We start from the raw sequence: 57,671 nt of genomic DNA, 5'->3' as shown, positions 1-57,671 counted from the left end.
CGAATAGAAGCTGGCAATCTTCCCTCACATGCCATTAATATTCCCATTGCAAACAACACACATACTGTGAGGAATCTCTTGAATATCATCGAATTAAACTCCAATCCATCCTCTCACAAAAAATGGCTTATGCTAAAGACCTACCAATTTGAAGATACTTTTCCCAACGATCTTTTTTAAGCGTTTCCCCATCTTTTCCAGCCATAGTTTTTAAAGCCTCTAAAATAACATCGCCCACATCATCAATCACAGTCTCTTTTCCACGATGTGCGCCTCCTAAAGGCTCAGGAATAATGCCATCAATAATCTTTAATCGATACAAATCTTGCGCGGTAATACGCATATTCATTGCAGCATCTTTAGCCCGCGTTGGATCACGCCATAAAATAGAAGCAGCTCCTTCTGGTGAAATAACAGAATAAATCGCATGCTCCAACATATAAACTTTGTTAGCTGCAGCAATTGCTATAGCCCCTCCAGAACCACCTTCTCCAATAATAACCGAAACAACAGGAACTTTTAGGCGCAAAGTTGCTGCCGTTGATTGGGCGATTGCTTCTGCTTGCCCACGTTCTTCAGCGCTTACCCCAGGATAAGCACCCGCTGTATCAACAAAAGTAAGGAGCGGTAAACCAAACCGATCAGCCATTTCCATAATACGTACGGCCTTACGATAACCTTCTGGACGTGCAGAACCAAAATTATAGCGCAAACGTGTTTGCGTATCATGCCCTTTTTCTTGACCTATATAAGCAACTGCTTCCCCCCGAAAGCGTGCAAACCCAGCTTGAATAGCTTCATCTTCAGCAAACTTACGATCTCCTGCCAAAGGTGTAATATCGCTGAGCAAATGTGCAGAATAATCCATAAAATGGGGGCGATCAGGATGGCGAGCCACTTGTGTTTTTTGCCATGGTGATAATTTTTTATAAATATCGCGCAATGCCGTTTGAGAACGCACTTCAAGACGTGCAATTTCATCGCTCATATCAAGACTGCCCTCTTCTTGAGCAATTTGTTTTAATTCAAGAATTTTTCCATCGAGATCAGCAACTGGTTTTTCAAAATCAAGATAATTATACATTTTACCCAACTTATTTGGTGTCACTTATACACTTATAATCCGTTTTATAAATCATTTTTCAAAAACATTACCCTTTCTTTAACGAGCCTTCTGCTCATCTGCAAGTGGATGATTCTCATTAACAAGACGATAAAGCCCCGCTTCCAATACATGAGTATAAATCTGAGTGGTAGCAATATCAGAGTGGCCTAACAAGTGTTGAACAGCGCGTAAATCCGCACCATTTTGCAAAAGATGGCTCGCGAAAGCATGGCGCAACACATGAGGAGAAAAGCCACGATTGCTTATTCCCGCTCTTGTGGCAAGATTTTTCAACTCCCGTGCAACAACTTGTCGCGCAATATATCCTGTTTCGGAATGCGCAGGAAAGAGATAAGGGCTTGTCGAATCCTTTCCTTGATCACGCAAGTCTAACCACTGGGAAAGAACTTGGCATGCTTTTTTTGATAAAAGGACCATTCGTTCTTTCTTACCTTTACCGCGCACCAAAACACTGTATCCCTTTCCCCGAACAGCTTGCACAGGAAGACTCACCAACTCACTAATACGCAATCCTGTTGCATAAAGCATTTCAATCAACAACTGAAGACGCACTGCACGCAAATACTCTTTTGTCCCATAATCTGCTTGAGCGACTTCCATTTCAGCCAAATCAAGCAATTTTTTCACCATATCTTCACTGATAATTTTGGGCAAAGGGTGCCCTTGACGAGGCGCATCAATATCATGAGAAGGATCATCTTCTCTCAATCCTTCAGCATAAAGAAATTGGTAAAATTGACGCAAAGTCGATAAACGGCGCGCTTGTGAAGATGCTGCACAACCAAGAGTGTGCATAAGCGACAAAAGACCAATTAAATCTTTTTTTTTCGCCATAAAAAGCGAAACAGAATGCGAAGACAAGACCTCTTGTGCCCACTGCAAATCATGCTGATAAGCAGCAAGTGTATGGTCAGAAGCACCTCGCTCAGCACTCATCATCTCAAGAAAACGATCTATCACAGCAGCATTTTTCATTTCATTGATCCTTTTTTGAAGAAAAATTCAATGAATCCAAAGGGACATCGATATACATATCCACAGTTACCGGTTTAACAAAGACCACAAGAGCGATCATGATAGTAAAAAGGATAGCAAGTGAAATAAAAAGAATCATTAAAAATCTGGTCAACGTTGGCATAAGATAATAAACTCTCCCCCGAACACTTCATCTTTAATTATGCCTTATAAAGATTAACAGGAATTGACTTTAAAGCAGATAAATGTCGAAATAAGTTATGGAAAATAATCGACCAAAACATATTCCAATAACACAAGTAAAGAATCAGCTCTTATCATCTCTTGACAAACAGGCTCTTGTCTTTGTTGGTCTGATGGGTGCAGGCAAATCAGTCATCGGTAAACGCGTTGCCACCATGCTCCATTTGCCCTTTTATGATTCCGATCATGAAATTGAAAAAGCCTCAAAAATGACCATCACCGAGCTTTTTAAAACTTATGGTGAATCAGAATTTCGTGCTCTTGAACAGCGTGTTATTTTAAACCTCATAAAAAAAAATCCTATCATTTTAGCAACTGGTGGTGGTGCTTACATCAATCAAGACATCCAAAAAGCCATTCATCAAAATGGGATATCCATCTGGCTCAAAGCCGATCTTGATATCCTCATGCAACGGGTCTCAAAGCGCAAAACGCGACCGCTCCTTCAAACAGTAAATCCTAAAGAAACCATGCAAAAACTCATGGAACAGCGTTATCCTATCTATGCAAAAGCAAACATAACAATTAACACTCATAAAGAAAGCTGTCTTACCGTAGCAAAAACCGTCATACGGTCTGTACAACACTACCTCGATACAGAAAATAAACAATAGGAAGAACAAACATGCAAGCCAAGACCGTCACTGTTAAACTAGACAAGCACTGTTACGATATTATTATTGGCCCAGATCTCATTGCACAAGCGGCTTTGCAGATTAAGCGTTCTCTTAAGCAAAAAGATTCGCATCAGACGCGTTTGGCAATTATTACAGATACCAATGTTGCTTCCCTTCACTTAGAGACATTAAAAAAAGAATTAACAAAGAATAAAATTCATATTGTTCCAATCATTGTAGAAGCAGGAGAACAATCAAAATCATTTTCAACCTTGCAAACTGTCATCGACCAAATTCTTGCCGCACGCTTAGAAAGAGGTAACTGTGTTATTGCTTTTGGTGGCGGTGTCATTGGAGATTTAGCGGGATTTACTGCAAGTATCATACGCCGCGGAATGAATTTTATTCAGATGCCCACAACATTGCTTGCACAAATTGACTCCTCTGTTGGAGGAAAAACCGGCATCAATAGTCAATATGGAAAAAATCTTATAGGCACTTTTTATCAACCGCAATGTGTTATTGCTGACACATCTGTTCTTGATACCTTACCACCACGCGAATTTCGCGCAGGTTATGCGGAAATGGTCAAATATGGTCTCATTAACCAGCCTGATTTCTTTGAATGGCTTGAAAAAAACGGACAAGAAATTTTCCCTAATGGCTCTATGCGAACAGAAGCCCAAACAGAAGCCATTGTTCGCTCATGCCAATTTAAAGCTGCCATAGTAGCACGTGACGAATATGAAACAGGAGAGCGTGCACTCTTAAATCTTGGTCATACCTTTGGACATATGCTTGAAACAGCAACCGCTTATGATTCAAAGCGTTTAATTCACGGTGAAGCTGTAGCAATTGGCATGATTCTCGCACATCAATTCTCTGCGCAACTGAATCTAGTAGCCCCCACACTCATACATCGTATCGAAGCACACTTTAAAGTTGTTGGTTTGCCTACAGGGTTAAAGGATATTCCAGGAGATCTACCAGATGCTGAAACACTGATGAGCCTCATCGCTCAAGATAAAAAAGTTTCACAAAATAATTTGACCTTTATTTTGACACGCGGACTTGGCCAATCATTTATTGCAAAAAATGTTCCACCAGATGCAGTTTTATCCTTTTTGGAACAAAAATTAACAGAAATTCGTTAATTCATCTTGAATATAATTGATTCGTTTTTATACTTCTATTAAAGAAATAGTTATGATGATGTCTGCGTAGCTCAGTAGGATAGAGCACAGGATTCCTAAAGAAATTGGGCGCCTTGAGGAGAAATCCTCAAAGCGGATCTGCTCAAATTCGGGGAAAGCTTCATAGGCAAAACTATATGCCAATCCCGAGCCAAGCCTCTCTTCACATGAGAGGAAGGTGTAGAGACTGAACGGGCAGCACCTAAGGAGCATGGGCTCTACGGTGAAGAGACAGTCCAGACCACAAACAGCCAATAAGGTTGGCGGTGAAAACCGAAGTGGTATGAATCCTGGGGTCGCAGGTTCGAATCCTGCCGTAGACACCATCACATAAAGACAAATTACTCTTCGTATAGGAAAGCATTATGAAAAAAACTCTACAAATTTTAGGATTTTTTTCCTTTTTGTTATTTTTCAATGTCAACAGTGCCTTAGCTACTGCTTTAGTCATTGAAGTGTCAGATAATCCAGAAACAAAAACCATAACCTATCAATGTGTTATGGGTGAAAATAAAGAACGCGTTAAAGCAACTTATTACAACTCTGATAATATTTCGTTGGTTGATTTTAAATGGAAAGACGACCGGGTCATCGCTGCTAAGGTTGATTTTAAATGGAAAGACGGCCGCGCCATCGCTACTAATGTCATCGATGCATCGGGAGAAGAATATGAAGGAGCCCAGTATATCTGGTGGAAGACGAACAATGAAGTGACACTTCATGATCTTCTTCAAGACCCAGAAGGAAAAAATCTCATCCACTGTAAAGATGAATCACTGTTATTATTTTAAATAACTGAGGAAATACCATGAAAAAAATTGCTTTTATTGTAGGATTTTTTGCTGTTTTAAGCCTACCGCTATTCGGTTCACTTAATGCCTTTGCTGGCTCTTTAGTCATCGAGGTCCCAGATGATCCAGAGCCAACAACAACAGTTGCTGTCTATCAATGCGAGACAGGCACAAGTAAAGAGCGTGTTGAAGCAACCTATCTTAATGCTGGCAACATTTCACTTGTTGATTTCAAATGGAAAGGAAAGCGCATCATTGCTTCCAATGTCATTTCTGCTTCCGGAGCACGATATGTTGCAGGACCCTATATATGGTGGTCAAAAGCAGATGAAGCCACATTTTATGATCTCAGGAATGATCCAGAAGAAAAAAATTCTATTCATTGCGTAAAAGAACAAAAAACAGAATAAAAAAATTTATTGCATCTTAAAAATCGCTCTGGCTCGTATCACTTGACATTTCGTCGGAAGTAGATGTTTGTTTTTCCATCTGACGTGATAAAAGAGCGAGCGGTTTTTTTAATTCATTTTCTGAATAGTATCGATAAGCCGCTGCTTGTGATACCAACATAGAAGCAACCGGTATTGTTGCAAGTAAAAAAATCACCAACAAAAATTCATGAAAAACAAAATGATGATCTACAAAGGTTGAATAAAGAAACGACGCAATAAGAATACTCCCAGCGCCCCAACTTGTACTCAACGAAAGCATATGTAAACGCTTATAAAAAGTGGGAAGACGCACCAATCCTATCATTCCAATCAACGTAAGACCAGATCCTAATATCAAAAACACCGTAACAGCAATAGCAACAACAAGCGATACATCATCCTTCATTCAATAATCTCCCCCCGCATGAGAAATTTTGCCAACGCAATACTTGAGACAGGACCCAATAAGCCAACAACGAGAGCAGCCATAAAATAAATGGTCGTTCCTGAACGGATATCAAAGGTCAGAAATAAAAGAATAGTGATTATATAAAGAGCATCCAACCCCACAATCCGATCTTGCGCTCGTGGACCACGAATCAACCGAAACAGTGCGAGAATCATTGCCAAACTTAAAAAAAACTGTGAAAGATAAAGCCCCCAATAAAGGATCACCATACTCATTAAAAAATCTCCAAAAGTAATTTCTCATAGCGTTTTTTGATCAATTCTTGGTAATCACATCCATTTTTAAAATTTAAGACATGAAGTAAAAGTTCTTTATTCTTTCTATTATAGGCAATCCAAACAGTCCCTGGAGTTGCTGAAATAATACATGCCAAAATAGCTAAAGCCGTGCGACTTTCAAGCGAAATGGGCACCACAATAAAACCAGACTGCTGTTTTCGAAATCTTTTGGTTAAAACCAAGCAAGCCACAGAAACATTTGAAATAATAGAATCAATAAACACATGAAAAAACAGCTGAAAAATGGCACTCCAACTTTTAATAGTTATCTTTTCCGGTTCAAAAAGCCGCATCACCCAGCCCCCAAACAAAGCAACAATAATCCCCAAAAGCAATTGACCGAAACTAAAGCCATTTAAGATCAGCCACATAAAAATAATTGCCGCGCTAGAAAAAGGGAAAAAATAACAATATTTCACTAATGAATCCCCCTATTTTCAAGAGATACATCATCTAAAACGCTGCCAATATAATTTTGAGGCTCATACAAAGTCTTGGCTGTTTCAAACATATAACGACTAACAGGATCAGCAACAATTGTAATAAGAAAACACAAAGCAAGCAGAACGGCAACAGGGGCAAATTCAATCACCTGCACCCGTGGAATTTTCCCTTCAAGAGACACCCAAAAAGTTCGAATGCCCGTTCGTGTCATCGCAATCAAAGCAGCAAAACCAGAGAGAGTGACAAAAATAATAAAAAGCCAAACGTGATAAATGGGTAGAGAGGTAGAAATATTTTCTTTACTATGGTTTAAAAGTGCCACAAACATCATAAATTTAGCAACAAAACCAGAAAAAGGAGGCAAACCAATAATCAAAAGTGCACAAAGGCCAAAACAAGCTCCAAGAATTGCCAAAGTTACCGGTAAATAAGTCCCTACCTCATCTTCTTCCTCCTCTTCATCGTCCCCATAGACTTCCATTGTCACTGTCAAAACATTGGCTGCCACATCTTGACAGCGTTCAACCAATTCCACCAAAAGAAAAAAAGCACCCAGTGCCAAAGTTGAGGAAACAATATAAAAGAGTGCACCTGCGATCAGTGCTGTATTACCGATCCCGATTGCTGTTAACAATGTCCCAGAAGAGACCAAAACACTATAAGCTGCCAAACGTACCAAGACTTGGCTTGCCAACACCCCAATAAAACCAAAAGTCATGGTAGCAAGCCCACCGTAAAACAAAATCACATGACCAAAATAGCTAAAATGTCCACTTTCTGGTCCAAACCATAACAATGTTAAACGTAAAATAATATAAATACCGACTTTACTTAAAAGTGCAAAAGAAGCTCCAACAGGCGCTACTGCTGCACTATAAGTTGGCATCAACCAAAAATTCAATGGCCACATCCCTGCTTTAATTAAGAAAGCAATTCCCAAAAGCGTAGCCCCTATTTCGAATAAAGTCATATCGCTAGAGGCTATCTGTTTTATTTTTACGGCCAAATCAGCCATATTGAGGGTACCTACGATTCCATAAATGAGCGCCGCACCAACGAGAAAAAACAACGAAGCAACCAGATTAATCACAACATAATGCAACCCAGCGCGCACACGTAATGGACCAGAACCATGCAACGCAAGGCCATAAGAAGCTGTTAACATCACTTCAAAAAACACAAATAAATTAAATAAATCACCTGTTAAAAAAGCGCCGTTTATTCCAACCATGAAAAATTGCATCAATGACTGAAAATGAGGACCCGCTTTATACCAATGTGCCCGTGCAAAAACCAATGCCGCGCTGATCAACAAGCTAGAAAGCAAAAGCATCATAGCACTTAAGCGATCGAGCACCAAAACAATACCAAAAGGAGAAGGCCAATTACCAAGCCGATAAACATCCACAGCTGGTGCAACTTCAAGAGCATGCATCACCAATAAAACAGCAATGACAACTAACAATGCGGCAGAAAAAATACTTATGAGTGATTTCAGTTTTGAACGGCGTTCATCATAGAAAAGAAGAAGAGCTCCAGTACTTAACGGCAAAAGAATTGGTAAGATAAGAAGATGATGCGCATAAGCTTCCATCACTGTACCTCACGTCCATCAACGTGATCTGAACCTGTTAAACCTCGTGAAACCAACAAGATAACCAAAAATAAAGCTGTCGTTGCAAAACCGATCACAATAGAAGTTAAAACCAAAGCCTGTGGAAGAGGATCAACATAATTCGCCGGATTGACCACCATCGTAGGATCAACGATTGGCGCTGCATTACTCCGTGGTCTACTCATTGCAAATATGAAAAGATTGACACCATAAGATATCAAAGACAAACCAAGAATAACCTGAAAAGTTCTGGGACGCAAAATGAGCCAAATTCCAGATCCGACAAGAACACCAATAGCCAAAGAAAGAATAATTTCCATTAATTTTCCTTCCCTTTTAAAGCAGGTTTTTTACCGATTCGGTAACTCCGTATTGATTGATGTGCCAGTGCAATTAAAATGAGAATCGTTGCTCCCAACACAAGAGAAAACACACCAAAATCAAACAAAAAGGCAGATGCTATAGGAACCTTTCCAATCAATGGCACATGAATATATTGGAAAAATGATGTTAAAAAAGGATACCCAAAAAACAAAGCCCCTGTTCCCGTTACAACCGATAGCAATAAGCCAAAGCCCATCCAGCGTAAAGGCAAAACTTTTAAATGATTTTCCACCCAACGAATATCCCGTGCAAGATACTGCAAAATAAAGCCTATAGCTAAAGTCACCCCACCAACAAATCCCCCTCCTGGAAGATCATGCCCTCGCACGAATAAATAAAAAGAAAAAGCAATAATAACAGAAAAGAGCCACCCCATAATAACAGAAGGGATATCCAGATAATTCAACACTGTATCCCCCACATTTCGATCCGGCTGTACTTTATCAAAAGCTTTCTGAACACGTTGTTGAAACGGCGCATCAATACTTTCAGGAGCAGGGCGGAATCGACGCAAAAGAGCAAAAACAGTCAACGAAACAACCCCCAAAACAACAACTTCTCCCATCGTATCAAAACCGCGGAAATCAACCAACAATACGTTCACAACATTGCGACCACCAGCACCAGAATAAGCATTTTTCAGAAAAAAATTAGAAACTGTTGTCTCTTGAGGACGTGTCATCATCGCAAAAGAGAGCCACGCAACACCAGCGCCTCCTATAATTGCTATGATGAAATCACGAGCGCGACGTAAACGCACCCCGAAACGAACAGACATTGGAGCAGAATTATACACACGCTTAGGCAACCAACGCAAACCAAGCAATAATAAAACAGTTGTCACCACTTCAACAACCAATTGCGTTATAGCCAAATCGGGCGCAGAAAGCCATAAAAAGGTTGCACACGTCATCAGTCCTGCTCCCCCCAAAAGCATGAGTGATGCAAGACGATGAAACTTTGCTTGCCAAGCGACTAAAAGCGCGCACAATCCACCGACCAACCAAAGCGCGAGAAAAGGCATATCAAGTGGAAAAAGCGGTAACCGTCCCAGAGCAATGAAACCATCACGCCAAAGCAAAAGACCAACAAAAATAAAACACACAGCAAAAATCCAGTGCAACTGGATTTGCAAACGGCGTGTTGACAAAACAGCCTCCACCGCACGCGCCCATTTCCAAGAAATAATCACAAGAATACGTTCAAAAATACGCAGTCCTTTCAAATGACGAAAAAAAGGCGCACCATCATCACAAGATAAAAAATAACGCCGCCCAGCAATATAGAGCAAGCTCCCCCCAAATAAAGCCACCAAACTCATCATTAATGGCGTATTAATCCCATGCCAAACAGCCAAGCTATAAGAAATCGTCATAGGTCCTAAAACAGACACAACAGCATTATCTAAAATAGACCCAATTGTTAAATTAGGAAAAATACCAACGGCCAAACAAACAAACACCAAAAGTTCTATAGGTAAACGCATAAAATGGGGTGGTTCATGCGGAGTTTTAGGTAATTTATGAGGTTTTGGTCCCCAAAAGACACCATGAATAAAGCGTATAGAATAGGTCACACTAAACAAGCTAGCAAGCGTTGCTATATAAGGAGCGATCCAATCAAGCCATGATTCCATATGCCTTTCAACAGCTTCAGCAAAAAACATTTCTTTTGATAAAAAACCATTGAGCAAAGGAACACCAGCCATCGCGGCACTTGCTACTAAAGCAAGAGTCGCTGTAATCGGCATAGAGCGATAAAGACCTGTCAGCTTACGCATATCACGTGTTCCCGTTTCGTGATCAATAATGCCAGCAGCCATAAATAAAGAAGCTTTAAAAGTAGCATGATTGGCCATATGAAAAATCGCTGCAACACATGCAAGAGGACTCCCAAGGCTTAAAAGTGTCGTAATCAATCCAAGATGACTAATCGTTGAATAAGCAAGCAATCCCTTTAAATCTTGCTGAAACATAGAACAATAAGCCCCAAGAAGAAGTGTTGAGAGTCCTGAAAGGCCGAGCATCCAAAACCAAGACTCTGTCCCAGAGAGCACGGGCCATAAACGAACCAGCAAAAATAACCCAGCTTTTACCATTGTTGCCGAATGCAAATAAGCCGATACAGGTGTTGGAGCTGCCATCGCATTAGGCAACCAAAAATGAAAAGGAAACTGTGCGCTTTTCGTTAGTCCTCCCAACAAAATACAAATAAGGGCAGGGATATAAAGTGAACTTGAACGGATCACATCTCCAGACTGTAAAATTTTATCCAGATCAAAACTACCAACGATATACCCAATCAATAAAACCCCAATAAAAAGGGCAAAACCACCAAAACCTGTAATTGTTAAAGCCATACGCGCCCCTTCACGCGCACTTGCATTATGATACCAATAACCAATCAACAAAAAAGAAAAAATACTGGTAAGTTCCCAGAAAACAACCAAAAACACCAGATTACCTGATAAAACAATCCCTGTCATTGAGCCCATAAAGGCTAGGAAAAAAGAAAAAAATCGTGGTACAGAATCTGCGGGATCCATATAATAACGGGCATAAACAACGACAAGCAGCCCAATTCCTGTAATGAGCAAACAAAAAAGCCACGACAAGCCATCCATACGCAGGATAAAATCAACACCCCACTCTGAAAGCCAAGAAATATCTAAACGCACGACACGATTTCCGTGAACTGCTGGATAAAGTGTTATTGTAAAAAGAAGCGTGAAAAGTGCAATAATCCCAGCAAACCATGCTTCATTATTTTTTGCTGTCGCACGAAAAAAACCAACAACTGCACTCCCGCCAAAGGGAAGCAAAACAAGCAATATCAACATTGCTTCCCGTATTGTCATTCTTCAAGCTCCATTCTGTCTTTAAATATTTTGTCATAGACAAAATAAAAATTTACATTGTCATCCCCTCATCCTGCACTTAACGATAATAAGATTTAATAAAACTTAAAAGTATTTTAATTTAAAAAAAACAACTGTTGCGTTAAAAAACATCCAGCATACAAATCCTCTTTTTATTCTAAGAACTGGAATGAGAACGACAAGAGCTGATAGAAAATTTTCTACATTTAATAAATTCTACCCTTTAAAAAAGCGCGAAAAACAGGGCTTACGAGGACCATAAAAAGGCTGATAACTGTTATCATTTTTATTATAAGAGCGATAACGCACCAGACAAGATTCAATATGTTGTCTAAGCATCCAAGGCTCTTGTTTTTCTAAAGAAGAAATTAAAAGTGTGCTTTTCACATCTGATACAGCTTTTAATGGAGGGTGTTCCGTGTTTAGATGTGTTAACGCAACAAAGGCGGCTTCAGGATACCACCAATTATCTTTATATTTATGATAACCATGTCGGTAATTACGGTATCCCTTAAAACCATTAAGTTCTCTACGCCCTGTAAAAACCAACGGCTGCAACCCCTCCTGAACAAAAGTCAAAGGAGCCATTTTAGCTTCGACATCGCTGTTATTTTTTGCCAAATGAATAATATTGGTGGTTATAATGAAAAAACTACCAAAAACTAAAAAAGCTAAGACATAATATAATTTTTTTTTCATACGCATAACGCAAATCTCAAAATAACAAAAACAAAAAGCAACTCTAGAAAATCTTTCTACCGCTAAACAAAAACAGATTCTTTTTTCTTGAGATATTCTGTTGCTCTTTGTACTAAACGTTGATCTCAAGAATAAGATCCTTCAAAAGAGAATGAGTAAGCAATGATAAGAACCCCCTATTACCTCATAGATAAATCTAAGCTCATAAAGAATATGCAAGTTATCACTCGTTTACGTGAAATATCTGGAGCGAAAGTTTTGCTTGCTTTGAAATGTTTTGCCACGTGGAGTGTTTTTGATTTCATGTCTGAATTCATGGATGGAACCACCTCATCATCCCTTTATGAACTGCGTTTGGGAAGAGAAAAATTCGGCAAAGAAACCCATGCCTATTCAGTTGCTTGGGCTGATCACGAAATTGATGAAGCTTGTAGCTACGCAGATAAAATTATTTTTAATTCCATCCAACAACTTCAACGTTTTGCTGATGCAACCAAAAACATTCAACGAGGTCTAAGGTTAAATCCAGGCATCAGTGCCTCTCATTTTGATCTAGCCAATCCCTCTCGCCCTTTTAGTCGCTTAGGAGAAACCAATCAAAGCGCCATTAAAGAAGTCCTGCCCCTTATCAACGGCTTAATGATTCATAACAATTGCGAAAATGCTGATTTTAATCTTTTTAACCAAATGCTAAATTACACGGAAAAAGAATTTGCAGAACTTTTCTCTGCTGTTGATTGGATAAGCCTTGGTGGGGGAATTCATTTTACAGCTGAAAATTATCCTCTAGAAGCTTTTGCAGAACGCTTAAAACACTTTTCAGAAACCCACGGTGTCACCATTTTTTTAGAACCAGGAGAAGCTTCTATAACAAAAAGCACCACACTAGAAGTCAGTGTTCTCGATACATTATATAATGAAAAAAAACTCGCTATTGTTGATAGTTCCATTGAAGCTCATATGCTTGATCTTCTCATTTATCGCGAAAATGCCAAATTAGAACCAAATCAAGGGCCATACGAAATTATGGTTTGCGGAAAATCTTGTCTTGCTGGTGATATTTTTGGAACATTTCAATTTCCCAAACCTCTTAAAATAGGAGATAGGCTATCTTTTCAGGATGCAGCAGGCTATACAATGGTTAAGAAGAATTGGTTTAATGGCGTTGCAATGCCTGCCATTGTTATCAAAGAACTTGATGGAACATTAACGCTTCAACGTCAATTTAACTACAATGATTATCAGACAAGTCTTTCATGAAAATAACCATTAAAAACCATCATACAACAAACAGTATTGAAAAGGAGATAACCCTACGATGAAGAAAAATGTTCTCATTATTGGTGCTGGAGGTGTTGCACAAGTTGTTGCGCATAAATGCGCTCAAAACAATGATATTTTCGGTGAAATTCATATTGCTTCACGAACAGTCAAAAAATGTGAAGCCATTATTGCTTCCATTAAAGAAAAAAATTCTATGAAAGAACAAGGTGTTCTTAAAAGTCATGCACTCAATGCAATGAATGTAAAAGAGACTGTAAAACTCATCCAAAAAACCAAATGCGAAATTGTCATCAATGTTGGCTCAGCCTTTCTTAATATGTCCGTTCTTTCAGCTTGTATCGAAACAAAGTGCGCTTATATCGATACTGCAATTCACGAAGACCCCCTTAAAATTTGTGAAACACCACCTTGGTATGGCAATTATGAATGGCCTCGTCGTAAAGAATGCGAACAAGCTGGTATCACCGCGATATTAGGTGCAGGATTTGATCCAGGTGTCGTGAATGCTTATGCAGCATTCGCGCGTGAATGTTATTTTGATAAGATCACCGATATTGATATTATTGACATTAATGCCGGAAGTCATGGACGTTGGTTTGCCACGAATTTTGATCCAGAAATTAACTTTCGTGAATTTACGGGACAAGTATGGTCTTGGCAAAATAAAAAATGGGTTTCCAATAAAATGTTTGAAATCAGCCATGAATGGGATCTCCCAGTTGTTGGAAAACAAAAAGCTTATATGACAGGACATGATGAAATTCATTCCTTATCCAAAAATTTTGATGTTCAAAATGTCCGTTTTTGGATGGGATTTAGTGAACATTACATCACTGTTTTTACCGTTTTGAAAAATCTCGGACTCTTATCTGAACAGCCTGTAAAAACAGCAGAAGGTCAAGAAGTCATTCCTTTAAAAGTTGTGAAAGCTGTCTTACCCGATCCAGCTTCTCTAGCACCAGACTATACAGGAAAAACTTGTATTGGAGATCTTATTAAAGGAGAAAAAGAGGGAAAGCTAAGAGAAATTTTTATCTATAATATAGCCGATCATAAACAAGCTTTTAACGAAACTGGAGCACAAGGCATTTCCTATACAGCCGGCGTACCAGCAGCAGCAGCAGCTCTCCTTATTGCCTCCGGTGAATGGGATGTTAAAACCATGGTCAATGTAGAAGAATTACCACCACAACCCTTTCTCAAATATCTCGACCATATGGGTCTTTCCACCTGTATAAAAGAACAAAAAGAAGAGAGAAAATTGCAATTTTAATTGACCTATAGAGCCATATATTGTTTTCCTTTAACGCTAATAAAGCCCTTTTGTGTATGGTAAAAACTTTTGAGGTTCGCTTTTGCATCAAAAAATAGAGCAATCTATAGTTAAAAGAAATATTGAGAAATAAAATTGCTTTGTAGAGGCTATGTGAGAAATAGCACTCTGTATTTTACTTATAGATTGGCACACTGAGAAAACTTTTCTGATATATAAAGAAAAATATAGAAAAACCGCTCTTGAAAGAGCGGTTTTTCCGAAAACATGCAACTTATGAAGTAGCCAATAAACTATCTTTTAGGCTTTTCCAAGAAACATCATCAAATATTCAAAGCCCATTTAGATATGAAGTGGTTTAGCAAATGTTGCTAAAGCTGCTTCACGCACAGCTTCTGATAAGGTAGGATGCGCATGGCAACAACGCCCCAAATCTTCTGATGAACCACCAAATTCCATTAAGACTGCAATTTCATGGATCATTTCGCCAGCACCAAATCCAAGGATATGTCCCCCTAAAACCCGATCTGTTTTTTTATCAGCAAGAATTTTAACAAAGCCATCACTCCTTTGCATAGCACGTGCACGACCATTTGCCATGAAAGGAAACTTACCAACATTATATTCAATACCAGCAGCTTTAAGCTCTTCTTCTGTTTTTCCTACACTAGCAATTTCCGGCTGAGTATAAACAACGCTAGGAATCACATCAAAATTAACATGTCCTCTTTGACCAGCCAAAATTTCTGCTACAGCAACGCCTTCTTCCTCTGCTTTATGTGCCAACATTGGTCCTTTAACAACATCACCAATCGCATAAATTCCCGGAATATTTGTCTGCCACTTTGCATCGGTCACAACAAAGCCGCGCTCATCTACTTGAACACCAACCTCGCTCAAACCAAGACCTTCCGTATATGGAGAACGTCCAGTAGCAATAAGCACAACATCAGCCTCTAAAGTTTCAGATTCACCACCTTTGACCGCTTCAAAACTAACCTTAGCCATTGAACCAGATTGCGTAATAGCTGTGACTTTTGCACCAGTTTTATATTCAATTCCCTGCTTTTCCATGATTTTTTGAAACTGCCGTGAAACCTCACCATCCATTGATCCTAAAACTTTATTAAGATATTCAATAATGGTCACCTTAGCCCCCAAACGGCTCCAAACCGAACCAAGCTCTGAACCGATAACACCGGCTCCAACAACAATCATACGCGTTGGCACTTTTTCAAAGGACAGAGCTCCCGTAGAAGAGACAACAACCTTTTCATCAATTTCAACATTGAGACCAGGAATGCCTGAACTCTCTGATCCAGTAGCAATAATAATATTTTTTGTTTCAATTTTTTGTGTGCGACCATCCCGCATAATAACTTCCAAATGACCTGCGCTTAAAATTTTGGCTGTACCAAAAAAAGTGTCAACTTTATTTTTTTTCATCAAAAAAGAGACACCGCTTGTATTTGCTGTCACAACAGCTTTTTTATGTGCCATCATTTGTTCAAGATTAAGCTTAGATTTTGCAATAGAAATACCAAGTGTTTCAAAACCATGTTGTGTTTCGGCAAACACTTCTGATGCATGCAACAACGCTTTAGAAGGAATACAGCCAACATTAAGGCACGTCCCTCCCAACGCCACACGTTTTTCAATAATTGCTGTTTTTAGCCCCAATTGCGCCGCCTTTATTGCCGCAACATAACCACCTGGTCCTGCTCCAATCACAACTACATCATAAGACATCCGTTTTTCCTTTCCTCCTGAAAATTGTACTTTTACAAGTCAAGAACAAGGCGTTCCGGATCTTCTAAACTTTCCTTAACACGCACAAGGAAAGTCACAGCTTCTTGACCATCTACAATACGATGATCATAAGAAAGTGCCAGATACATCATAGGACGAATTACAATTTGCCCATCCACAACCATTGCCCGCTCTTTAATCGCATGCATTCCCAAAATACCAGACTGTGGTGCATTCAAAATTGGCGTCGACATTAACGATCCATAAACCCCCCCATTTGTAATGGTAAAAGTTCCACCCTGCATGTCAGAAACAGCTAATTTCCCATCACGTGCAAGACGTCCCAAACGACCAATCTCTTTTTCAATTTCTGCAAATGACATATGATCAGCATTACGCACGACAGGAACAACAAGTCCTTTATCCGTTCCAACAGCAATTCCTGCATTAACATAGTTTTTGTAAATAATATCTGTCCCATCAATTTCTGCATTAACAGCAGGAAGTTCCTTTAATGCATGACAAACAGCCTTGGTAAAAAATCCCATAAAACCAAGCTTAACACCATGTTTTTTTTCAAAAACATCTTTATAACGCTTACGCAAATCCATCACCGCGGACATATCAACCTCATTAAATGTGGTTAAAATTGCCGCCGTATTCTGGGCATCTTTAAGACGACGAGCAATTGTTTGACGTAATTTTGTCATACGAACGCGCTCTTCGTGTATTTCCTGAACAGAAGCAACCGAAGAGCTGGATTTAGAAACCGCAGGAGCAGAAGAAGGAGTCTTTGTTCCCTTTTCTAAAACTCCAAGAACATCTTCTTTAAGAATTTGCCCACGCTTTCCAGAACCAGAAACATCAGTTTTTGCAATATTATTTTCTGCCATCATTTTTGCTGCTGAAGGCGCAGGAGGCATTGTAGCACTGGAAGAAGACTGCTCCACCGCAGATTTAGCCGCAGGAAGAGGTGTAGCAGCAGGCGAAAATGATTGAGAAACACCAGCGGCTCCTGCTTCAACCGCCCCCAAAAGCGCATTCACTTCAACTGTATCGCCTTCCTTTGCAATGATTTCAGATAACTTCCCTGCAACAGGTGAAGGAACCTCAACTGTTACCTTATCAGTTTCTAATTCAACCAAAGGTTCATCCATAGCAACAGTTTCGCCAAGTTTTTTAAACCATTTACCAACAGTCGCTTCGGTAACCGATTCGCCCAAAGTAGGAACACGAATTTCAGTAGTCATAATATTTTTCCATAGATCAGAGTAGTCATAAATTAAGAGCCTAATGCGTCTTCAAGAAACGCAGCAAGCTGTTCAAGATGTTTCACCATCAACCCAGAGGCTGGTGATGCACTAGCAGGACGTCCAGCATAACGTGCCCGTGAATATTGCGCACTAATATGTGTCAAAACCCATTCTAAATAAGGCTCAATAAATGACCAAGCCCCCATGTTCTTTGGTTCCTCTTGGCACCAAACAACTTCTGCTTGCAAAAAGCGAGATAACACATCCACTAAAGCTTTTGCAGGAAAAGGATATAGCTGTTCAACACGAAGCAAATAAACATCATCAAAACCCCTTTTTTCACGTTCTTCATAAAGATCGTAATAAACTTTTCCTGTACAAAGAACGATACGACGAATTTTATTGTCTTTTTGCAATTTAATGACAGAATCTTTGAGTCGTTCTGCATCATCAAGCAACAAACGGTGAAAATTCGTTTCTGGTTCCATTTCACTGAGAAAAGAAACAGCTCTCTTATGACGCAAAAGTGATTTTGGCGTCATTATGATCAATGGTTTACGGAAGTCACGTTTAATCTGCCGGCGCAAAATATGAAAATAATTTGCAGGCGTTGTACAATTAGCAACCTGCATATTATCTTCTGCACAAAGTTGAAGAAAACGTTCTAAACGCGCTGAAGAATGTTCTGGTCCCTGTCCTTCAAAACCATGAGGCAACAAACAGACAAGACCAGACATACGAAGCCATTTACGTTCAGCAGATGAAATAAATTGATCAAAAATGACTTGTGCACCATTAGAAAAATCACCAAATTGTGCTTCCCAAAGTGTTAATCCCCGTGGTTCAGCAAGAGAATATCCATATTCAAAACCAAGAACCGCCTCCTCAGAAAGCATAGAATTAACAACCTCATAAAGCGCCTGTCCCTTTTGCAAATTATTTAATGGGATATAACGGGCTTCATTTTCTTGATCGTAAAGAACCGAATGACGTTGTGAAAAAGTTCCCCGTTCAACATCCTCACCGGAAAGACGAACAGGTGCCCCTTCTAAGCAAAGCGACCCAAAAGCTAAAGCTTCAGCGGTTGCCCAATCAACGCCCTCACCGGTTTCAAAGATTTTAGCACGGTTGCTTAAAAAACGCTGTATCGTTTTATGAACATGAAAATCGGCTGGAATCTCGACAAGTTTCTTACCAATTTCATTTAAGGTTTTTAATTCAACACCCGTCATCCCACACTGTTGCTCATCGGTACTCGTAGAAGCTTTAAGCCCTGTCCAGCTCCCATCGAGCCAATCAGCCTTATTAGGCTTATAAGAAGCACTCGCTTCAAGCTCAGCTTCAAGTTTATCACGCCAGAGCTTTTTTTGTTGTTCAATCTCTTCTACAGTAACCACCCCTTCCGCCACCAACTGGTTGCCATAAAGCTGAAGGGTTGTTTTGTGATTACGGATAGCTTTGTACATAAGTGGCTGTGTGAAGGAAGGTTCATCACCTTCATTATGCCCATAACGACGATAACAGAACATATCAATTACTACCGGCTTATGGAAAATTTGACGAAATTCTGTCGCTACTTTTGCAACAAAGACCACCGCCTCAGGATCATCAGCATTCACATGGAAAATAGGTGCATCGATCATTTTTGCTACATCTGACGGATAAGGTGAAGAGCGCGAAAAACGTGGATCCGTTGTAAAACCAATCTGATTATTAATAATCACATGGACAGAACCAGCAACGTTGTAACCTTTAAGACCGGAAAGGCCAAAAGTTTCCTGAATAACGCCCTGCCCTGCAAAAGCAGCATCACCATGAATAAGCAATGGCAAGACCTTTGAACGCTCATTCAACGGGAGATCGTCAACATGCATACGACCCAAAAATTGATTTTGTTTAGCACGCGCCTTTCCAATCACCACCGGATCAACAATCTCAAGATGAGATGGATTGGCTAAAAGCGACAAATGAACTTTTTTACCATCAAACTCAAGATCCGCTGAAGTTCCCAAATGATATTTGACATCACCCGATCCCTCTACATCATCAGGCTTATAAGACCCGCCTTTAAATTCATGAAAAATAGCCCGATGTGGTTTTGCAAGAACTTGTGAAAGAACATTTAAACGACCACGATGTGCCATTCCTAAAACAATTTCCTGCACTCCCAAAGCACTACCGCATTTAATAATTTGTTCAAGAGCAGGAATCAGCGCTTCACCACCATCAAGTCCAAAACGCTTTGTTCCTTTATATTTTGTATCTAAAAACTGCTCAAACCCTTCTGCCTCAATAAGCTTGTTAAGGATAGCTTTCTTGCCATTCTGTGTGAAAGCAATCTGCTTATTTGGTCCTTCAATACGTTCTTGAAGCCACGCTTTTTGAGCAGGATCAGAAATATGCATATATTCCACACCAATTGTTGAACAATAGGTACGATTGAGAATTTCAAGCATTTGCGGAATAGTGGCGTACTCCAACCCTAAAACATTATCAATAAAAATGGGCCGTTCATAATCAGCAGGAGTAAAACCGTAAGCTTCTGGAGAAAGTTCTTTGTAGTCCTCAAGTTTTTCTGCCAGTTGAAGGGGATCAAGCTTTGCACGAAGATGGCCCCGTGCACGAAAAGCACGAATCATCATGAGAGCATGAACAGAATCACGAGTCGCGCGAATAACATCTTGTTCGCTAGAAGTTATCCCTTTTTTTTGCGCAGCATCTGTTGCTGCCTTTTCCTTTAATTTATCTCCAACCTGTTTTTCAAGAACAGTCCAATCACCATCAAGAGCAGAAACCAATTCACCATTTGCTTTCAACGGCCAATGGTCACGTTGCCATGTCGCCCCTTCAGCGTTTCTGAGAACATCCTCTTTTTTATCATGAAGATTTTCAAAAAAAGTACGCCACTGTGAATCTACACTGGTGGGATCCTTTTCATATTCGGCATAAAGCTGATCTATATAATCCGCATTTCCACCATACAGAAACGATGTTTGTGCAAAAAGACTATTTATCTCGTCCTGCCTTGCCATATGTCTCTCCGGAACATTTGTTCCGTCTCCTTATATTTTTCTACCTTTAAACGTTTGTAAAGCAAACGTAGACCAGAAAATTCAAAAAAGCTTTAACTTTTTACATACAATACTTCATCCGAATAAGGATATATTCTTATTCAGATGAAATTTTCTTTTAGCCTTTCAAAACCGAAATCAAGGTTTTGCCTATTTGTGATGGCGAAGGCGAAACCCGAATCCCTGCTGCCTCCATTGCAGCAATTTTATCTTCTGCTCCACCTTTACCACCAGAGATAACAGCACCTGCATGCCCCATTGTCCGCCCTGGAGGTGCTGTACGCCCAGCAATAAAACCAACCACTGGTTTTTTATGACCTTTCTTTGCCTCATCTCGAAGAAACTGCGCCGCATCTTCTTCAGCAGAACCACCAATTTCACCAATCATAACAATAGATTGAGTTTCATCATCTGCTAAAAACATTTCCAACACATCAATAAATTCAGTACCTTTAACAGGATCACCACCAATACCAATAGCTGTTGTCTGCCCAAGACCTTCATGACTTGTCTGAAAGACTGCTTCATAGGTTAAAGTTCCCGACCGCGAGACAACTCCGACAGAGCCTTTTCTAAAAATAGAGCCAGGCATAATACCAATTTTACATTCATTTGGTGTAAGGATACCAGGACAATTAGGACCGATAAGGCGCGATTGTGAATTTTCTAATCTCGCCTTTACTCTTACCATATCCATAACAGGAATACCTTCAGTAATACAGATAATCAAACGGATCTCTGCATCAATAGCTTCTATAATAGCTGCTGCTGCCCCTGCAGGAGGAACATAAATAACGGAAGCATCCGCACCTGTCTTTTCCTTTCCTTCTGCAACACTGGTAAAAATAGGAAGCGTTTCACCTTTTGACCCCTCCCATGTTTCACCACCTTTTTTAGGATTGACACCACCAACCATTTGCGTGCCATGATAAGCAAGCGCTTGTTCTGTATGAAATGTTCCTGTTTTTCCTGTAAGCCCTTGAACCAGAACTTTTGTATCCTTATTCACAAGAATTGACATCACTTAAGCTCCTTTTACGGCTGCTACAATTTTTTGAGCAGCGTCATCCAAATCATCCGCAGGAATAACATTCAAACCACTATCACTGATAATTGCTTTACCCTGTTCAACATTCGTACCTTCAAGACGAACAACCAAAGGAACCTTTAAACCAACTTCACGAACAGCAGCAACCACTCCCTCAGCAATGACATCGCAACGCATAATACCACCAAAAATATTGACGAGAATGCCCTTAACATTTGGATCAGCCGTAATAATCTTAAAAGCAGCCGTCACTTTTTCTTTCGATGCTCCACCACCAACATCCAAAAAATTTGCCGGTTCAGCTCCATAAAGCTTAATGATATCCATAGTTGCCATCGCAAGACCCGCACCATTGACCATACAACCAATTGTGCCCTCAAGAGCAACATAAGCAAGATCATGCTTTGAGGCTTCGATTTCTTTTGGATCTTCTTCTGAAGTATCACGCAATTCCAAAATATCTGGATGACGAAACAAAGCATTATTATCAAAAGAAACTTTCGCATCAAGGACGCGCAAATGACCGTCTTTCATCACAATAAGCGGATTAATTTCAAGAAGACTCATATCTTTTTCACAAAACACCTTATAGAGTATTGGAAAAAGTTTTTCTCCGTCTTCTCGCGCACTATCTTGCAATTCCAATGCATCACAAAGCCTTTTACAATCAGCAGAAGTAACACCTTGTGTAGAATCAATGGGTAGAGTTAATATTTTTTCTGGTGTTTCTTCAGCAACTGTTTCGATATCCATTCCCCCTTCTGTTGAAACAACAAAAGCGACCTGACCAACGCTACGATCAACCAAAATTGAAAGATAAAGCTCGCGCTCGATATCGGCACCATCTTCAATATAAAGACGATTGACCTGCTTACCTTCTGGACCAGTTTGTTTGGTTACCAAAGTTTTACCAAGCATTTCTTGGACATTTGCAACAACTTCTTCAACAGATTTTGCAAGCCGAACACCACCTTCTGCTTCAGGATCAAGTTCTTTAAACTTACCCTTACCACGACCACCAGCGTGTATCTGACTTTTAACCACATAGAGTGGTCCAGGCAATTTTTTTGCCCATTTTTCAGCTTGCTCTACAGAATAAACAGCAACACCATTTGCAATTGGTGTTCCATATTCATGAAGCAGACGTTTGGCCTGATACTCATGGATATTCATGCATTTGTCCTTTTCTTTTATGGATTACTTTATTAACCTTCAAACCCCAAATATTTTAATACTCTGTTTTCATGAACAGAATCACTTAATTTTATTTGAGACTAGGCATAAGTGCGATACAAGCTTCACAAAGCTTCTTAACCGCATTCACCGAATGCTCAAAAGCACCTCTTTCTTCTTTATCAAGATCAATTTCAATGACTCGCTCAACACCACCTGCACCAAGCACCACAGGAACTCCAACATAGGTATCATTAACTCCATATTCTCCTGAAAGATAGGCTGCAACAGGAACAACACGCTTAGTATCATTCAAATAGGCTTCGGCCATAGAAACAGCTGAAGCTGCTGGTGCATAAAAAGCAGAGCCTGTTTTTAACAAACCAATAATTTCTGCACCACCATCACGAGTACGTTGGATAATTTGATCAATTTTTTCTTGTGTGGTCCAGCCCATCTTCACAAGATCAGGCAAAGAAATTCCACCAACCGTTGAATAACGTACCAAAGGCACCATTGAATCACCGTGCCCTCCTAAAACAAACGCAGTGACATCTTTAACAGAAACCTTAAATTCTTCAGCCAAAAAATAACGAAAACGAGCCGAATCAAGGACGCCAGCCATACCAACCACTTTATGTGTAGGAAGACCTGAAAATTTCTGCAATGCCCACACCATTACATCAAGGGGATTGGTAACACAAATAACAAATGCTGAAGACGCATATCTCTTAATCCCAACACCAACTTGCTCCATCACTTTTAAGTTAACACCTAAAAGGTCATCACGGCTCATACCTGGTTTCCGCGCAACCCCTGCTGTTACAATAACAACATCAGCACCCTCAATTGCCTCATAAGCATTAGCACCTTTTAAACTTACATCAAAACCATCAATGGGGGAGGATTCAGCAATATCAAGAGCCTTTCCCTGTGGTACACCTTCTGCAATGTCAAATAAGACAACATCACCAAGCTCCTTAAGCCCAATCATATGTGCTAAAGTGCCCCCGATCATACCAGAACCAATAAGAGCTATTTTTTTCCGTGCCATTTTATTTTTCCTAACCTTAAAAATTCAGTGTATACTTACCCGTGCCGATATATAAATATTTTTTAAGTTTAGCTATATTTTAACAATATCTTCAAAAGAAAAAAAGATAAAATCTACTAAACTTCTTTATTTCATAGAAGCCACAGAAGCCACAATCCTCCGTACAAACATGCTATAAAAAAACCACCATAATTTACCGATAAAGTGAATTTTTAAAAAATACAATAGAATTATTACACTTATTTTAAACTCAAAAAGTTATTGTTCTTACAGTTTAGATAAAAGTAAAGCTAAGCTTTTCTCGTTAACTAAGAAAATTTTCTGCCCATAGCTTTAAATAATCTTGACTTTGCATCTCGAAAAGACGTGATTGTGTTCTCTGAAATTCAAATGTCTCAGACGTCTGTGCATGCCCCTGATATAAATTTTCAAGTTTTGCCGCTGCTGATATAAACAATCTTATATGGCGTTCATAAAGAACATCAATAAGTAAAATAAATCGTTTCGTTTCATTGCGACATGCATCATCCATCACCGGTACATTATCGACAAAAATTGTATGATAGCGCTCTCCTAATGCTAAATATTCAGCCGCTGCCAAAGGTTTTGCACATAAATCTCGATAATCAAAGCGAGCACAGTCCCCTCCAACGCGTGGAATAGGGATAAGACGTCCTTTTATAAAAAGCTCATCAGATGTTTCCTTTTGTCCTTGCAGCACCAATACCCAAGCTTGATCCATGTATTCATCGGCTTGTTTTCCTAATGGCGTTACATACACATGTTGTAGATTTGATTTTTCAAGACGATAATCCGTTTTTGCATTAAGATTGATAACGTGAACATGTGTTTTCAAAGTTTGAATAAAAGGCAAAAAAAGTTCTCGATTTAAACCATTATAATAAAGGTTATCAGGAGCAACATTTGAAGTTGCTACAAAAAAAACTCCTCTTTCAAATAAAGCCGTGACAAGACGACCAAGCACCATGGCATCAGCAATATCTGTTACAGTAAATTCATCAAAACAAAGCACTTTAGCTTCTCGTGCAAGATCTTCTGCAACGGCTAAAATAGGATTATCCTTTCCAGCTTTTTTGTGTGTTGAAGCTTGACGATAAACATTAATACGCTCATGTATATCAGCCATAAAGTCATTAAAATGCGCGCGCTTTTTACGCTCTTGCGGCAAACAAGAAAAAAACAAATCCATCAACATGGTTTTGCCTCGTCCTACCTCACCATAAATATAAAGCCCCTGAAAAGAACTGTCCCCCTCACCTCGTCTTGAAACACGCGTAAAAGTTTGTTTTTTTCTTTTGAAAAAATGCCAAAATGCTAGAGGATGTGCAACACTTTGCTCGGCAATTGCTTGTAATAAATGATCAAGATGCTCCGTTAAAGCCAATTGAGCTGGATCAAAACTAATTTCTCCTTTGTATACCAACTCTTTATAGCGCGTTGAAACCAAAATCATCCAAACACCTTTTTTCAAACCGTTTTCAATAAAAAATACCTGTTTTCCTTACAGATCTGTGCATATATTTCTTATTTTTCATAAACGGTAAAAAGCGCTTTAACGGCTTAAAACAACAGGATGATCATCAAGTGTACGTCCCTCAAAACGATCAACATGAGAAGAATGAAGGGAAACGATAACACGACCTGAATTGTTATAAAAATATAATCTTTTTCCTTTAACTGCCCACGAATTCACTTGAGAAACGATCCCTGGACAGTGTAGAGGAGCAGCACGGTATCCCTGACCAAATTTCGTTTGTGGTGTTGCAATTCGGCAAACCTTACCTCCGATAGAAAGATTCCACACCCCAGAAATACTTGCAGGAAACAAATCAATAGCATTACTTGGCAAATCAAGGCTAGCCATTCGTCCATCACTTTGAGAGTCTCCTTTCTCATACATCGAACCATCTTCTCCAGACGTTGATGAACGAGAATTTGCGACATCAGACATTATTTCTGTTTGCATTTGTTGCGGATAAAAAACTTCTAATGTGTTGCTACTATCATTACTGTCAAACCGTGAGGTTGAACATCCTCCTAAAAAGGTTACCGTTGATATTGCAACGAAAAATGAAATTCTTGAAAATGACATATCTATACTTTCCCACGACAAAAAATAAACTCACTCAAGAAATGAATGAATGAATATTTGTTATATGTTACAAAGATAAATTAACAAATTAAAAAAACAGGGTGAAAATTATTTATTTTAGAAAAAATATTCCGCGACCAGTTTTATATTTATTAAACACTAGAAATTTATAAGATTTTCAGCCATATATCCTTTGTGGGCAATCGTTAAAAATAGAGAAATTTCATGAAAACGCCATTCAGCAAAATGAACGGTCTTGGAAATCAAATTATTGTTGCTGATCTGCGTGACAGCGAAGAGGCTCTCACACCACAAGCAATTTTTGCCTTAGCAGCAGATCATGAAACCCGTTTTGACCAAATTATGGCAATTCACAAGGCAACCAAAAAAGAAGCTGATTTCCGCCTTGAAATATGGAATACTGACGGTTCAATGGCTAAAGCTTGCGGCAACGGTACCCGTTGTGTCATCGCATGGCTCACAGATCACAATTTGGGTGAAACTTTTCGCTTAGAAACACCTGCAGGAATTATTGAAGGCAAACGCCAAGCCAACAACCTCATTTCTGTTGACATGGGATGCCCAAATTTCAATGCAAAAGATATGCCTGTTTCACGTGAAATAGTTGATACCAATCATGTAGATATTACCGCTGGTCCCTTAAAAGATGCTTGCCTTGTATCGATCGGCAATCTCCACGCTATTTTTTTTATTGAAGGTGATATTCAACATATTCCATTAGAAAAATATGGACCAAAACTTGAACACGATCCCCTTTTTCCAGAACAGTGCAATATTTCTATTGCGCATGTTATGTCAAAGAAAAGCCTAAATTTACGCACATGGGAAAGAGGAGCTGGATTAACACAAGCATGTGGAAGCGCTGCTTGTGCGAGTGCGGTAGCTGCCTATCGACGTGGATTTACAAAACGTCATATCGATGTGAATTTACCAAGGGGGAGACTTAATATCTTTTATAGAGAAGACAATCACATTATTATGACAGGTCCAATTGAATATGAGTTTAGTGGTTTTTTAAATCCTTTAACAGGGGACTATAAAAAGGATCACTTTTAATGGCAATAGAAATTGTAACATTTGGTTGTCGATTAAACAGCTACGAATCAGAAATCATACGCAAAGAAAGCACTTCTTCAGGGTTAGATAAACTCAAAGATGGTGCTATTATTTTTAATACTTGTGCTGTCACTGCTGAAGCCGTACGACAAGCAAAACAAGCTATCCGTAAAGCAAGACGTGAAAATCCTCATACCCGCATTATTGTCACAGGCTGTGCCGCTCAAACAGAAGCACAAAACTTTGCCTCGATGACAGAGGTGGACCTTGTTTTAGGGAATGAAGACAAGCTCCATGCCCATTCTTATCGTCAACTTCCTGATTTTGGTATCAACCACTCCGAAAAGCTTCGTATCAATAACATCATGGAAGTACAAAAAATTGCCCCACATATGGTGGGTGCAATGGAAGAACGCACACGTGCCTTTGTACAAGTGCAAAATGGATGCGACCATCGCTGCACCTTTTGCATTATCCCTTATGGACGCGGACCATCACGTTCAGTTCCCATGGGTGCTGTCATTGAACAAATTAAACAGCTCATAGATAATGGTATTCAAGAGGTAGTCCTCACAGGAGTTGATCTTACAAGCTATGGTCACGATCTACCTGGAAAAGCGACTTTAGGAAAATTAACTTCAGCCATTTTGCATCACGTATCTGATTTACCTCGATTGCGCCTTTCATCAATCGATTCCATTGAAGCGGACGAAGAATTGATAAATCTTTTGGCCTATGAAACAAGGATCATGCCGCATTTACATTTATCCTTGCAAGCCGGTGATAATATGATTTTAAAAAGAATGAAACGCCGCCATTTACGTGAACATGCTATTCAATTTTGCCAAGATTTGCGTGCCAAACGTCCTACAATGGTTTATGGTGCAGATTTAATTGCTGGTTTTCCTACTGAAACAGAAGAAATGTTTCAAAATAGTCTTTCTCTAATCAATGATTGTCACTTAACACACCTTCATGTCTTTCCTTTTAGTCCAAGAGAAGGAACACCCGCTGCGCGCATGCCACAAATCAACCGTAAAATCATTAAGATGCGCGCAGAACGATTACGCAAAGCAGGTGAGGAGGCTTACCAAAAACATCTTATTCTTTTACAAAACAGCCAACAAACAATTCTCGTTGAAAAAGATGAAATTGGGCGAACAGAAGACTATACCCTTGTACAAATCAAAGGTGCAAAAGCTGGAACAATTGTTCAAGCCCTTATTGTTGACCATGATGGTGACAAATTAATTGCTGTCCTTCCAAAATTAAACGCCGCTTGAGCAGGAAAGCCCTTATGACAAAATCTTTTATCAAAAAAATCTTTTCTTTTAAAAAATCTGAAGATCGAGAAATGGAACACATTTCCACTTCTAAAGCTGATATCGTAAAAAGCAGTGAAAGCAACCTATCCCCTTCTATCGACAAAGAAAAAGCTGAACAACCAGAAAGCCAAAATACAATATCTGCCACGTGTGATGAGAAAACTCCCTTTTTTGAAAATGACTCTGCAAAAGTATCTCTTTCTGGAAAAGTCCCCCTTTCTGGAAAAATTATTGTCACGGACACAATCAATGAAAAGAAAAACGAAGAATTATCCCCTAAAACGTCTGTTGAACAGAAAAAGACAGCGTGGTTTGCACGCTTAAAAAACGGTTTAGCTCTTTCTTCACAACGCTTAAGCGGATCGATAGCTGACATATTCGTTAAAGGAAAACTTGATGAAAATACACTGCAAGAGCTAGAAGATATTCTTATTCAAGCTGATCTTGGTGTAGAAACTGCTACACGTATTACTGATAGTCTCGCTTCTAGTCGTTATGAAAAAAATCTCTCTCCTGATGACATTCATACCATTATGGCAGATGAAATAAAAAAAGTATTGGAGCCTGTAGCTGTTCCATTAGAACTTGATCTTAATCATAAGCCTCACGTTATTTTGCTGGTCGGCGTAAATGGTACTGGAAAAACAACAACGATTGGAAAAATTGCAGCAAAACTCACAGCAGGGGGATTAAAAGTTATGCTAGCTGCTGGTGATACATTTCGCGCTGCAGCTATTGAACAATTGCATATTTGGGGTGAGCGCACAGGTTCTCCTGTTATTTCAACAAAGCTAGGAGCAGATGCTGCAAGTTTAGCATTTGACGCTTATGAAAAAGCTAAAAAAGCAAACACTGACGTTTTGATTATCGATACCGCTGGACGCCTACAAAATAAAACGGAACTGATGGATGAATTAGCAAAGATTATCCGTGTTTTAGGGAAACAAAACCCCCAAGCACCCCATACAATTATTCAAACACTAGATGCCACTACCGGACAAAATGCGCTTAACCAAGTGGATATTTTCCGTTATATTGCTGGTGTTAACGGTTTAGTCATGACAAAGCTTGATGGTAGCGCACGAGGTGGGGTACTTGTTGCTATTGCAGCAAAATATAAATTACCCGTTTATTTTATCGGTATAGGAGAGAATGTCGAGGATCTTCAACCTTTTTCTGCTTCTGATTTTGCCGAAACAATCACAGGAAGATAAACATGAAAAAAACTTCATTAAAAACCAATACTCATAATAATTACAACGCAAAAAATACCAATGACAATCAAAAAACACCTCTTTCACCAACACTTAAATTTCTCTTAGAAATGGGACCATTGGTTGTTTTTTTTCTTGCCAATTATAAAGGGGAATGGCTATTAAAAAATGTTGAAATTTTTAAAAATTTTCAGAAGCCTATTTTCCCTGCTACAGCTATTTTCATGGTAGCAATCATTATCGCATTAAGCTTATCATGGATTCTTACACGAAAAATTCCTTTAATGCCTCTCATCTCAGGAGTATTTGTTCTCGTCTTTGGCTTTTTAACACTCTGGCTTCACAATGACACTTTCATTAAAATGAAACCAACAATCATCAATAGCTTATTTGCTATTATTCTTTTTGGTGGCATGTTTTTTAAGAAACCTCTATTGCGTTATGCACTGGATTCTACTTTAAAGCTTGATGACTTAGGATGGCAAAAACTAACCTATCGTTGGGCATTTTTTTTCGTTCTCCTCGCTCTTTTAAATGAAATCGTTTGGCGCAATTTTAGTGACAATGTCTGGACAAGTTTCAAAGTATTTGGCGTTATGCCCCTAACAGTTCTCTTTATGCTTACCCAAATGCCTCTTATACTAAAACACTCACAAGGGCTTTTTACAGAAAAGGATAACTCTAATTCTTAAATATAACATATTTATAATACACGTTATGATATAAATTTTATCACTGCACACTGTTCAGGAGAAAGAGCATGTTGATTGAACAGTTCCTTTGTAGAGAAGATAATTTTGGTGTGCTTATTCATGATGAAAAAAGTGGCATCACAGCGGCAATTGATGCGCCTGAAAGCAAAGCTATTCAGCATGCCTTAAAACGTCGTAACTGGACACTTCAAACTATTTTTATCACACACCATCATCACGACCATGTGGAAGCCTTAGCAGAATTAAAGCAGCAATATAAAGCTACAGTTATTGGACCAGAAGCAGAAAAAGAAAAAATTCACCACCTTGATCAAACACTTCAACCTGATGAAAAAATCTTTTTTGGCTCTCACACCCTTTTAGCTCTCTCAACCCCTGGTCACACTTTAGGAGCAGTATCCTATTATTTTCCTGAAAAAAATTTACTCTTTGCTGGAGATACACTTTTTTCACTTGGCTGTGGACGTATATTTGAAGGATCAGCAGCACAAATGCTAAATTCTTTAAAAAAGCTTCGTCAACTTCCCAACGAAACACTTCTTTATTGTGGACATGAATACACAAAAAATAATGCTCTTTTTGCATTGACGCTTGATCCATATAATCAAAAACTTCAGAAAAGAGCAGAAGAGGTTTTTTTATTGCGCTCACAAAATGCCATGACTCTCCCAGTCACTTTAGAGCAAGAAAAAGCAACGAATCCCTTTCTTCGCTGGGATGATCACACAATCAGAAAAAATCTTGCTTTAGAAAAAGCCACAAATGAAGAAGTCTTTGCTGAAATTCGGAAAAGAAAAGATATCTTTTAACCATGCTTAGATTTTTATTGTGTTTTCTCTTCCTTTTCTTCTTCGCACTATATGCTCAAGAAACAAAAAAAGAAACAGACAACCATCCCCCTCTATCAGCTCTTGTTGCTAATTACCCCTTAACAAAAGATTTTCTTTTAAAGCTGGAGAAAATTGAAAACGAATGTAAAAATTTACTTCCAAAAATAAAATATGACCTTACCGCTTATGATTCTATAGTTCGCTCTAATATTGAAAACTATACTTCTTATATTTCTCGTAAGCCAGAATTCATGAATATTTTAAAAGAAAACGATCTCACCGCGAAAGATTTCGCTGCTGGCACCTTAACACTTGAAATAATATTAATGATGCTTTTAATGGTACCCGAAGAAGCACATTATGATAAAGAAGTCATTATATCTCAAAACAATATTGAATTTGTTAAAAAGTATCTTTACAAAGCAATGACTCTTTTAGGAAGCTGTAAAAGACTTCTTTTTCCTCTTGTATCATACGCTAAAGAAACAAAAGAAGAAACGGATGATCTTTTTCATCCACCTCTTGTTGCAAATTATCCCTTAACAGAAGATCTTCTTTTAAAGCTAGAGAAAATTGAAAACGAATGTAAAAATTTACCTTCAGAACCAAAGACAGCTAAAATCGAAAATCGTTCTATTATTCATAAAGATAGAGTTGAAGAATATATCGCTTATATTTCTCGCAAGCCAGAATTCATAAGTATTTTAAAGGAAAATAATCTCACCCCAAAAGATTTTGTTTTTAGTCACTTAACACTTCAAACAACATTAATTGTGCTTACAAATGAAAAAATTTTTCCTCATGGACAAAATATTGTGTCTTCAAGCAATATCGAATTTGCTAAAGAACACATGTACAAAATAATCAAAATTTTAAGAGGAGCTTGTTAAAAGAATCCTTTTTATTTGGCATAATTGATTACTTTTGCAAACGTCGACAAATATCATCCAATTGTTCTAATGAAGAGTAGTGTATTTTTAAATCACCACCTTTTTTACCATGCTTAATAATGACTTTCATTCCAATTACATCTGCAAGCAATTTTTCTAAAGATTTTGTTTCAGCATCTTTCTCTACAGAAGTTCGTTTTTTGACCTTTGGATTAGCCTGTTCATATGCAAGTATTTCTGTTTGACGTACAGAAAGACCCTCACGAATAATTTTTTCGGCCAAATCCAGTGGATTATCTACGGTTATAAGACAACGTGCATGACCAGCAGAGAGTTGTCCATCGGTTAAAAATTGTTGTACTTTTAACGGTAACTTTAATAAACGAAGCGTATTTGCAACATGACTTCGGCTTTTTCCAATGACCTGAGCCAAATCTGCTTGCGTATAATCATGTTCATTCAGCAAAAGTTCATACCCCATTGCCTCTTCAATAGGGTTAAGATCGGCACGCTGAACATTTTCAATAATTGCCAATTCCAAAGCTGTTTTATCATCCACATCACGAACAATCACCGGCAATTGACTTAAATGAGCACGCTGAGCAGCACGCCACCGTCTTTCACCAGCAATTAATTCAAATCGCTGAGGATTATTCTGTAAAGGTCTTACAATAACAGGTTGAACAACACCATGCTGACGTATTGATTGTGCTAAATTATCAAGTTCTGATTCAGTAAAATGACGCCGTGGATTATGTGGATTACACGAAATAGATTCAATCGGAATAAATCTTTCAGAAAGATTAGAAAACTGACGGAACTCTACTAATTTTTCAGTATTTGATGAACGTGTAAGACCATTATTTAAACTGATATCGCCAATCAATGCTGCCAATCCACGCCCCAGTCTTTTTTTTGATTGATCATCATTCATAGTTTTACTCTTTGAATTTTCTTTTTAAAAATTATTATTACATTTCTAAGCAGCGGCACTTGCTTGTTTTTCACGTTGTATTACCTCTGATGCTAGACGCAAATAAGCCTGACTACCTGCACATTTGAGATCATAAAGCAATACAGGTTTACCAAAAGAAGGTGCTTCTGATACTCGCACATTTCGTGGAATAACGGTACGATAAACTTTATCTCCCATAAAAGAGCGCACATCTTCAACAACTTGATTTGAAAGATTATTCCGCCCATCATACATGGTGAGAACAATGCCTTGAATTTCTAGGGATGGATTAAGTACGGATCGTACTTGCTTTACTGTTTCAAGCAATTGGCTTAAACCCTCAAGTGCTAAAAATTCACATTGCATCGGCACCAAAACAGAATCTGCAGCCCCCATAGCATTCAGCGTAAGAAGATTAAGAGATGGGGGACAATCAATTAAAATATAACTGAATTTTTTTTCCATCTTCGGATCATCATAGAGCGCTTTACGCAGCCGTTGAATACGATCTTTTGACGAAGAAATTTCCATTTCTACACCTAACAGATCAAGTGTAGAAGGAACAATATAGAGATTTGGTACCGCTGTTTTTAAAGCGGCTTCTGTCACTGAAACTCCTGAAACCAAAACATCATAAGAAGACAAAGGACGGTTATTACGATCTATTCCAAGTCCTGTACTCGCATTTCCTTGTGGATCAACATCCATAATAAGAACATTTTCCCCAATGGCTGCTAAAGCTGTTGAAAGATTAATTGCTGTGGTTGTTTTCCCGACCCCACCTTTTTGGTTTGCAATAGCGATAATTCGTGTTTCGCTCATTTTGCTTTACCCTCTATATGATCGAAGATGAGAAATTTCTAAAATAACAGAATTTTCATCAATTTTGCTTTTATGTTTTAGCAGATCAAACTGCCAATTGGCAGAGGTATTTTTAATTTCTGCAGAGTAATCCCTACCTTTTTGTAAAAGAGCGATTGTTTTTTGTGTGAATAAAGGAAAAATGAGCTTTAAAAGATCATCAAGAGAAGCTAATCCCCGTGCTGTAATAACCTCTGGTTTTGCTATTTTTTGGTATGCATCCTCAATTCTGTGGTGATAAACTGTCGCTGGCAGATCAAGTTCAGCAATGACTGTCCGTAAAAAAGAAATTTTTTTTCCATTGCTTTCAACAAGATCAATATGTCCTCTTTTTTTTCTTTCATAAAGATAGCAATAACAATTGCAGGAAATCCACCACCTGATCCAAGATCACACCAATGCAGTAAATTACTGTATAAAGGATAAAGTTGTGCTGAATCTAAAATATGACGTTTCCACAAAAGAGGTATTGTTGCAGCAGATATTAAATTAATATGCCGATTCCATTGCATTATTAAAGTTTCAAATTTTATTAAATTTTCCATCGTTTCACGTGAAACAGAAGGAACAACATTTAAAAGAGCTTGATATTTTTGTTCTGTAGAAAGATTCATTAAGCTATTTTAGCCTTTTCACGTCGTTGACGTTGAATATATGTAATAATAAGCGATAATGCTGCAGGTGTCATACCATCAATTTTTTGTGCATCAGCAATTGAGCGCGGTGAACTTTCCTGAATTTTTGTTTTGAGTTCATTTGAAAGACCAGAAATTGACTGAATATCAAGAGAAGAAGGAATTTCTAAACGCTCATCTCGCTGAAGAGATGCAATATCTTGTGCTTGTTTTTCTAAATAAACTGCATATTGTGCTTCAATTTCTAAAGCTTCAACAGTTTTACAATCAATTGATTGCAATTGTGGCCAAAAATCTGAAAGACGTTTTAAACTCATATGAGGATAAGCAAGAAGATCATAAGCGGAACGCCGAATTCCATCACGATTTATTTGTAAACCATGAGCAGAGGCTTCATTAGGCGTGAGAAAAAGACTTTGGCATAGTAATCGTGCTTGATCAAGACGTTGTTGTTTTTTCTGATAAGAATTCCAACGCTCTTCCCTTACAAGTCCCCATTGCTGTGCTAAAGGTGTTAAACGAATATCAGCATTATCAGAGCGCAAAGACAAACGAAATTCAGCACGCGATGTAAACATTCGGTAAGGTTCACAGACCCCACGTGAAACTAAATCATCTACCATTACTCCAATATAAGCTGTAGAACGACTTATGATAATTTCATCTAAACCACTTACTTTGCGTGCTGCATTTAACCCAGCTAAAAGCCCCTGTGCTGCTGCTTCTTCATATCCTGTCGTACCATTAATTTGCCCCGCTAAAAAAAGACCTGGTAAACAGCGTAATTCCAAATTTCTTGTCAACTGCTGTGGATTAACAAAATCGTATTCAATAGCATAACCAGATTGTAAAATTTTCACATTTTCCAATCCTTCAATAGTTTTCAATAAGGAAATTTGTACATCTTCAGGAAGAGAAGTAGAAAGACCATTTGGATAAATAGTATCATCATTTAATCCCTCTGGTTCCAAAAAAATCTGATGCCCATCACGTTCACCAAATTTGATAATTTTATCTTCAATAGAAGGACAATACCGCGGACCTAATCCTTCAATATTTCCAGAATATAAAGCAGAACGATGAATATTTTCATGAATAACTTGATGTGTTTGTGTATTTGTACGTGTTATTGCACATTCAATTTGCGGTTGTTGAATTTTTTCTGTCAAAAAAGAAAAGGGAACCGGATCTTCATCAGCTTGTTGTTTTGCAAGAGATTCCCAACGAATTGTCTTTTTACTAAGACGCGCAGGTGTTCCTGTTTTTAATCTCCCAAGCTTTATATCATAACTTTTCAAACGCTCAGCAAGTTTTATACTTGACTGATCTCCCATACGTCCAGCAGCCCATGTTTTATCACCAATATGAATAAGACCATTTAAAAATGTTCCCGTTGTTAAAACAACAGCACCAGAAAAAATTGAACCTTGATTTTTTAAAACAACACCTGAAACATTCTTATCTTTAACAATTAAATCAACAACTTCATCTTCAATAAGAATAAGGTTATCCTGTTCTTTCAAGAGTTTTTGAATTGCTTCTTTATAGAGTTGTCTATCAGCTTGCGTACGTGGTCCTCTTACCGCTGGACCTTTCCGTCGATTAAGAAGCCTAAATTGAATTCCAGCAGCATCTGCTGCACGTCCCATGAGACCATCCAAGGCGTCTATTTCACGAACCAGATGCCCCTTTCCAAGCCCGCCAATAGCTGGATTACATGACATTGTTCCTAATGCAGCTATTTTATGTGTAATAAGAGCTGTCCGTGCTCCAACACGCGCTGAAGCACAAGCCGCTTCACAGCCAGCATGTCCACCTCCAACAATGATAACATCATATGAGCACATTCGAATTTATCCCATAGATAATCTATTCTCAAGTTTCACGTGAAACAGAATGTATAAAATACATAATCTTTTAATTCTGTCTATGAAATAATAAATGTTTCACGTGAATCATTATTTACCAATACAAAATTCTGAAAAAATAATATCAAGTAAATCGTCAACATCTATATCTCCGGTAATTTTTCCAAGAAAATCACTGGCACGACGAAGATGTTCTGCACGTAAACTGAGATCAAGAGAAGTATAATTTATAGAAGCTTTTATTTCTTTAACAGCTTCTTTTAAGAGTTGAATTTGCCTTTTACGTGCTGGAACAAGATTTCCAATTTCAGAAAAACGACGTGAACAAAATGATTCAAGTTCCTTAATAAAATGATCAAAATTTAAACCTGTTGATGCGGAAAACTGCATTAAAAAATCAATTTCACTTTTTTCACAAAGATCAAGTTTGTTGCCAACACGCCATATTTCAGCTGACGTTTCTGGCAATTCAATTTCCCTTGGCTTTACCATATCATAAACCAAAATAACCAAATCAGCTTCTCTCACATGTTGCCTTGCAACTTCTATTCCTAATTGCTCAATTTTATTTTCTGTTTCTCTAAAACCAGCAGTATCTGTCAAAAAAATTGGTAAACCACCAAGAACAAGCCTTATCTCTAAAGCATCACGCGTTGTTCCTGCCTCATCTGTCACAATAGCAACAGATCTTCCAGCCAAACGATTCATGATACTTGATTTTCCAGAATTTGGAGCCCCCGCAATAACAATTTTTAATCCATCACGTAAAATACTCGCACATTCTCCCTCATCAATATGTTTTTGAAGAGAAATACAAAGATCTTCTATATCTTTCCAAACTTTATCAGATACGGAATTTGGGATATCAGCTTCATCAGCAAAATCAAGTTCCGCCTCAATAAAAGCGCGTGCTTTTATAAGTTTATGGCGCCAATCACGATAAAGTGTTGTTAAATGCCCACTTGTTCCCATAATTGCCAAACGCCGCTGACTTTCCGTTTCTGCCTCTATTAAATCAGCAAGACCTTCTGCTTGAACAAGATCTAACTTCCCCTCCATAAAAGCACGGCGTGAAAATTCACCCGCTTCAGCCATACGGCATCCAACAAATGTAGACAATTCATCAAGAAAACGATTTACAACCGCTTTTCCTCCATGCAAATGAAATTCTGCACAATCTTCCCCCGTAAAACTATGAGGAGCTGGAAAAAAAACAGTTAAAGCGGAATCTAAAAAGCTACCATCACGAGCCGTAAGATTTCCATAATGCATAAACCGCGCTTTAGGTAAACGACCACAAAGCGCCTTTACAACATTAACAACATGAGGACCAGAAAGCCGAATGACAGCAACCCCTGAAGGCAACAATCCACTCGAAACGGCAAAGATTGTATCCACAGGATATACCCTAAAAAAATGCAATATTTCTATGTATTCATTGAATCAAAAAATTCACTATTATTTTTTGTTTGTTTTAATTTATCAATCAAAAATTCAATTGCATCCGTTACATTCATTGGTGCCAAAATACGGCGAAGTACAAAAATTTTGTGTAAATCTTGCCTTGCTACTAAAAGCTCTTCTTTACGAGTTCCTGATTTCAAAATATCCATAGCAGGGAAAATACGCTTATCCGCAACTTTACGATCAAGAACAATTTCTGAATTGCCCGTACCCTTAAACTCTTCGAAAATAACCTCATCCATACGACTACCGGTATCAATCAAAGCCGTCGCAATAATAGTTAAAGACCCACCTTCTTCAATATTACGTGCTGCACCAAAAAAACGTTTAGGACGCTGTAGAGCATTTGCATCCACACCACCAGTTAAAACCTTACCTGACGAAGGAACAACTGTATTATAGGCACGTCCTAGACGTGTAATAGAATCAAGAAGAATAACAACATCACGTCCATGTTCAACAAGACGTTTTGCTTTTTCAATAACCATTTCAGCCACTTGTACATGACGTATTGCTGGTTCATCAAAGGTAGAAGAAACAACTTCTCCTTTTACAGAACGTTGCATATCGGTAACTTCTTCTGGTCGTTCATCAATTAAAAGAACGATAAGATAACATTCAGGATGATTAGTGGTAATAGAATGAGCAATATTTTGAAGTAAAACCGTTTTTCCTGTCCGAGGGGGCGCTACAATAAGCCCTCTCTGACCTTTTCCTAATGGAGATATTAAATCAATCACCCGCGATGACATATCCTTCTCCATCGGATTTTGTATTTCCATTTGAAAACGTTCATTTGAATAAAGAGGAGTGAGATTATCAAAATGGATTTTATAACGAATCTTTTCAGGATCTTCAAAATTAATAGTATTAATTTTAAGAAGAGCAAAATAACGCTCTCCTTCTTTTGGACTCCGTATAGGACCTTCAACGGTATCACCTGTTTTTAAAGAAAAAGATTGGATTTGTGCAGGTGAAAGATAAATATCATCAGGCCCAGGAAGATAATTAGCATCAGCAGATCGCAAAAATCCAAATCCATCTTGTAAAACTTCAACAACTCCTTCACCGATAATTTCTACATCTTGCGAAGCAAGTTTTTTTAAAATAGCAAACATTAATTCCTGTTTGCGCATCAAAGAAGCATTTTCAACTTCTAATGTTTCAGCAAAAGAAACAAGCTCAACGGGATTTTTACTTTTAAGTTCTTGTAGTTTCATTTCTTGCATGAAATATGCTCTTTAAGTAATGGAGAATTGCCCCTGATAATCTATGGAAAATTTTAGAGAACAGAATATTCTTATAGGAAAAGGGCATTTTACACCCAATTTTTTTAATCCGCAAGCATCATTTATACAAAATATTCTGCATGAAATAAAATAAATATATTATAAAATACCATAATAAATTTTAATAATATAAAGTTATTCTAAATAGAAACAGATTCATTTTATATCATAGATAAATTAATGTTTAAAGCTATTAATTTTTTTAAGCTATTTTTTGTATTAATAAATTTGAAAAAAAGGTGATTATTCTTATTAATGTCTGTGTTTAATGTGAATTATTAATTATACTTTATTTATCCTCAATTTTATTCACAAATAAAATATAAAAAAAGACAATCATACCATTATCTTAAAGCTATTATCCCCATAATTTTCTTATAAGGAAAGATTAAATATCACAATTGTTCAATTTGTGCATAGTAATGGAGAAATTTTCTTGAATTTTCTTTTTATAAGAAACAATAATCATATATGCACATTTGTTAACAAGGAGTTAAGATTTTTGTGACAAGAGATAAAAAATCCTTTCATTTACACATGCTTTCTGATGCAACAGGAGAAACATTGATCTCTGTTGGAAGAGCTGTTGCATCGCAATATGCTATGAATCAGGCAACAGAACACATTTATCCAATGATTCGCAATGAGACACAGTTGCAAAGAGCTCTTGATGAAATACAACAAGAACCAGGTATTGTCCTTTACACAATCATTGATAAAAAAATTAAACTTCTTCTTAAGAAAAAATGTGAAAAAATAGGAGTTCCCTGTATTGACATATTACATCCTGTTTTAGATGCTTTTCAATCTTATCTTGGAATACCAACAAATTTACGTGTCAGTGCACAGCATGACCTTAATGCGGATTATTTTCGCCGTATTGAAGCGTTGGATTTTACAATAGAACATGATGATGGGCAGTCCTCCAGTGATCTATCTAATGCGGATGTAATCCTTGTAGGAATCTCAAGAACTTCTAAGACACCTACCAGTATTTATTTAGCAAATCGTGGAATTAAAACAGCTAATGTTCCTCTTATTCCAGGAATTGATTTACCAGAAGCTCTTTTGGAAGCAAAAAATTCTTTGATTATAGGTTTAATTGCTTCCGCTGAAAGAATTTCACATATTCGCCAAAATCGGGATTTGGGAAATAATTTTGCTATTGAAAGTTATACGAATCGTATCAGTATAGCTGAAGAGTTAACTTATGCAAAACGCATCTGTGAACGTTTTAATTGGCCTATTATTGATGTAACAAGGCGCTCTATTGAAGAGACTGCTGCGGCTATATTCGAACTTTTATCACAATTTCGTGAAGGGAAATGAAAGAGATAAATGGCAACAAATAAGTTAATATTAGCATCCCTTAGTTCTTATCGTGCACAATTGTTAAAAAAAGCAGGTTTAAGTTTTTTCATTGTAGGAGCTTTTTTTGATGAAAGGGAGATAGAAAAATTAGGAAAAAAAAGACTCCTAAAGAACTAAGCTGTTTTCTTGCAAGTGCAAAGGCAAAAAATGTTTCTGATCGCTTCTCTGATAACTTGGTTATTGGTTGTGATCAAGTGCTTGATTTGAGAGGACAAGTTTTTCATAAAGTCAGAAATAGTGAGGAAGCACGTAAACGTTTACGTGATTTATCAGGAAAAACCCATTCTCTTCATAGTGCAGTAGCTTTATTTCAGAATGGCCAAGAAATTTGGACAGAGGCTTTTAGTGCACATATGTCAGTACGTCCTCTCTCATCAGAGTTTATTGAACGTTATTTAGCGCGTGTGGGAACAGATGTTTTTAACAGTGTGGGAGTCTATCAAATTGAAGGAGAAGGAATTCACCTTTTTGATAAAATTGATGGGGATTTTTTTACCATTATTGGTTTACCTTTATTACCCTTACTTATAAAACTGCGTCATTTAGGAGTTATTGATGGGTAATTTAACAATAAAGCACGAAAAAACAAAACCTCCACGTGCCTTTGTTGCAGGTAGTCCTATTCATCATTCAAAATCGCCGAAAATTCATAATTTTTGGCTTAAACAATATAATTTACAAGGCGAATATATTGCACAAGAAGTAAAGTCTGAAGAATTTAGGGATTTTTTTAGGTCTCTAAAAAGGAGGGATTTTTGTGGGGGCAATGTTACGCTACCCCATAAACAGGAAGCTTTTCATTTAGCAAATTATAAAGATGATGTAGCAACAATGATTGGTGCTGTTAATACGCTTTGGTATGAGGGAGATAAACTTTGTGCTACAAATAGTGACGCCTACGGTTTTAGTGCTAATCTTGATGATTTTGCTCCCAATTGGGTGGGAGAAACCGCTGTTGTTTTTGGTGCAGGAGGTGCTGCACGTGCTGTTCTTTATGCTTTGAAAAAACGTGGATTTGAACGTATTTTCTTAGTCAATCGCACAAAGGGGCGCGCAGAAGATTTGGCGCAACATTTTGGAAATCCTATTGAAGTTTATGACTGGCAAAATACCCATGAAATACTTTATCAGGCTGATTTAATTGTTAATACAACTTCTTTAGGTATGACAAATTCTCATGAGAAAGAAGGCGCTTCTCTTTCTTGTGATTTTCATAGGGCAAAAACAACGGCATTGGTGACAGATATTGTTTACACACCATTGGTAACGCCTTTTCTACGACAAGCAAAAGCGCATGGTTTAAGAACAGTTGATGGACTAGGTATGCTTTTACATCAAGCGGTTATAGGTTTTGAACGATGGTTTGGAACAAGACCACAGGTTACAAAAGCACTACGAACAGCAATTTTACAAGATATGAGTGAAAACAAGAGATGAAAATCATAGGGTTGACCGGATCAATCGCTATGGGAAAATCAACAGTTGCTGATTTTTTCAAACAAGCGGGCATTTCTGTTTTTAGTGCTGATGATGCAGTACATAAACTTTATAACAGTGAACCAACAGTATCGCTTATAGCGCATACATTTCCTAGTGTTGTTAAAGATGGTAAGATTGATCGTCTAAAACTTGCTGAAATTTTTTTAAACGATCATGAGAAATTACAAACATTAGAAAAAATAATTCATCCTCTCGTACAAGAAAAAGAAAAAGAATTCATTGAGGTAGCACACAGAGAGGGAAAAAAATTAGTTGTTCTTGAAATTCCACTTCTTTTTGAAACAAAGAGTGAAAAGCGTGTAGACAGTGTCATTGTTGTCTCTGCTCCACAAGAAATACAAAAAGAGCGTGCGATGATTCGAAAAAATATGAATGAAGAAAAATTTGCTTTTATCAATGCGAGGCAAATGTCTGATGAAGAAAAACGAAAACGTGCTGATTTTGTTATTGATACAGGGAAAGATTTAGAGAATACACGTGAGCAAGTTTTTTACCTCATAAAAAATTTATTAAAGAATTGAAATCATGCGTGAGATTATTTTTGATACAGAAACAACAGGTTTAGATAAAGAGAAAGATCGCATAATCGAGATTGGTTGTGTGGAGATGGTTGACCGTTATCTTACAGGACGCCAATTTCATGTTTATTTGAATCCAGAAGGTATTATTATTCCTGATGAAGTTGTAGCGATTCACGGATTGACTAATGAGCGCTTAAAAAATGAAAAAATCTTTAGTGATATTGCTGATGAATTTTTAGAATTTATCAAGGGTGCAACAATGATTGCCCATAATGCAAGCTTTGATATTGGTTTTCTTAATGCAGAATTAGGGCGGGCAAATAGACCACTTATCAGTGTTGATAATATTCTTGATACATTGGCTATGGCACGGCGTAAGTTTCCTATGGGTCCTAATTCACTTGATGTTTTATGCAAACGTTTTGGAATTGATAATAGTCATCGTGTTCTTCATGGTGCTTTACTTGATGCGGAGATTCTTGCTGATGTTTATATTGAACTCATTGGTGGCAAGCAGGGCGTATTAGGTTTTAATAAAAAGCAGGGGGATGATGAAGATCCCGAAAATGACAAAGATGCCCTCTATGCGGTTAAATCTCGTCCACAAACCTTACCCTCAAGATTAAGTGTGCAAGAAAGAGCCATGCATGCTGATTTTATCAACAAAATGGGAGAAAAAGCTTTGTGGAATGATTTCAAAATTTTCAAATAACAATGCACTCTTTCTCTCAAAAAGTCTGGGAAGAATAAAATCTCTAGAAAACATTGCTCTTAAAAATACGGTCGTTGTGGGGAGGGGAACACCACAACGACCATGTCGCCACATCGTACCTCAGCTATCATAGGAGGAGCAAAATGAAAGCTATTATATCCTGTAACAGCAAAGAAAAGCTCTAGGTACCGAATATAAATTGTAACGACTCCATACCTTATGAAAACAAAAAATGGCTTTTTAGAGGCATTTTTATAAATTTTATCATAAGCGCAAAAAAAAATGTATAAGAGAGAATTATTTTCAAGCTGAAATGGAGAAATGAGATTGTCATGAAAGCAACAGATCATCTTTTTTTGGTTGATGGGTCGGGCTATATTTTTCGTGCTTACTATGCTTTGCCGCCTTTAAAGCGCAAAAAAGATGGGCTTCCTGTAGGAGCTGTGGCTGGTTTTTGTAATATGCTGTGGAAACTGCTCTGTGATGCACGTAATACAGCTACCGGCGTTGTTCCAACACATTTTGCTGTTATTTTTGATTATTCCTCTGATACATTTCGGAAACAAATTTATCCACAATATAAGGCGAATCGGGAGACTCCGCCTGAAGATCTTATTCCGCAATTTGCGTTAATACGCCAAGCGACAAAAGCTTTTAATTTGCCTTGTATTGAAAAGGAAGGATTTGAAGCAGATGATTTAATTGCTACCTATGCAACATTAGCAACAAAGGCTGGAGCAAAAACAACCATTATTTCTTCTGATAAAGATCTTATGCAACTCGTAAATGCAGATGTATCCTTGTATGATAGCATGAAAGACAAACATATTGGTATTTCTCAAGTTGTAGAAAGATGGGGTGTTGCACCTGAAAAAATGGTCGATTTACAAGCTTTGATTGGAGATGCAACAGATAATGTTCCAGGTATTCCAGGCATTGGTCCTAAAATTGCTGCCCAATTGCTGGATCAATTTGGTTCTCTTGATCTTTTATTACAGCAAGTAACGGAAATTAAGCAAATAAAACGGCGTGAAAATATTCAAACTTATAGTGAACAGGCAAAAATTTCTCGTGAACTGGTGCGCCTTAAAAAAGATGTGCCTATAAACAATGATTTAAATGATTTCATTTTGGAACCCCAAGATGGTCCACGTTTAATCGCTTTTCTTAAAGCGATGGAATTTTCTACACTAACACGCCGTGTGGCGGAGGCAACGATGTGTGATGCAGCAGTAATTGATGCGCTTGATATAGATGTTGAATGGGAAAAGTCTGAATATAAGCGTGATTCTGTTACCAAAGAGGCCAAGAGTACACTCCCACATAATTTTTCTGAAAATTCTCCACAAAGTTTAGCCGAAAAACGCAAAGATCAAGCACTAACACAAAAAATTACAAGAGATTCTTATACGACCATTCTTGATGAAAAAGTTTTGAAAGAGTGGTTATTGCAAGCAGAAGAGCAAGGTTTTTTTGCTTTTGATACTGAAACAACTTCACTTGATCCATTGCAAGCAAAGCTTGTTGGTTTTTCATTAGCATTACAGCCGGAAAAAGCAGCTTATGTGCCCCTTGAACATGTTGAAGGGGAAGATGACCTTTTAGGAGGGGCACGCGTTGCAGGACAAATTGAAAGGCAGAAGGCTTTAGCACTTTTAAAGCCAATATTAGAAAATAAAGCAGTTTTAAAAATTGGTCAAAATATAAAATATGATTGGCTAGTAATGAAGCAAGAAGGCATTGTCATAAACTCTTTTGATGACACCATGCTTTTGTCCTATGCTTTGGATGCTGGATCTTTAACCCATAATATGCATGATTTGTCTAAGCGTTGGCTTGGACATACACCGATTTCCTACAAGGATTTAACATCTAACGGAAAAAAGATTACTTCTTTTGCAGAGGTAGATTTAAAACAGGCAACTCTTTATGCTGCTGAGGATGCTGATGTAACGCTCCGTTTATGGCAAGTTTTAAAACCACAGCTTGTATCTCAAGGGATGACAAAAATTTATGAGCGTCTTGATAGACCGCTTGTAGAAGTCCTCGCGAGAATGGAACAATGTGGGATTCTTGTTGACAGGCAGATTTTATTGCGTCTTTCAGAAGAACTAGCACAAGCTGCTTTGATTCTAGAAGAGGAGATTTATCAGTTAGCAGATGAGAAATTTAATATTGCTTCACCGAAGCAATTAGGTGATATCCTTTTTGGCAAAATGGGATTACCCGGAGGTGCTAAAACCAAGGGTGGGCAGTGGTCAACTTCTGCTCAGACTTTAGAGGAATTGGCTGCTGAGGGTCATGTTTTACCGCGCAAAATTATTGATTGGCGCCAACTTGCAAAACTAAAATCTACCTATACAGATGCTTTACCCTCTTATATTTTGCTAAAAACAGGACGTGTTCATACGAATTACTCTTTGGCAACAACGTCAACGGGGCGATTATCATCATCAGAACCAAATTTGCAAAATATTCCAGTACGAACCGCTGAAGGGCGTAAAATTCGCACAGCTTTCATTGCTCCAAAAGGGCATGTTTTGCTTTCGGCCGATTATAGCCAGATTGAATTGCGCATTCTTGCGCATATTGCTGATATCACGGCATTGAAAGAAGCTTTTGCTAAAGGTCAGGATATTCATGCTATGACGGCATCACAAATGTTTGGAGTAGCACTAGAGGGAATGGCTTCAGATATACGGCAACGTGCAAAAGCGATTAATTTTGGTATTATTTATGGCATTTCAGCATTTGGATTAGCAAATCAATTGGGGCTTTCACGCCAAGAAGCGGGGCGTTATATTCAACTCTACTTTGAAAGGTTTCCAGGAATTAAGGATTATATGGAAACAACAAAAATCTTTGCACGCCAAAATGGTTATGTAGAGACGATTTTTGGACGTCGTATTCATTATCCAGAAATAAAAGCAGCGAATCTGCAAGTTCGTTCTTTTAATGAGCGTGCGGCTATTAATGCGCCGATTCAAGGATCTGCGGCGGATATTATTCGCCGTGCCATGATTCACATGGAAGATGCTTTACAAAAAGAAAAACTGTCAGCAAAAATGTTACTGCAAGTGCATGATGAATTGATTTTTGAGGTCCCAGAAAATGAGAGTGAAAAAACTATGGCTGTTGTTAAAAAAGTTATGGAAAATGCTACAATGCCTGTTCTGTCTCTATCTGTACCCCTTGAAGTAAAAGTCATGGTTGCAAAAAATTGGGATGAAGCACATTAATCTTTCTCAGTTATTTTGATTTCGTTTTTAAGAATAGTCATTGCATTGGCAAGATCAAGATGAGCTTTAATAGGCAAATGATCGGAGGCTATGCGTGCAAGCGATGAGTAATGATTTTCAATATTTGTCACCAATTGATGAGGAAAAGCAAAGATTCTATCAAGAGCGAGAAAAGGAAAGCGGGAAGGGAAGCTTGGTACAGTTCGAAGTGTATTATCAAAATAGGGAGAAAAATGCTCTAAAGAAGAACCTTTTCCCATTCGCCATTCATTAAAATCACCAATGAGGAGAGTGGGCATAAGAGAGCGTTTTTCTAAAAACGCAAGAAGTGTTTTTGTTTGTTGTTTGCGAGAATGACGTAATAAACCAAAATGAGCAGCAATAATACGAAGAAGACCCACATCCATTTCTAACTCTAAAATCACAGCACCACGCGGTTCAATACCAGGAAGGGTGACCTGTAAGATATCACGCACATGTCCTTTTCGCACAAAAAGAGCGTTACCATGCCAACCATGGCCATCAGGTGACATAGCATTCAGGGGCACTCGAGTGAGACCTGTTTTTCTTTTTAAAAATTTGAGATCAATCAAGCCAACGCGTTCACCAAAACGTTTATCTGCTTCTTGAAGGGCAAGAATATCGACCTGTAGTTCAGCAATAACATGGACAATACGCGTAGGATTAAAAATTTTGTCAACACCTACGCATTTGTGAACATTATAGGATGCAACGGTAAGATCATAGTGACGGTTTTGATTAATTGTATTTGGCTGATGATGAAAATGATTATCGCTTTCCTTTGTAAAGGAGTTCTGTAGTTTTTGTTGGATAAGTGTAGAGAGACGAGAAAATCTCTGTTTGTAAGGCATCTTTGTCATTTTATTAAAGTGGGGACACTAGCAGGAAAAGGGGACAAGCCTTATGTTAAAAAAGCATTAAAAATAAAAGAACCTTGCTTCTTTTAAGAAACAAGGTTCTTCAATTAAGCTATAACTTTCGCAATTAGTCACGGTTTGAGCCGAGAAATTGCAACAAGAAGACAAACATATTGATAAAATCAAGATAGAGACTCAACCCCCCCATAATAATTTTACGCCCTTTTGTGTCACCTTGATCTCCTTCATAATACATTAACTTAATATTTTGTGTATCGTAAGCTGTTAAACCAGCAAAAATAAATACACCGATCACAGAGATAGCAAATTGCAAGGCAGTTGATGCAAGAAAGATATTCACAAGCATGGACAGCATCAAGCCAACCAAACCGATGAAAAAGAATGAACCCATCGCCGTGAGATCACGCTTTGTTGTGTAACCATAAAGAGAAAGAGCACCAAAAGATGCTGCGGTAATAACAAAGGTTTGTACAACACTTTCTGTCGTATAACGCAAAATAATCGAAGAGAGTGAGAATCCAACGAGAGCAGCATATCCAAAAAAGAGGCTACGGGCAGCATTTGTACTCAATGTGTTTATTTTAAAACTAAGGAATAATACCGCTACAAGTGGTGCAAACATAACAATGTAGGAAAGCGGCGATGTATAAAATGTTACTCCAAATGAAGTTAAATAAACACTGCTATTGATTTGAGCGGCTGCCTGACTCATATCTGTTGTCGTTGCTAATGATGCAACTGCATAAGCAGCAGCGGCTGTAATAAGCAAACCAATGGCCATTGTATTATAAACGCCCAGCATATAGCTGCGCAATCCTAGATCAATTGATGCATCGGCATGAGAAACAGATGCCGAACGTAAATTTCTGAAATCAGCCATAATATAAAGTCCTTTAGTATATGTTCCACCAGATTTTGGAGTTAAAAAGAATCTTTGTATATTATAACAGCAGTTTTTAAAAACCTCTACTTAGCAAATACAAACAACTCTAGGCGCCGCTGGCGGAATTCCAGCATACCTCCCTATATTATGGGGATTTATTTTAAAATTACAAGAGACTTATCTTGGAAAGAAACCTTACAAATTAGTAAGGAAAAGGCTTATTTTCAGTAAAACCATTAAGTATGTTTTATAATATTTTATGCGAGGGAAAAGATTAAATAATAAGCCTCTATTTCTATATGAATAACATAATGCAGAATCCACAAATATTAAGCATCTTTGCCCTAATGCGATCACACCTCTCATACAAAATAGAACAGTATTGTATTGTACATTTGCGCGCTTGTTTTAAGAGAGACACCTCTTTATATTTTTAAACTTATCTCACACAAGCAAAGAGTTTTGATTGATTCCTAAAAACGGATAGGAATGAAAGAATCTTACGATGTTCGAGCTTCTCAATCAAGTTACAAGAGATAAAATTATTATTATAAATCAATTTGTTAATCTTATAATGGCAGGAAAAGTAAGTAAAAAATGCTATTGATTCAATAAACCAAGTGATGCTTTATACTCTCAAGGCATAAATACAAAAATTTCTCACCAAATATATTCTGAAAGAGAAGTTATAAAAGCGTAGATATTTTATAAAGCTACTGTATGAAATGTGTTTCTTTTTAAGAAATAGACAGAATCTTACTGTGAAGATGGACGATTGGAATGACGCTTTGCTTTTATCCAGATACGCAATTCGTCAATAAGGATAGCTATGACACCAATTGTGATAAAACTATCGGCAAGATTAAAAATAGCAAAATAAAAAATATCATCGATATGAAAGAGGATATAATCAGTGACATGGTGAAAACGAATACGGTCAATAAGATTGCCGATTGCTCCACCAATGATGAATGTAAGACCAAAACGCATTAAAGACCTATTCTGTGCAGCACTTTTCCATAACCATAAAAGAAAAACAATAATAGCAAGCGTAATGGCAATAAGTCCCCAGTGAGAAAAGGAAGAAAAAAACGAAAACGCAATACCAGAATTACGCACATGGTAAAGAGAAAGAAAAGGGAGAAGCGGACTTGCTGTTCCAAGGGGCATATTGTGCATAACCCAGTATTTGACTACTTGGTCAAGCCCTACTGTAACGATCAAGCCAAGAAGAAAAAAAAGCAGTGATTTACGTGTCATATTTTGGTTTCGCATGGTTCTAATGTTAAATAAGGACGACGAATTTCATAAAGCATGATAGCTGTTGCTATTGCTAGATTAAGTGAATCAGCGCGTCCACTTTGTGGAATACGCGCAAGTTTATCACAGCGATTTGAAAGAATATCTGATAGCCCCTGCTTTTCATTTCCCATGAGAAGTATAATGGGTCCATTTTTGAAATTAATGCTACGGTAATCGGTAGATGCTTTAAGATGTGTGCCAACGAGCATGGCTTTAAAGTGATCAGACCAGTTTAAAAAAGCACTTTCATCACAACGATAAAGTGGTACAGAAAAAATCGATCCCATTGTTGCGCGGACTGTTTCAGGTGAAAAAGGATCTGTTGTCTCACCAATTAAAATAACGCCTTTAGCACCTATGGCATCAGCAGTGCGAATAATGGTGCCAAGATTTCCAGGATCACGCACCCGATCAAGTGCAACATAAACATCCTCGACTTGTTCTTTGATCATTTCAAGGGAGAGCCACTGTTGTTTGAAGATACCAATAACTGTTTGTGGGTTATCGCGTTTGGTAAGTGATTCCATCACCTTTTGTGAAGCTTTAATGACAAAACCACCATTAGCTATAGTGTGTGCGGCGGTGTTTTCGACAGCGGTATTACCAATTTTGCTTTTAGAAAAAATCAGTGTTTGTATTGTCCAGCCAAGATTGAGAGCATCAATCACCAATTTCAGTCCTTCTGCCATGAAAAGACCTTCCCGATTCCGGTTTTTCTTCTGGCTGAGTGCACGGAGGTCTTTGATAATAGGATTGCTAAGGGAGGTGATTTCTTTGACTTTACCGGTTTTTGGTATACACATATTCAAGCAATCCAACGACTAAAAAGAGAAGTAGAAAGAGCGCGTCCAGTGGTTTCTTCACGCAGGATTAATTCTCCTGATTCGACAATAGCACCAAAATTTATCAATTTATCACGCATGAGAGCGTGAAGAGCATAGAAAGAAGCGCGAATAGAATAAGCAGTAAGTACGATTGCAAGAGGTTTATCAGAGAGCAGTTTACAACAATTTGTAATCATGTTTGGTAAATGATCAAACAGTTGCCAAACTTCTCCATGGGGTCCACGCCCATAGGCAGGAGGATCAAGAAGAATCATATCGTAGCTTTTTTTACGACGCAGTTCACGTTCAACAAATTTTACAGCATCATCGCAAATCCAACGAATAGGATAATCTGATAATCCTGCTCTTTCTTGATTGGCTTTAGCCCAAGCGATGGCTTTTTTAGAAGCATCAACATGTGTAACATTTGCACCCGCACGTGCACCAACCAGAGAAGCAATACCTGTGTAGCCAAAAAGATTAAGCATTTTAATCGGACGCGTGGTTTGTGTAATTTGTTCTTCCATAAAGCGCCAATGGGCATCTTGTTCAGGAAAAACTCCTACATGACGAAAGGAAGTAAAACGACCTAAAAAAGACAATCCATTCCAAGAAAGAGGCCAAGTTTCACCAAGCGGTTTTTTAGGAAAATGCCAACGACCAACCCCTTCTTCATCTCTGTTACCAGTGAAAATGGCATCAACATCTTCCCATTGCTTTTGTGATAAAGCAGGTTTCCATAAGGCTTGCCCCTCTGGTCGAATAATGCGATAAGCTCCATAACGCTCTAATTTTTGCCCATTACCGGAGTCAATAAGAGCATAATCTGCACTTGCCCTTGTTTCTAAAATAACAGGCACTTTTTCTTGCGGATATCTATTGTTATGATAAGATTGAAAACATTGTGCAGACATATGGAATATCACGATACAGGTATTGTTTAAAGCTCTCAAATTCTTTGTAAGAGTATAAAGCCCTAGAGTCAATTAATAGAGAGTGAGTTAATTAAAGCATGTATAGGAAAAAAGAAAAAGAGCATTTTTTATTCTGTATTGAGTACACAAATTTATACTATATCTGTGATTGATTTTTTTAATTTTTCGATTTCAGCTTTGCTTTTTTTGAGTTTTTTTTTGCATTTATGATATGTAAACCAATTGTTTAAGCCTCCCAACAAAATGCCAAGTCCAAAAAAAATAAAGAGCCATATAAAAAAAGGAGCGTGATAAGTAAAATTTTCTGAGTTTGTCTGAAAAGGATCAAGCGTCAAGGTAACCATTTGACGATTCGCTAAAATAAAAGCAACCAAAAATGCTGTAGGAATCACTAAAATAATTGCAAAAAGAATATGTTTAAATGTCATAAATTTACTCACTGATTAAGCCGATCACGCAAATCCTTACCTGTTTTAAAAAAAGGAATCCACTTTTCTTCAACTGCAACCGTCTCACCTGTCCGTGGATTACGACCATTGCGGGCTGAACGGCTTTTGACAGAAAAAGCTCCAAATCCGCGAAGTTCAACACGATTGCCATTTGCAAGTGCTGTTGAAATTTCTTCAAAAATAGCGTTTACAATATTCTCTACATCACGTTGAAAAAGATGTGGGTTTTGACGTGCAATAATTTGTATAAGCTCTGATTTAACCAAAATAGTCTCACTTTCACACCAAAAAAGGTTTTCTACAATTGTGCATTTCATACATACACATTACAATATATAAATGAATGAGAATAAAACCAAGCAAAAACAAATTGGCAAGAAACAAAATTTGAAAATACTTCCTAAGGAGGTTATACAGATTGAAGGACACGGAACATTTAAGAGATTAGGGAAATATGTCCGTACATAATTATTATAAAACCTTTTCATCTCCGTCACCTTTGGCTGATGTTTTTAAAAAAGCATCTCGTCATTCGCGTCGCATTAGCATATTAAAATTTTTTCTACCTATTGCTGCGTTGGCTGCAGCACTCACTTTTTGCTGGTTTACATTTTTTTTACTCCCACTGCTTCTGAACCTATGACTTTGAATAACGAAGAGGAGGGAATAACCAAATTGACAATGCTCAATCCCAAATTAGAAGGTTACACGCGTGCTCATGAACCTTATTGGCTTAAAGCAGAAAAAGCATTTCAAGATCATACACGTTCTGGAATAATTGGTCTTCAAAACATTACAGCTGAGGCATTTGTTGGCAAGCAGAAACGGGTTTTTCTTGATGCGCAAGGGGGATTTTATGATAATATGAATGGTTATTTACAGTTGGATAAGCCCTTTACCATTAAAACCAATGACGGAATGATTGCAGAATTTTTGGCAGCAAATATTAATTTATCTGAGGGACAATTAAATACAGATAAACGTGTCAATATTCAACGCGCAGGTTTACATCTTGCGGCAAATGCTTTGCAAATTCGAGAAAAAGGACAAAACATATACTTTCATGGTGGTGTACATTTAGTAATTGATCAGCAATGAAAGCATATCAATTACAAACCTTAAATGATTTCTATAACAGTATAGAGATCTGTGAACAGAAGAAGTGTGAGAAATGATAAAATGAAGCCGAAGGAATCATACAAAAAATGGATAGGTATTTCTTTGGCTTTGAGCATGGGAATATTAGGGGTTGAAACAGTTTTTGGATATGCTGAAGGAACTCATTTTGGTATTAATTTATCAAATGACAAAGACTCGGTAGAACTTTATGCAGATTCTTTAGAAATACGTGATAAAGAGGGAATAGCACTCTTTCAGGGTGATGTTTCTGTGGTTCAAGGTGAGCGTCTTTTGCGAGCGGCAAAATTGATTGTTTACTACGATAAGACGTACAAAGGAGCGGATAAAGCCCAAGCAGAAACAAAGGCATCATCACCTGCTTGGTTTGGTTCGACAGGTTTTAAGAAGATGGAAGCTTTAGGAAAAGTTTATATAAAAATTGCGACACAAATCGCTACGGGTGACAAAGGCGTGTTTGATGGAAAGTCAAAAATAATGCGCTTGACAGGGAAGAATGTTGTATTAACCGATGGTGATAATGTAGCAACAGGATGCGCACTTACGGCAGATATGAAAAACGGCAAAGCTTTTTTAGAAGGTTGTAAGACATCTGAAAAAAAAGGCCGTGTTTCCATCATTTTTAAACAAAGTCAAAAGAACGGCCATTAAGATTTCATGTTTGGAATCAAAAGAAAAAAACAGATGGATAGATCTGATTTGGTAAGTGAAGCTTTAAGAAAACGCTTAAAGGGAACTTTAATTGCCAGTCATTTGATGAAAATTTACCGTGGAAGAAAAACGATTAAGGATGTTTCTTTTGGTATTCGTACTGGAGAAGCTGTTGGTATTTTAGGTCCTAATGGCGCGGGAAAAACGACTTGTTTTTATATAGTTACGGGACTCATGAAATCTGATGGAGGATCCATTAAAATTGATGGATTTGATGTCACACACCTTCCTATGTACAGACGTGCGCGTTTAGGTATTGGCTATCTCCCCCAAGAAGCTTCTATTTTTCGTGGTCTTTCGGTAGAAAATAACATTAAAGCTGTTTTGGAGGTTGTAGAGAAAGACCGCTTCAAACGACGCGAAGAGTTAGATGCACTTTTACATGAATTTAAAATTGACCATTTACGAAAAATGCCTGCCCTTTCTTTGTCAGGAGGGGAGCGTCGACGACTTGAAATTGCACGTGCTTTAGCTTCTCGCCCCAATTTTATGTTGCTTGATGAACCGTTTGCAGGAATTGATCCTATTGCCATTTTTGATATTCAGCAGCTTATCCGTCATTTAACGAGGCGTGGAATTGGTGTTTTGATAACCGATCATAATGTACGCGAAACATTGGGGCTTGTCGATCGTGCTTATATCATTCACGCAGGGCAAGTGCTCGTTCATGGCTCTCCTGATGATATTATCAACAATGTTGATGTGCGCAGAATTTATTTAGGAAATCAATTTTCTCTCTGATTGCACTTTCATTTATGCCTAAAGAGATCAACATAATGAGCATAAAAACAGTACCCATACATTGATGAAATCAAATATATTTTCAGAAGAGGTATGAAGCTTCGTTTGATTATTCATAAGCTCTTATCAGGATGTATTTCATTATATAATAGAAAAATAATAACTGTTCTCTTGCAAGAATTATAACGGTTTTGTTAAAAGCCTTCAATGGATAAGGGGATACTGTTGTTTAGAAGAAAAGAAAATTTATTTTGGCTAGGCGATAAGATTTTCTTAGAAGATTGGTTCATAGTACCATCGTCGATAAGCATCTTATTTTTTGCTAAAATTTTTTTATAATATAATCTTAATTTTTTAAAGAGTGGGTAAAGAGTTTCATAAAGATGGGATTACCTCATTGCTTTAGACGTCTAGTTTGCTTTTGAGTGTATGATAAAAAAGATATCACTAGATTAACCTGACAATGAATGATAAACGAGACTATAGATAAATGCACGTATTTTTGAAAGGTATATGGATATTCATAATATTTTTCGTTGTTGAATCAAACAAACATATCGATAATGCTGTTTCGGGTATTTTTATGGTAGTACTAATGGGTTATATTGCTTAAATAGAATTTGTGGTATTTTATTAGTCTACATTGCGCATTTAAAGTGGTTCATAGCTGCGGATATCAAGCCCAATACGTAAATTCCTTTAAAGTAACCATTGAATGACTTAATACCTTTATTGTAATCAGGTAGCACGCGAGCTACACAGGTAACTATTAAAGTAAAATACTATTTTGTTTTGGTACCCTTCTCATCTTATGGAAGTCGGTTTTTAAAAGTTAAAGAGGAAAGTCTGATGAAAAAGTTGTATACAAACTTTTGTACTGGAAAGCTCCAGAAATTTATAAATGATTGGCTTTGCAACGGATCATAGGAAAATGAAATTTATGGACAATACCATTTCCATGTTTTCTCATACTTTTAATTAGGAGCGAGATGACTATTTATTGTTGCGCTGAGAGCAATATGAGATGAATTGGGCCATCACCCGTTATAAAATTGGAAATAAAGTCACATGTGATGATGCGAGAAAGTGAAAGAGCTTTAGAGAACACCGTTTACAAGTTTGTAGGTGAGCATTTGAGCGTGTAAAAGGAAAATTAAAGTATGAATTTGAGTGAGTTAATTGCACCGGAAGCAATTATTCCGGCTCTTAAGGCGAATTCGAAGAAACAAGTTCTGCAAGTTTTAGCCGAAAAAGCTGCTGAGCTGACAAATCTTAGTGAGCGTGTGATTTTTGATATTGTTTTACAACGTGAAAAGCTTGGTTCAACAGGGCTTGGTGGTGGCATTGCAATTCCTCATGGAAAACTGCCAGAGATTAACCGAATCATTGGTATATTTGCGCGTCTTGAAAGCCCTGTTGATTTTGAAGCTCTCGATGAAGAGCCGATAGATCTTGTTTTTCTTCTATTAGCGCCTGAAAATGCTGGTGCAGACCACTTGAAAGCTTTATCACAAATTGCACGTGTTTTACGTCATGGCGATGTTGTTCAAAAATTGCGCAATACCCATGATGCCGATGAACTTTATACTTTATTGATTCAACATTCAGAATCGAATGCAGCTTAAAAGATGATGTGGTGTACGATTACAGATCATGCATCACAGATATGGGAAAAAATAATGTAATGTACATTTAAACGGCTAAAAACTACCGTTATGTTATGTAATTAAAAAGGACCTTCTCAAAGGAATCATTTCTTGCAAGAACGAGAGAGGAAAGGATTCCTGACTTTTGTTATTTCTCTCTACAAAGCATTTCATTATTATTATGCTGTGAGATGTTCTATGACTTTAAAGAGGGCTTGTGATTTGATTTTTTCGTAAATCGCATTGTTTAAGGGCGCATTTTGCTTAAATGGCAATTGTTCTAGAGAGCTAATACTAAACGACAATTTTTTACGGTGATAATAAAAATCATAGATTTTAGGTTGAGCCCAAAGATCTTTTATGCATCTACAAGGGTGTTCTATGAAGTTTAATGAAAAAGCCCTTTAAAAAACGATAAAGGAGAGGGTTTAGGAATGATTGTGGAAAAAAGTTTAAACTTTTTGTGTATCTGCGACAGAAAAAATATGGTTAAATTCATGTAAAATGCTGAAATTGTTTTAGAAATTGGCAACAAAATAGGAAAGCATATGGTGGGGATAAGTGGTTTGAAAGGAAGAAAAGTTATTTGCAGTCACTGATGTGGGAGTTTCTGTATTTTAAGGTTTTAAAAGTGTGAAAAGGTTGTATCTCTAGGATATTGAACCCCTATGAGCGCGTTATCATTTACAAAAGATAAAGAGTATTTTAGGATTTTTGTTAAGGAAAATGGTTGGATATGGTAAGCTTGTAAATGATACTCAAAAATTAGAATAGTTTTTTTAAATGATGTGCATTCCCAAGATTTGGTTGTGAATTTCTTATGATAAAAAAGAGCGTAGTTTATTTTTTAACAGGGAGATGGTATATTCAGACTTTATTTTAGATTCCAATTGCTTAAAGAGATGGCTTTTTATACGGGAAACAAATTTGGTTGCATAACACCAAAATATTGTTTTTTTAGTCTGGTTATTGAATAAAAAATTCATACTTTGTATTAACGAAAAGGTCACAATGAAAAAGAAGAAACTGTTTTGGTTAATATGAAAATATTTTGTTTGTTGAAAGGATGGGGACAGCAACATTAAGGCGTCAACGAGTTTTTGTTGAGCTTTCCAATGAAGAGAATCTTGTGAGAGACTAAAGAAGTGAGCTAAATGAAGATGTTTGAAAAGACTGTTATTGCTGTATCTGTAATGGTTTTGGTTACTACCGGAGCTGTATGTGCACAAACGCCAAACCGTTTAAATCAATTTGAAGCTTGGGGAACTTATTCTTATAAATCATCCAAAGATACAGTTTGCTATGTATTGTCGGTACCTTTACAGTCTCTTCCTGCAACGGTTAATCATGGCGATAATTTCTTTTTGGTTACCAAGCGTTCTCCTTCGCCTGTCTCCTTTGAACCACAATTCATGGCGGGTTATACACTGAAAGAAGGATCAAAAGTTACTGTGACTATTGGAGATAAGGACTTTGATTTTTTCACGAAAGATTCATCGGCGTGGTTATCTTCATCAGA

The 57,671-nt window shown here is 37.7% G+C and carries 51 protein-coding genes and 4 pseudogenes (2 of these 55 running past the window's edge); 24 read left to right on the top strand and 31 right to left on the bottom strand.

All coding sequences use genetic code 11. The features are described from left to right. The 3 genes from BN202_RS04225 to BN202_RS04215 form a co-directional block, all read right to left on the bottom strand. Positions 1-89: the 5' portion of a L,D-transpeptidase family protein gene (locus BN202_RS04225; RefSeq protein WP_034987270.1), read on the bottom strand. 661 nt of this gene lie to the left of the window's left edge; the window shows 89 of its 750 coding nt (coding positions 1-89); its start codon is at positions 87-89; the stop codon falls past the left edge of the window. 38 nt (positions 90-127) lie between these two features. After that, positions 128-1,084 carry an acetyl-CoA carboxylase carboxyltransferase subunit alpha gene (locus tag BN202_RS04220; RefSeq protein WP_034987266.1) on the bottom strand — a complete coding sequence of 319 codons (957 nt, stop codon included), beginning with the start codon at positions 1,082-1,084 and terminating at the stop codon, positions 128-130. Positions 1,085-1,162: 78 nt separating this feature from the next. After that, entirely contained in the window at positions 1,163-2,101 is a 939-nt protein-coding gene (locus BN202_RS04215) for a site-specific tyrosine recombinase XerD (RefSeq protein WP_019219293.1), read from the bottom strand. Between the two features lie 260 nt (positions 2,102-2,361). On the opposite strand from BN202_RS04215, the pseudogene BN202_RS04210 reads away from it, so the two are divergent. The 5 genes and pseudogenes from BN202_RS04210 (at position 2,362) to BN202_RS04195 (ending at position 5,355) form a co-directional block, all read left to right on the top strand. Continuing rightward, positions 2,362-2,995, top strand: a pseudogene (locus BN202_RS04210) (shikimate kinase). Beyond that, on the top strand, positions 2,970-4,115 hold the full coding sequence (gene aroB / locus BN202_RS04205; protein ID WP_019219290.1) for a 3-dehydroquinate synthase: 1,146 nt from the start codon (positions 2,970-2,972) through the stop codon (positions 4,113-4,115). Before BN202_RS04210 ends, aroB begins: the two are co-directional and overlap by 26 nt. A 250-nt stretch (positions 4,116-4,365) precedes the next feature. Continuing rightward, on the top strand, positions 4,366-4,488 hold the full coding sequence (locus BN202_RS10410; protein WP_019219289.1) for a hypothetical protein: 123 nt from the start codon (positions 4,366-4,368) through the stop codon (positions 4,486-4,488). Positions 4,489-4,519: 31 nt separating this feature from the next. Then, positions 4,520-4,945: an MliC family protein gene (locus tag BN202_RS04200; protein WP_019219288.1), complete on the top strand. Its 426-nt coding sequence runs from the start codon at positions 4,520-4,522 to the stop codon at positions 4,943-4,945. Between the two features lie 17 nt (positions 4,946-4,962). After that, entirely contained in the window at positions 4,963-5,355 is a 393-nt protein-coding gene (locus BN202_RS04195; RefSeq protein WP_019219287.1) for an MliC family protein, read from the top strand. Positions 5,356-5,371: 16 nt separating this feature from the next. Here BN202_RS04195 and mnhG read toward each other — a convergent pair whose 3' ends face one another. The 7 genes from mnhG to BN202_RS04160 form a co-directional block, all read right to left on the bottom strand. Beyond that, positions 5,372-5,782 (bottom strand): monovalent cation/H(+) antiporter subunit G, encoded by a 411-nt coding sequence (gene mnhG / locus BN202_RS04190; RefSeq protein WP_019219286.1) that lies wholly within the window; start codon positions 5,780-5,782, stop codon positions 5,372-5,374. Then, positions 5,779-6,060 carry a K+/H+ antiporter subunit F gene (locus BN202_RS04185; protein ID WP_019219285.1) on the bottom strand — a complete coding sequence of 94 codons (282 nt, stop codon included), beginning with the start codon at positions 6,058-6,060 and terminating at the stop codon, positions 5,779-5,781. The genes mnhG and BN202_RS04185 overlap by 4 nt, the downstream gene beginning before the upstream one ends. Continuing rightward, positions 6,060-6,542, bottom strand: coding sequence for a Na+/H+ antiporter subunit E (locus BN202_RS04180; protein WP_019219284.1), 483 nt, complete (start codon positions 6,540-6,542; stop codon positions 6,060-6,062). Before BN202_RS04180 ends, BN202_RS04185 begins: the two co-directional genes overlap by 1 nt. Beyond that, complete coding sequence (locus tag BN202_RS04175) at positions 6,542-8,161, bottom strand: monovalent cation/H+ antiporter subunit D (protein WP_019219283.1); 1,620 nt, start codon at positions 8,159-8,161, stop codon at positions 6,542-6,544. Before BN202_RS04175 ends, BN202_RS04180 begins: the two co-directional genes overlap by 1 nt. Beyond that, positions 8,161-8,502 (bottom strand): Na+/H+ antiporter subunit C, encoded by a 342-nt coding sequence (locus BN202_RS04170; protein WP_019219282.1) that lies wholly within the window; start codon positions 8,500-8,502, stop codon positions 8,161-8,163. Before BN202_RS04170 ends, BN202_RS04175 begins: the two co-directional genes overlap by 1 nt. Further along, positions 8,502-11,423: a monovalent cation/H+ antiporter subunit A gene (locus BN202_RS04165; RefSeq protein WP_019219281.1), complete on the bottom strand. Its 2,922-nt coding sequence runs from the start codon at positions 11,421-11,423 to the stop codon at positions 8,502-8,504. The genes BN202_RS04170 and BN202_RS04165 overlap by 1 nt, the downstream gene beginning before the upstream one ends. Positions 11,424-11,660: 237 nt before the next feature. Beyond that, on the bottom strand, positions 11,661-12,149 hold the full coding sequence (locus BN202_RS04160) for a BA14K family protein (protein WP_019219280.1): 489 nt from the start codon (positions 12,147-12,149) through the stop codon (positions 11,661-11,663). Positions 12,150-12,305: 156 nt separating this feature from the next. Between BN202_RS04160 and BN202_RS04155 the strand changes: the two genes are divergently transcribed. Beyond that, positions 12,306-13,403, top strand: a complete 1,098-nt coding sequence (locus BN202_RS04155; RefSeq protein ID WP_034987258.1) for a carboxynorspermidine decarboxylase — start codon at positions 12,306-12,308, stop codon at positions 13,401-13,403. A gap of 58 nt (positions 13,404-13,461) precedes the next feature. Further along, positions 13,462-14,700, top strand: coding sequence for a saccharopine dehydrogenase family protein (locus tag BN202_RS04150; protein WP_019219278.1), 1,239 nt, complete (start codon positions 13,462-13,464; stop codon positions 14,698-14,700). Between the two features lie 342 nt (positions 14,701-15,042). Here the strand turns inward: BN202_RS04150 and lpdA are convergent, their stop codons facing one another. The 8 genes from lpdA to BN202_RS04110 form a co-directional block, all read right to left on the bottom strand. Next, the gene (gene lpdA, locus BN202_RS04145; RefSeq protein ID WP_019219277.1) at positions 15,043-16,449 is read right to left on the bottom strand and encodes a dihydrolipoyl dehydrogenase; all 1,407 of its coding nucleotides are present in this window, start codon (positions 16,447-16,449) and stop codon (positions 15,043-15,045) included. 32 nt (positions 16,450-16,481) lie between these two features. Further along, the gene (gene odhB, locus BN202_RS04140; RefSeq protein ID WP_019219276.1) at positions 16,482-17,699 is read right to left on the bottom strand and encodes a 2-oxoglutarate dehydrogenase complex dihydrolipoyllysine-residue succinyltransferase; all 1,218 of its coding nucleotides are present in this window, start codon (positions 17,697-17,699) and stop codon (positions 16,482-16,484) included. A gap of 32 nt (positions 17,700-17,731) precedes the next feature. Further along, the gene (locus tag BN202_RS04135; RefSeq protein ID WP_019219275.1) at positions 17,732-20,734 is read right to left on the bottom strand and encodes a 2-oxoglutarate dehydrogenase E1 component; all 3,003 of its coding nucleotides are present in this window, start codon (positions 20,732-20,734) and stop codon (positions 17,732-17,734) included. A gap of 157 nt (positions 20,735-20,891) precedes the next feature. After that, positions 20,892-21,794, bottom strand: a complete 903-nt coding sequence (gene sucD / locus BN202_RS04130) for a succinate--CoA ligase subunit alpha (RefSeq protein ID WP_019219274.1) — start codon at positions 21,792-21,794, stop codon at positions 20,892-20,894. A 3-nt stretch (positions 21,795-21,797) separates the two neighbouring features. Continuing rightward, positions 21,798-22,994, bottom strand: coding sequence for an ADP-forming succinate--CoA ligase subunit beta (gene sucC / locus BN202_RS04125; protein WP_019219273.1), 1,197 nt, complete (start codon positions 22,992-22,994; stop codon positions 21,798-21,800). Positions 22,995-23,085: 91 nt separating this feature from the next. After that, positions 23,086-24,048 carry a malate dehydrogenase gene (gene mdh, locus BN202_RS04120; RefSeq protein ID WP_019219272.1) on the bottom strand — a complete coding sequence of 321 codons (963 nt, stop codon included), beginning with the start codon at positions 24,046-24,048 and terminating at the stop codon, positions 23,086-23,088. Positions 24,049-24,352: 304 nt separating this feature from the next. Beyond that, complete coding sequence (gene zapE, locus BN202_RS04115) at positions 24,353-25,522, bottom strand: cell division protein ZapE (RefSeq protein ID WP_019219271.1); 1,170 nt, start codon at positions 25,520-25,522, stop codon at positions 24,353-24,355. Between the two features lie 99 nt (positions 25,523-25,621). Further along, positions 25,622-26,161, bottom strand: coding sequence for an AprI/Inh family metalloprotease inhibitor (locus BN202_RS04110; protein WP_019219270.1), 540 nt, complete (start codon positions 26,159-26,161; stop codon positions 25,622-25,624). A 225-nt stretch (positions 26,162-26,386) separates the two neighbouring features. Here BN202_RS04110 and dapF point away from each other — a divergent pair, with 225 nt between their 5' ends. The 6 genes from dapF (at position 26,387) to BN202_RS09910 (ending at position 32,210) form a co-directional block, all read left to right on the top strand. Beyond that, positions 26,387-27,238 (top strand): diaminopimelate epimerase, encoded by an 852-nt coding sequence (gene dapF, locus BN202_RS04105; RefSeq protein ID WP_019219269.1) that lies wholly within the window; start codon positions 26,387-26,389, stop codon positions 27,236-27,238. Beyond that, the gene (mtaB, locus tag BN202_RS04100; protein WP_019219268.1) at positions 27,238-28,521 is read left to right on the top strand and encodes a tRNA (N(6)-L-threonylcarbamoyladenosine(37)-C(2))-methylthiotransferase MtaB; all 1,284 of its coding nucleotides are present in this window, start codon (positions 27,238-27,240) and stop codon (positions 28,519-28,521) included. The genes dapF and mtaB overlap by 1 nt, the downstream gene beginning before the upstream one ends. Before the next feature lie 14 nt (positions 28,522-28,535). Next, positions 28,536-29,777, top strand: coding sequence for a signal recognition particle-docking protein FtsY (gene ftsY, locus BN202_RS04095; protein ID WP_019219267.1), 1,242 nt, complete (start codon positions 28,536-28,538; stop codon positions 29,775-29,777). 2 nt (positions 29,778-29,779) lie between these two features. Beyond that, positions 29,780-30,469: a septation protein A gene (locus tag BN202_RS04090; RefSeq protein ID WP_019219266.1), complete on the top strand. Its 690-nt coding sequence runs from the start codon at positions 29,780-29,782 to the stop codon at positions 30,467-30,469. 68 nt (positions 30,470-30,537) lie between these two features. Next, positions 30,538-31,299 carry a hydroxyacylglutathione hydrolase gene (gene gloB, locus BN202_RS04085; RefSeq protein WP_019219265.1) on the top strand — a complete coding sequence of 254 codons (762 nt, stop codon included), beginning with the start codon at positions 30,538-30,540 and terminating at the stop codon, positions 31,297-31,299. Positions 31,300-31,301: 2 nt separating this feature from the next. Beyond that, the gene (locus BN202_RS09910) at positions 31,302-32,210 is read left to right on the top strand and encodes a hypothetical protein (RefSeq protein ID WP_019219264.1); all 909 of its coding nucleotides are present in this window, start codon (positions 31,302-31,304) and stop codon (positions 32,208-32,210) included. A 28-nt stretch (positions 32,211-32,238) separates the two neighbouring features. Here the strand turns inward: BN202_RS09910 and BN202_RS04075 are convergent, their stop codons facing one another. The 6 genes and pseudogenes from BN202_RS04075 to rho all read right to left on the bottom strand — a co-directional run bounded on the left by BN202_RS04075 (position 32,239) and on the right by rho (position 39,222). Next, entirely contained in the window at positions 32,239-33,144 is a 906-nt protein-coding gene (locus tag BN202_RS04075) for a ParB/RepB/Spo0J family partition protein (protein WP_019219263.1), read from the bottom strand. Between the two features lie 45 nt (positions 33,145-33,189). Further along, a complete protein-coding gene (locus BN202_RS04070) occupies positions 33,190-33,987 on the bottom strand; it encodes a ParA family protein (RefSeq protein WP_019219262.1) in 798 nt (265 codons plus the stop codon). A 6-nt stretch (positions 33,988-33,993) separates the two neighbouring features. Next, positions 33,994-34,640, bottom strand: a pseudogene (gene rsmG / locus BN202_RS04065) (16S rRNA (guanine(527)-N(7))-methyltransferase RsmG). Continuing rightward, a complete protein-coding gene (mnmG, locus tag BN202_RS04060) occupies positions 34,640-36,508 on the bottom strand; it encodes a tRNA uridine-5-carboxymethylaminomethyl(34) synthesis enzyme MnmG (RefSeq protein WP_019219261.1) in 1,869 nt (622 codons plus the stop codon). Before mnmG ends, rsmG begins: the two are co-directional and overlap by 1 nt. Positions 36,509-36,619: 111 nt before the next feature. Further along, positions 36,620-37,927 carry a tRNA uridine-5-carboxymethylaminomethyl(34) synthesis GTPase MnmE gene (gene mnmE / locus BN202_RS04055; RefSeq protein ID WP_019219260.1) on the bottom strand — a complete coding sequence of 436 codons (1,308 nt, stop codon included), beginning with the start codon at positions 37,925-37,927 and terminating at the stop codon, positions 36,620-36,622. Positions 37,928-37,956: 29 nt separating this feature from the next. Further along, the gene (gene rho, locus BN202_RS04050) at positions 37,957-39,222 is read right to left on the bottom strand and encodes a transcription termination factor Rho (protein ID WP_019219259.1); all 1,266 of its coding nucleotides are present in this window, start codon (positions 39,220-39,222) and stop codon (positions 37,957-37,959) included. A gap of 564 nt (positions 39,223-39,786) precedes the next feature. Here rho and BN202_RS04045 point away from each other — a divergent pair. The 6 genes and pseudogenes from BN202_RS04045 to polA all read left to right on the top strand — a co-directional run bounded on the left by BN202_RS04045 (position 39,787) and on the right by polA (position 46,625). Further along, the gene (locus BN202_RS04045) at positions 39,787-40,611 is read left to right on the top strand and encodes a pyruvate, water dikinase regulatory protein (protein WP_019219257.1); all 825 of its coding nucleotides are present in this window, start codon (positions 39,787-39,789) and stop codon (positions 40,609-40,611) included. A 9-nt stretch (positions 40,612-40,620) separates the two neighbouring features. After that, a pseudogene (locus tag BN202_RS04040) lies at positions 40,621-41,216 on the top strand (Maf family nucleotide pyrophosphatase). Then, positions 41,209-42,090, top strand: a complete 882-nt coding sequence (locus tag BN202_RS04035) for a shikimate dehydrogenase (protein WP_019219256.1) — start codon at positions 41,209-41,211, stop codon at positions 42,088-42,090. The pseudogene BN202_RS04040 and the gene BN202_RS04035 overlap by 8 nt, the downstream one beginning before the upstream one ends. Further along, positions 42,087-42,674 carry a dephospho-CoA kinase gene (gene coaE, locus BN202_RS04030; protein WP_019219255.1) on the top strand — a complete coding sequence of 196 codons (588 nt, stop codon included), beginning with the start codon at positions 42,087-42,089 and terminating at the stop codon, positions 42,672-42,674. The genes BN202_RS04035 and coaE overlap by 4 nt, the downstream gene beginning before the upstream one ends. A gap of 4 nt (positions 42,675-42,678) precedes the next feature. Beyond that, complete coding sequence (gene dnaQ / locus BN202_RS04025) at positions 42,679-43,386, top strand: DNA polymerase III subunit epsilon (RefSeq protein ID WP_019219254.1); 708 nt, start codon at positions 42,679-42,681, stop codon at positions 43,384-43,386. A gap of 332 nt (positions 43,387-43,718) precedes the next feature. Continuing rightward, entirely contained in the window at positions 43,719-46,625 is a 2,907-nt protein-coding gene (gene polA, locus BN202_RS04020) for a DNA polymerase I (RefSeq protein WP_019219253.1), read from the top strand. On the opposite strand, the gene BN202_RS04015 is transcribed toward polA, so the two are convergent. From BN202_RS04015 to ihfB, 7 genes are all read right to left on the bottom strand, one after another. Further along, positions 46,622-47,506 (bottom strand): endonuclease/exonuclease/phosphatase family protein, encoded by an 885-nt coding sequence (locus tag BN202_RS04015; protein ID WP_034987252.1) that lies wholly within the window; start codon positions 47,504-47,506, stop codon positions 46,622-46,624. The two genes, polA and BN202_RS04015, sit on opposite strands and share 4 nt — an antisense overlap. Before the next feature lie 124 nt (positions 47,507-47,630). Then, a complete protein-coding gene (locus tag BN202_RS04010) occupies positions 47,631-48,404 on the bottom strand; it encodes a Bax inhibitor-1/YccA family protein (RefSeq protein WP_019219251.1) in 774 nt (257 codons plus the stop codon). A 759-nt stretch (positions 48,405-49,163) separates the two neighbouring features. Then, positions 49,164-49,667, bottom strand: a complete 504-nt coding sequence (gene lspA, locus BN202_RS04005) for a signal peptidase II (RefSeq protein ID WP_034987425.1) — start codon at positions 49,665-49,667, stop codon at positions 49,164-49,166. Then, complete coding sequence (locus BN202_RS04000) at positions 49,664-50,512, bottom strand: TrmH family RNA methyltransferase (RefSeq protein WP_019219248.1); 849 nt, start codon at positions 50,510-50,512, stop codon at positions 49,664-49,666. The genes lspA and BN202_RS04000 overlap by 4 nt, the downstream gene beginning before the upstream one ends. A 2-nt stretch (positions 50,513-50,514) precedes the next feature. Continuing rightward, entirely contained in the window at positions 50,515-51,447 is a 933-nt protein-coding gene (locus tag BN202_RS03995) for a class I SAM-dependent methyltransferase (protein ID WP_019219247.1), read from the bottom strand. A 152-nt stretch (positions 51,448-51,599) separates the two neighbouring features. Then, on the bottom strand, positions 51,600-51,896 hold the full coding sequence (locus BN202_RS03990) for a lipopolysaccharide assembly protein LapA domain-containing protein (protein ID WP_019219246.1): 297 nt from the start codon (positions 51,894-51,896) through the stop codon (positions 51,600-51,602). 8 nt (positions 51,897-51,904) lie between these two features. Continuing rightward, complete coding sequence (gene ihfB / locus BN202_RS03985; RefSeq protein ID WP_034987422.1) at positions 51,905-52,183, bottom strand: integration host factor subunit beta; 279 nt, start codon at positions 52,181-52,183, stop codon at positions 51,905-51,907. A gap of 188 nt (positions 52,184-52,371) precedes the next feature. Between ihfB and lptC the strand changes: the two are divergent. From lptC to BN202_RS03960, 5 genes and pseudogenes are all read left to right on the top strand, one after another. Next, positions 52,372-53,015, top strand: a pseudogene (lptC, locus tag BN202_RS03980) (LPS export ABC transporter periplasmic protein LptC). A gap of 81 nt (positions 53,016-53,096) precedes the next feature. Next, positions 53,097-53,705: an LptA/OstA family protein gene (locus tag BN202_RS03975; RefSeq protein WP_019219243.1), complete on the top strand. Its 609-nt coding sequence runs from the start codon at positions 53,097-53,099 to the stop codon at positions 53,703-53,705. 6 nt (positions 53,706-53,711) lie between these two features. Further along, positions 53,712-54,506, top strand: a complete 795-nt coding sequence (gene lptB / locus BN202_RS03970) for an LPS export ABC transporter ATP-binding protein (RefSeq protein ID WP_019219242.1) — start codon at positions 53,712-53,714, stop codon at positions 54,504-54,506. A gap of 1,160 nt (positions 54,507-55,666) precedes the next feature. After that, positions 55,667-56,131 (top strand): PTS IIA-like nitrogen regulatory protein PtsN, encoded by a 465-nt coding sequence (ptsN, locus tag BN202_RS03965; RefSeq protein ID WP_019219241.1) that lies wholly within the window; start codon positions 55,667-55,669, stop codon positions 56,129-56,131. Positions 56,132-57,312: 1,181 nt separating this feature from the next. Continuing rightward, positions 57,313-57,671: the 5' portion of an invasion associated locus B family protein gene (locus tag BN202_RS03960; RefSeq protein WP_034987420.1), read on the top strand. The gene runs 145 nt beyond the window's last position; 359 of the gene's 504 nt are visible here — the first part of the coding sequence; its start codon is at positions 57,313-57,315; its stop codon lies off the right edge, out of view.

The sequence above is a fragment of the Bartonella florencae genome (genome assembly GCF_000312525.1).
Lineage (GTDB): Bacteria > Pseudomonadota > Alphaproteobacteria > Rhizobiales > Rhizobiaceae > Bartonella > Bartonella florencae.
The sequence above is the reverse complement of the archived record's forward strand: the minus strand, read 5'-3'. Positions and strand labels throughout refer to the sequence as shown.

Excerpts from the sequence above, each read along its gene's own strand:
- BN202_RS04220 (WP_034987266.1), bottom strand. The coding sequence starts at position 1,084 with ATGTATAATTATCTTGATTTTGAAAAACCAGTTGCTGATCTCGATGGA.
- BN202_RS04215 (WP_019219293.1), bottom strand. The coding sequence starts at position 2,101 with ATGAAAAATGCTGCTGTGATAGATCGTTTTCTTGAGATGATGAGTGCT.
- aroB (WP_019219290.1), top strand. The coding sequence starts at position 2,970 with ATGCAAGCCAAGACCGTCACTGTTAAACTAGACAAGCACTGTTACGAT.
- BN202_RS10410 (WP_019219289.1), top strand. The coding sequence starts at position 4,366 with ATGGGCTCTACGGTGAAGAGACAGTCCAGACCACAAACAGCCAATAAG.
- BN202_RS04200 (WP_019219288.1), top strand. The coding sequence starts at position 4,520 with ATGAAAAAAACTCTACAAATTTTAGGATTTTTTTCCTTTTTGTTATTT.
- BN202_RS04195 (WP_019219287.1), top strand. The coding sequence starts at position 4,963 with ATGAAAAAAATTGCTTTTATTGTAGGATTTTTTGCTGTTTTAAGCCTA.
- mnhG (WP_019219286.1), bottom strand. The coding sequence starts at position 5,782 with ATGAAGGATGATGTATCGCTTGTTGTTGCTATTGCTGTTACGGTGTTT.
- BN202_RS04185 (WP_019219285.1), bottom strand. The coding sequence starts at position 6,060 with ATGAGTATGGTGATCCTTTATTGGGGGCTTTATCTTTCACAGTTTTTT.
- BN202_RS04175 (WP_019219283.1), bottom strand. The coding sequence starts at position 8,161 with ATGGAAGCTTATGCGCATCATCTTCTTATCTTACCAATTCTTTTGCCG.
- BN202_RS04170 (WP_019219282.1), bottom strand. The coding sequence starts at position 8,502 with ATGGAAATTATTCTTTCTTTGGCTATTGGTGTTCTTGTCGGATCTGGA.
- BN202_RS04165 (WP_019219281.1), bottom strand. The coding sequence starts at position 11,423 with ATGACAATACGGGAAGCAATGTTGATATTGCTTGTTTTGCTTCCCTTT.
- BN202_RS04160 (WP_019219280.1), bottom strand. The coding sequence starts at position 12,149 with ATGCGTATGAAAAAAAAATTATATTATGTCTTAGCTTTTTTAGTTTTT.
- BN202_RS04155 (WP_034987258.1), top strand. The coding sequence starts at position 12,306 with ATGATAAGAACCCCCTATTACCTCATAGATAAATCTAAGCTCATAAAG.
- BN202_RS04150 (WP_019219278.1), top strand. The coding sequence starts at position 13,462 with ATGAAGAAAAATGTTCTCATTATTGGTGCTGGAGGTGTTGCACAAGTT.
- lpdA (WP_019219277.1), bottom strand. The coding sequence starts at position 16,449 with ATGTCTTATGATGTAGTTGTGATTGGAGCAGGACCAGGTGGTTATGTT.
- odhB (WP_019219276.1), bottom strand. The coding sequence starts at position 17,699 with ATGACTACTGAAATTCGTGTTCCTACTTTGGGCGAATCGGTTACCGAA.
- BN202_RS04135 (WP_019219275.1), bottom strand. The coding sequence starts at position 20,734 with ATGGCAAGGCAGGACGAGATAAATAGTCTTTTTGCACAAACATCGTTT.
- sucD (WP_019219274.1), bottom strand. The coding sequence starts at position 21,794 with ATGTCAATTCTTGTGAATAAGGATACAAAAGTTCTGGTTCAAGGGCTT.
- sucC (WP_019219273.1), bottom strand. The coding sequence starts at position 22,994 with ATGAATATCCATGAGTATCAGGCCAAACGTCTGCTTCATGAATATGGA.
- mdh (WP_019219272.1), bottom strand. The coding sequence starts at position 24,048 with ATGGCACGGAAAAAAATAGCTCTTATTGGTTCTGGTATGATCGGGGGC.
- zapE (WP_019219271.1), bottom strand. The coding sequence starts at position 25,522 with ATGATTTTGGTTTCAACGCGCTATAAAGAGTTGGTATACAAAGGAGAA.
- BN202_RS04110 (WP_019219270.1), bottom strand. The coding sequence starts at position 26,161 with ATGTCATTTTCAAGAATTTCATTTTTCGTTGCAATATCAACGGTAACC.
- dapF (WP_019219269.1), top strand. The coding sequence starts at position 26,387 with ATGAAAACGCCATTCAGCAAAATGAACGGTCTTGGAAATCAAATTATT.
- mtaB (WP_019219268.1), top strand. The coding sequence starts at position 27,238 with ATGGCAATAGAAATTGTAACATTTGGTTGTCGATTAAACAGCTACGAA.
- ftsY (WP_019219267.1), top strand. The coding sequence starts at position 28,536 with ATGACAAAATCTTTTATCAAAAAAATCTTTTCTTTTAAAAAATCTGAA.
- BN202_RS04090 (WP_019219266.1), top strand. The coding sequence starts at position 29,780 with ATGAAAAAAACTTCATTAAAAACCAATACTCATAATAATTACAACGCA.
- gloB (WP_019219265.1), top strand. The coding sequence starts at position 30,538 with ATGTTGATTGAACAGTTCCTTTGTAGAGAAGATAATTTTGGTGTGCTT.
- BN202_RS09910 (WP_019219264.1), top strand. The coding sequence starts at position 31,302 with ATGCTTAGATTTTTATTGTGTTTTCTCTTCCTTTTCTTCTTCGCACTA.
- BN202_RS04075 (WP_019219263.1), bottom strand. The coding sequence starts at position 33,144 with ATGAATGATGATCAATCAAAAAAAAGACTGGGGCGTGGATTGGCAGCA.
- BN202_RS04070 (WP_019219262.1), bottom strand. The coding sequence starts at position 33,987 with ATGAGCGAAACACGAATTATCGCTATTGCAAACCAAAAAGGTGGGGTC.
- mnmG (WP_019219261.1), bottom strand. The coding sequence starts at position 36,508 with ATGTGCTCATATGATGTTATCATTGTTGGAGGTGGACATGCTGGCTGT.
- rho (WP_019219259.1), bottom strand. The coding sequence starts at position 39,222 with ATGCAAGAAATGAAACTACAAGAACTTAAAAGTAAAAATCCCGTTGAG.
- BN202_RS04035 (WP_019219256.1), top strand. The coding sequence starts at position 41,209 with ATGGGTAATTTAACAATAAAGCACGAAAAAACAAAACCTCCACGTGCC.
- coaE (WP_019219255.1), top strand. The coding sequence starts at position 42,087 with ATGAAAATCATAGGGTTGACCGGATCAATCGCTATGGGAAAATCAACA.
- dnaQ (WP_019219254.1), top strand. The coding sequence starts at position 42,679 with ATGCGTGAGATTATTTTTGATACAGAAACAACAGGTTTAGATAAAGAG.
- polA (WP_019219253.1), top strand. The coding sequence starts at position 43,719 with ATGAAAGCAACAGATCATCTTTTTTTGGTTGATGGGTCGGGCTATATT.
- BN202_RS04015 (WP_034987252.1), bottom strand. The coding sequence starts at position 47,506 with ATGACAAAGATGCCTTACAAACAGAGATTTTCTCGTCTCTCTACACTT.
- BN202_RS04010 (WP_019219251.1), bottom strand. The coding sequence starts at position 48,404 with ATGGCTGATTTCAGAAATTTACGTTCGGCATCTGTTTCTCATGCCGAT.
- lspA (WP_034987425.1), bottom strand. The coding sequence starts at position 49,667 with ATGACACGTAAATCACTGCTTTTTTTTCTTCTTGGCTTGATCGTTACA.
- BN202_RS04000 (WP_019219248.1), bottom strand. The coding sequence starts at position 50,512 with ATGTGTATACCAAAAACCGGTAAAGTCAAAGAAATCACCTCCCTTAGC.
- BN202_RS03995 (WP_019219247.1), bottom strand. The coding sequence starts at position 51,447 with ATGTCTGCACAATGTTTTCAATCTTATCATAACAATAGATATCCGCAA.
- BN202_RS03990 (WP_019219246.1), bottom strand. The coding sequence starts at position 51,896 with ATGACATTTAAACATATTCTTTTTGCAATTATTTTAGTGATTCCTACA.
- BN202_RS03975 (WP_019219243.1), top strand. The coding sequence starts at position 53,097 with ATGAAGCCGAAGGAATCATACAAAAAATGGATAGGTATTTCTTTGGCT.
- lptB (WP_019219242.1), top strand. The coding sequence starts at position 53,712 with ATGTTTGGAATCAAAAGAAAAAAACAGATGGATAGATCTGATTTGGTA.
- ptsN (WP_019219241.1), top strand. The coding sequence starts at position 55,667 with ATGAATTTGAGTGAGTTAATTGCACCGGAAGCAATTATTCCGGCTCTT.